Genomic DNA, 57671 nt, shown 5'->3' on the forward strand with positions numbered 1-57671 from the left:
ATTAAGGTAGGCAATGAAACTTTTGTTTCCTGTTCAAACAAACAATTATCGCCAACAAAGAAACGAGTTATAAAAAATTCGATTGGTGGAAACTCAGGTTCATGCTTTATAAGCTTCAACATTTGTCACCTCATTTTTAAAAGCAATTACTTCGAAAACGGCGACTGGCCGCCTCATTATTCTTTGTACTAAGATTCTCCGATAGTTCAATTCCTTGCTGTATAAATTCAGATTCCAAAATGAAGAATCAGTTGGTTATTACCTGAAGCTTTGACAGCTAAGTCAATTAAAACTTCTAATTCATTCTGCATTGTATCTCGCTTCAACCAATTTCTTGTTTGTTCCCAGTAATCATCATCATTCTCTTCTTCTTTCCAAACAGTTTCTCCTCTGAAACTAAATGTATCAGGTGCTTCTTCGATTAGTTTAAGCCATTTATCTAATATCTTTATTAGCTTCTCTGCTCCCTGCTTGTTAATAACGGTTACCCCATAGTAGTTTAAGCCTCTTTGACTTTCTTTTGTTTCAGGATCAAATGAAGGCAACCAGTTCAAAAAGTCCTTCACGGATTGAATAATTTCATATGATACTACAGACTTCTCAATCCATGTATGACGATTAGCTCGGTACCATTCATATGTTTCATTCAAATCAAAATCGCCGCTAAGTAGAAAAAATTCGTGGGTTAAGCTCATGGAAATCACCTGGGTTTGCCCGTGTAAAATTATTGGTCTTACAGAAACTATTTTACCACACATTGGAACTAAACTGCCCGTTAGCGTAATCAGCGGATGCCAGTCTTAAACTTTCTTTTCTTCGGATTCCAAGAACGCAAAAACTCCCGTCTCGATTCGATTAATCGGGGCGGGAGTTTTGTTTATTAAGAAGTAATCGATATCTTTGCGACGCTTTCCCGAACGATCAGCTTGTTCGGCAACAACACTTTGGCAGGCAGCTTATGACGCTTATTCATCCGATCGATTAGGAGCTGCACTGCCCAGTTCCCCATCTCGACAATGGGCATTCCGACAGTCGTCAGCATCGGAGATACGTAACCGGACAGCTCGATATTGTCCATGCTAATAATCGACAGCTGCTCAGGCACCTTGATCTTTGCCTCGGTAAATCGTCGCAACGCGGCAATTGCCGCAATGTCCGTTGCACAGAATACGGCAGTTGGAAGCGGGGAGGCTTTCGCCAAAAGCTCCTCGGCACCTTGATAGCCGCCAGGGCCGTTCTGCGGGCAGTTGCTCACCAAAGTTTCCGAGAATTCCAGTCCGTATTTGTGAAGGGTATCGCGGTAGGCTTCATACCTTACCTCGTTTAACGTCTCCCCAATATAACCGATTCGTTTGTGTCCGTTAGCAATCAGGTGCATAATCGCAATTTGCGTAGCTTCATATCCGTCGCATATGACCTGATCACAGTTGGCAGCAATGACGTTTCGCCCTACATAGACCAGGTTTTTGTAGTGCTTCTCGAGAAAGTTCATGCTGTCGTTGCTGAAGCGGCCCAATATGATTGCGCCGTCCGTATGGGAGGATTCGATCTGATCAAGCAGTGCATCGGTCTCGATATCGAAGAGAGAATAGGAATGACGAACGGCATAACCCAAATCCAGCGCTTGCTGTTCGATGGCGCGAGACATCTGCGCAAAGAATGGATCATCTTCCAATTGTCTCGTACGACCCAATATGCACGAGATGGAAGGAGGGGACGACTTGCGGGAAGAACGTTTGCCAAGCTTGAGTTCTCTGGCATTCTGGTCCGGTATATAGCCGATTTCTTTCGCAACCATCCATACTCTGTCGCGCACTTCTTTAGTGGCAAAGCTATTGTCAGGGGAATTCAAAATGCGCGATACGGTTGAGATAGATACACCTGCCATAGCTGCTATTTGCTTTAAAGTCACCCGGCATCCCCCTTTTATTATTATTTGACCACATCAGAATGTTTAAGTGCTTTACAGCGATAAAGCGTAAAGTAGATCATTCAGATTGGCGATAAAAACTTCCGCTTAAACGCGGTCGCTCATCCTTGAGATACTCCGATAGGAGTTTTTCTCATTATGATAGCTCGTTTTTGCGCAAAATAAAAGCGGGTTTGCGTAAAACGAACGCAAATCTTAACGGATTACTCAAGTGAAACGTTTGCGTAATGAGTGCTGGTTTTCCAAATCGAAAAAACATATAATAATATGAAAATTGTGCTGATTTTTTTTTGCGTGGATAGGTTGAGGAGACGATCCCGACCACATCGATTTATCGTGGTCAGCAGCGATTCAAATTGGCATTATAGGAGTGATACACATGTCGCTGACACACTTGGATAAGCTTGAGGCTGAGGCGATCTACATTTTTCGGGAGGTTGCCGCTGAATGTGAACGCCCGGTTATGCTTTATTCGGTAGGTAAAGATTCGTCGGTCATGCTTCATCTGGCGATGAAGGCCTTTTACCCCGAAAAGCCGCCATTTCCGCTGCTTCAAATCGATACTAGCTGGAAATTTCGCGAAATGATTGAGTTCCGTGATCGCAGAGCGCAGGAGCTCGGCGTCGAACTGATTGTTCATCGCAACGAAGCCGCTATTGCAGAGGGCATCAATCCGTTTGATCACGGATCGGCATATACGGACATTATGAAAACACAGGCGCTCAAAGAGGCGTTGACGAAGTATCAGTTTACCGCCGCTTTCGGCGGAGGACGACGCGATGAGGAGAAGTCTCGTGCTAAGGAGCGTATCTTCTCGTTCCGTAACGAGCAGCATACTTGGGATCCGAAGAACCAACGTCCGGAAATGTGGAAGCTTTATAATACCCGCATCAATAAGGGAGAAAGCATGCGCGTATTCCCAATCTCCAACTGGACGGAGAAGGACATATGGCAGTATATCCAACGCGAGAATATAGAGATTGTTCCGCTTTATTTGGCAGCTGAGCGCCCGGTTGTCTATCGTGACGGCAATATCATCATGGTGGATGATGATCGCATGCGGATGCTACCGGGAGAAACTCCCGAGATGAAGATGGTGCGTTTCCGTACATTAGGCTGTTACCCTCTTACAGGCGGGGTTGAGTCGGAAGCTGATACGCTGGATGAGGTTATCGCAGAGACGTTATCGGCAACGACTTCCGAACGAACAAGCCGCGTCATTGACAAGGAAGCTGCAGGCAGCATGGAGCGGCGCAAACGGGAGGGGTACTTCTAATGAGTCATACGGAAAGCAGTCTTCTGAAATTTATTACTTGCGGCAGCGTGGACGACGGAAAGTCAACGCTTATCGGCCATATTCTATACGACTCCAAAATGCTATACGCCGATCAGGAGCAGGCTCTTATGCTGGACAGTCAGGTTGGCAGCCGTAACGGAGCTATCGACTATTCCCTGTTGCTTGACGGTCTGATGGCTGAGCGCGAACAAGGCATTACGATTGACGTTGCTTACCGCTACTTCAATACCGAAAGGCGCAGCTTTATCGTTGCCGATACGCCGGGGCATGAGGAATACACCCGCAATATGGCCGTTGGTGCGGCATTTGCCGATCTAGCCGTTATTTTGCTGGACGCCAAGCAGGGCGTTCTGGTGCAAACTCGTCGCCACGCTCGTATATGCGCGCTGATGGGGATTAAGCATTTTATATTCGCGGTTAACAAAATCGATCTTGTAGGCTACGATAAGCAACGTTTCCTGGACATTACCGAGGATATTCAGCAGCTTCGCAAGGAGCTTCGATTGGATAATGCCGTTATCATTCCTGTCTCGGCAACAGAAGGCGACAATGTAACGCAGCGTTCTGCCAATATGGAATGGTATGACGGTCCGACATTGCTGGAGCATCTGGAAACGGTGGATATTTCTACGGATATCACGGAGAGCGGCTTCTACATGCCTGTTCAGCGAGTAAGCCGTCCGGATCATAGCTTCCGCGGCTTCCAAGGACAGATCGAAGCAGGCAAGGTTGCCGTTGGCGAGACGCTGACTATTCTGCCAAGCGGCGAGACGGCAGTCGTCAAGTCTCTTCACATCGGAGAGAAGAAGGTAGACAGCGCGATCTCCGGTCAGCCTGTGACGATTCAACTTGATCGTGAGGTCGACGTATCACGCGGCTGCGTGCTGTCCAAAGATGCAGGCTTGAAAACATCGACCGTCCTTTCGACGACGCTGCTGTGGATGGATGAACAACAGCTCGTTCCGGGCAAGGAATACTGGATCAAGCTGGGCACGAAGCTGTTGCCTGCCTTGGTGACGGAGCTGCACCACAAGGTGGACGTCAATAACGGCAACTTGCTTGCGGCTACTACAGCGGTCAAAAACGAGCTAGTGAGCTGCGATATTGTTGTCTCTGAACCGCTCGTTGTCGATGAGTTTCTGCTGCACAAAACGATGGGCGGACTTATTCTGATTGATCGTGTTACGCACGCTACGGCGGCATGCGGGGTTGTTATATCCGTAGGCAGCGAGAATCAGGATGGCGTGTTCTTGCAGGACGGGAATACCAAGCAGCAAGTCAATCTGTTCGACAGCTTCTGGTACGAGCCCGATGTGAACATGGTACTGCGTCAGAAACATCCAGCGGCTACGTATAACAAAGGGGATGCGTTGCCTCTGCAGAGCGATCAATGCGGATATCCTGCCGATTTTGATCTGCAGTCGGATGCAGGCTTTGCTCATATCCGCGGCGGCCTATTCACAGGCTTCGGCCCTCGCGAGCCGCAATTGCCTTTGCTTGATGTGAACGGACTGGAAGCAGGTACCGGGGCAACCGGAGGCTTTGGCAAATACCGCAATATTCTCGTACGAGATAAAGGTTAAGCATTTCGAGTAAGCTCGGCAAAAGAAAAGGTTCAAGCCCATGCGGCTTGAGCCTTTTTCGTTTTTATTTTTAAGGTTGGCTAAAGCTAGCTGTATTAAAGTTTAAATAGGACGAGAGGCGATAACATTATTTAAATAAAGGAGTGTTCATTCATGAAAACAAAAAAAACGAAGAAAATAAGCGCTATTACGTTGGCCCTATTGCTTAGCGTATCTGCCGTGGGATGCTCTAACGCACAAGATGTCAGTGTGGATGCAGCAGTTACTCAAACAGCAATTACTCAAGAAACAAGCACACCGAGTTCAAGCGCGACAACGTCATCAAGCGAAACGACAACAGCGGAAGCTTCCGTACAAGACACATCGGAATTGTTCAGCGAACGGGATTTGGAACAGTCGGCGGACCTTGCAGGCGCAACGCAGATTAAATTAGAGAACGATCAAGACGTGACGCTGAATACAGAAGGTGTCTATGTCTTAAGTGGTGAGGCAACCAATGTGACGGTGGTGGTTGAAGCAGCCGAGGATGCGAAAGTTCAAATCGTCCTTGACGGCGTCCGGATTACCAATGAAGATTCACCTGCCATTTACGTGAAAGAAGCGGATAAAGTCTTCGTTACATCCACGGACAGCGAGAGCTATATGGAGGTTACCGGAAGCTATGTGGCGGATGGAGATACGAATTTGGATGCCGTTATTTTCTCCAGAGCAGATCTGACCCTGAATGGAACCGGAAGCTTGGATATTGTATCGAACGACGGGAATGGGATCTCTTCCAAGGATGATCTGAAAATTACAGGAGGCGTTTACAACATTCAGTCCTCTGCGGATGCCTTAGAGGCCAATGATGCGATCCTTATCAACGATGGAACGCTTACGATCAATTCGGGCAAGGATGCCCTGCACAGCGAGAACGACGAGGATGCTGCTCTTGGATATATCATTATTAAAGGCGGCGACTTCAAGATCTCCGCTGGAGACGATGCCATCCAAGGTAACAGCTTTGTACAAATCGATGGCGGCACGATTAACATAGAGACCAGCGAAGAAGGTATCGAGTCGACGAGCATCAAGATTAATGACGGACAAATCACGTTGTATGCGAAGGATGACGGGATTAACGCCTCGCAAAAAGTCGATGGTCAAGTCGTTATTGAAGTCAATGGAGGCACTATTGATGTAAGTATGGGCAGCGGGGATACGGACGCCTTTGATTCGAACGGCGATCTCTATATTAACGGAGGCACCATAACGGTTGAAGCCTCGTCAGCTTTTGATGCGGATGGTACAGCTCAATTAAACGGCGGAGATGTTACGGTCAATGGAGAAAAAATCACTCAAATCACCCTATCGCAAGGAGGCGGTGGCCGAGGAGGTGCAGGGGGCGGTAGAGGAATGGGCCGCCAATAGGTTCGGAACGAGGTTCAAGCCCATGCGGCTTGAGCCTTTTTAGGTTATTATAGAGTATGACTGTCTCAACAGGCAGTTTATAATAGAGAACATAGGTGAATGACATGTCCTGGAGCAAATTGAAGCAGCAGCTGGAGAGCTTTCTCAGTCCGGCGTTAAACGGAAGGGTCGAATACCGAGCAACGGGCTACCGTTATTTGCCCGATAAAGCTGGACTTTGTTATATTGCGGCGGACAAGAAGAACGTGCTCAATATGATCGATAAAACGACCTTGATCCGTTGGTATGAGACGGAGCTGGACATTAAGAATGATGCTGGCATCTACATCCCGATCACTGACGAAGAAATCGAAGCCGTACGCAAAGGCGCGTCGGGAGTCATTCCGGAGGATCGGCTGCAAGTGATGGCTAGAAGCAGGAAAAAAGCAGAGCTAGCCAAGCAGCTGATGACGGCGCAAGCCTCATTAAGCAAATCGAACTTCGTCGTGACGGCGAATGCGTTTCTATCCACTTCGATCGAGGCGAGCATGGAGAGCAACGATATTTTATTGAATATTTTAGCCTTGGTCGACAGACGAGTCGGGAAGAAGCGGTTGTTGAACATAGCCGGCCAAATGAAGCTAAAGCATCCCGCTGTCCAGTATTTTTATGAGCTGCGGCTTAGTACGTAATGAACATTAATAACTTATTCAGTTATACGGGCAAGGCCATCTTACTAAAATATAAGAAGTATAAWATTYAWGTTTATACTRGGCTTATATTTCATCCGCGAAACGTTTGCTTGCGCCGCCCAAAGACGGCGACAGCCGTTTACGCTTGCATAGGAGCTGTCTGACGGAACATGATCAAGAAAGAGCTTGCGCATATTCGCAAACAATTCAAGCTGGATAATGATTTGCTTAACCTTTTCGAGATTCTTAACGTGTACATCATGAAAGAGAGCAACGAAATTTATCATTACGAGCGTCAGCCGTTCGCCATGTTGGACAGAGAGAAGCAAGAGCTATACATGAGCAATTTCAAAAAGCTGCTTACAGGTGAATTGGATCAGAAGCAATTCGAGTTAAAGTTCATGGATGAAGCGGTGGACCCTTCACAGGTGCTTCTCCATCAAGCGTTGGTGACCGGCGATTCGGAAGAATGGCATGATCTGATGATCCTGATGGTGGACAAAATGTTGGCGGATACGAAGTATGAACGGGATACGGTCGTTACTTTCGTCCGCGGACAATATTTTCGCCCGACCAAGGAAAGGAACGAAGAGGCCGAGGAGAGCGGAAAGGACGAGCTGTTCGTCAATCCGTTCATTCTGTGCAGCGTGAATTCTACGGAGCAACAGCGCAACACCCTTATGTTCGATTATGTCGAGAGGGAGTTCAAGTATAATGTCTTCGTAGATCCGATCATCAAATTGAATGCGCCGGAGCAAGGGTTTTTCTATCCTAGCGTGACGGACAACTATTCCGACGTGAATCGCATTATGTACTGCGCGGGTAAATCCAATGAACCGAATCCGCATTTTATCGAACAGGTCCTGAATGCCGAGAAGTCCGTGACGGCGCAGGAAGAGAGAGCTATTTTCGAGGAAATCGTGAAGGAAGTGGCAGGGGAGCAGCTCGATGCGGCAACGCTCGCTCATGTGTACGAGGAAATTCACCAGATCATCGAGAGTAGCGAAGAGGAAGAGCCCCCGAAACTGGATTATAAGGATGTAGCACATATGCTCACTGCAAGCGGCGTGGACAACGTGACGACGGAAAAGGTGGAATTGGCGTTCGAAACGGTTGTCGACGACAAAAATTATGAGCTCAAAGCGACCAGCGTCATACCGAAGTTTACTTCGAAATCGATTAAGATCGATACGAAGGTAGCTACGATTTCGGTCAGCCCGCAAGATTTAAAATATGTGAAACAGGTCAATTATAGAGGGAAACGATGCATCTTAATCGAGGTCGACGAAGATGCGGTTATTGAAGGATTTACGCTTACTACGGAGACGTTGTAGGGGAGCCATACAAATGATGAGGAGGAACTAACATGACAAACCGGGAGCTGTCGCCCGAACTAATTGAAGGGCTGCTCAAAACATTGAAAGGCCGATTCGAGAAAAACACGAACCGCCATGAGGACCTGTTATGGACCGATGTGCAGGCAAAGCTCGAGGCTAATCTTGAAAAACTGTGGTCGCTGGGTGAAATGGAAAAAACCGGCGGCGAACCGGACGTTGTTGGCCATGATAAGAAGACGGACGAATACATTTTCATTGATTGTTCAGCGGAAAGTCCGAAAGGCCGCAGAAGCATTTGTTATGACCGTGTTGCGCTGGATTCAAGAAAAGAGCATAAACCTGCCAATAGCGCTATGGATATGGCTGCCGACATGGGTATTGAGCTGTTAACGGAAGAACAATACCGGAAGCTGCAGGAATTCGGGAATTTTGATTTGAAAACATCGAGCTGGGTAATAACACCTGCTCCTATTAGAAAACTCGGAGGAGCCCTCTTTTGTGACCGCCGCTACGACACTGTCTTCGTGTACCACAATGGAGCAGAATCCTATTATGCTGCCAGAGGTTTTCGCGGGTTGCTAAGGGTTTGAAGATAATTCCAATCTATATTTGCTCAGAAGAACGACGCCCCTTCCAATCAATGGAAGGGGTTTTTGATTGGATATCCTACAATCAAAAAAACGAGGAACGAGAAGTTATCAGAGTTTGATTGGATTTTGTACAGTCAAATGGACGGAGAAAGTTTACTGAGGGCCGGGATGCCAGTTTTGGTTGTATAAATTCCACTCAAAAGTAAATTTACAGGCGATTGGGAGCGATTAGACTGTATGAAATACAGGCAAACGTAACGTCGGTAAATGGACGGAGAAAGTACTTGTTCACAATAGAAGGCTAGCGCTCATTCAGCGTTAACCATTTTTGTAATGTACGTTTTTCRTTATCACGTTAAAATTCGAATATATACGCAGTCCCGCTTAGTCCATATAATTTGAATCGTACCACTAAATGCGAAGGGAAAAGGGGAAAACGATGATTCGATATGCGAAGGTTGTAAAGCTATTAGCACTTTCGATTGCAATTGGACTATTACCGACATTAGCGGCATGCACGAGCGGCAACGGCAACAATAATAACACCGGAAACTCTACAGCCGCAACAAGCAGTCCAACAACAGACAATAGCAATAAAGAAGAGGCGACGGAAGCTTGGAAGCAGAAGTTCGATCCTCCGGTTACGATTACGACGGCCATCGTAGACGATGGCACCTCGAGGGGCAACGCGTTCAAGCCCGGCGAATCGATGGAGGACAACGCCAACACGCGTTGGATGAAGGAAAACATGGGGATCGACGTGAAATTCGATTTCATCGTGACCAAGCCGGAAGATTACGATACGAAGCTTCGCCTGCTGTTGTCCAGCGGAGGCAAGCTGCCTGACGCGTTCGCGGCAGGGAATGACCCGCTGCAAAACCTGCTGGCGGCGGATAAGCTGCTGCCTTTGGACGAAGCGATCGAGAAATACGCGCATCCCGAATATAAGAAAATGCTGGAGAAGTATGGCTACGCGCTCGGCGAAGTGAAGAAGGACGGCAAGATTTACGGTTTGCCTGCGTTCTTCATGGGCGACGAAGGCACGGTTATGTGGATTCGCAAAGACTGGCTGGATAATCTAGGACTTCAAGCGCCTACAACGCTGGACGAATTCGAGAACGTTCTGAAGCAGTTCACTGAAGGCGATCCGGATAAGAACGGCGAGAAGGACACAATCGGCTTGGCCGTGCCGCTCAAGGAAGGACCTTGGACGTGGATGGGCCAGACGGACGCGATCGTCTCCGCTCTTACGGATCAAATGATCAATACGTACGACGTGCGCTTGTTCTGGAACAAGGGCGATGACGGCAAGCTGAGCTACGGCGCGATTCATCCGGACGCCAAGCTGTATCTGCAGAAGATGAGCGATTGGATGAGCAAAGGCTACATGGACAAGGAAGCCGGCATCAAGGATCCGGCCAAAGCTTCCGAGCTCGCGGCAAGCGGCAAGGCCGGCATTATGTTCGGACCGTTCTGGATGGGCGACTGGCCGCTCGGCGACGCAACGAAGAACAACCCGCAGGCCGACTTCCAGCCGTATCCGCTCCCCGCTGGGCCGACTGGCTTGACGGGACGCGCGGAGAAGCCGCTGACGCAGGGCTTCACGGTGTTCAACAAAGATTTCAAGCACATCGATGCCTGGTTCGCCTACTTTAACAAAATTATTGCGAAGAAGCTGGAATTGGCGGACGACCCGTACTTCGATCCGCGCTGGAAGGACGGCTACCATGAAGGTTACGATTACGTGAAACTGGACGGCAAAGTCATCAAGGGCAACTACGAAGCGGCAGGCGTACCGGCGGACCAATGGCCGCTCAAGGACGGCGCCACGATCGACATCCGCTTCATGATGACGAATATTCTCGGCAACTTCACGAGCATTCCGAACTCCAACAGCGAAGCGGTCAAGAAGTTCCTGGCCGACCCGAACGCCGAAGCGGTAACGTCCATGGAATTCGACGTCAAGCAAATGAAGCCTAGACAGCTAGCGGCTGCGGGCGTTCGGATTAACCAAACCGTCTCCGAAGGCAAAAACTATTTTACCGGTCCGATGACGGCAACGATGAAGTCGAAGGGCGAATTGCTTAAGAAGCTCGCTACGGAAAGCTATCTGAAGATCATTTACGGCGACAAGCCGATCGAATATTTCGATGATTTCGTTAAGCAATGGCTGGATAACGGCGGCCAGAAAATTACGGACGAAGTCAATGAATGGTACGCGAAAAACCAGTAAACCATCACGGATGACAGTTGAAGAATCAATAAATGGAAGGGGAGGAGAGGGCAGCCTTGGCTCGCTCGCTCCTCCTCGATTTTTTTAGGGGAAAGGGAGGGTTCGTAATGGCGGCGTACTGGCGAAAAACTTGGCCATTTCATCTTTTATTGTTGCCGGCTTTGGCATTGGTCATCGTGTTTCAATATATTCCTTTGTTCGGGGCCGTTATTGCCTTCCAGGATTACGAGCCATGGCTAGGGATTAAAAATTCGCCATGGGTAGGCTTAGACCATTTCCGGTACCTGTTCACGTATCCAGACGGCAAGCAAATCATATGGAATACGTTAATTATTTCGGCGTTCAAGCTGGTCGTGAATTTGGTTATTCCGATTATTTTCGCTCTGCTGCTTAATGAAGTCGGCAAAATGTATTTCAAGAGAGCGGTGCAGACCTTCGTTTATTTGCCGCATTTCCTATCGTGGGTTATTCTAGGCGGCATTATGATCGATATTTTGTCGACGGAGGGCGGTATCGTCAATCGTCTCCTCAATTCATTCGGTATCGAGAGCATCTTCTTCTTGGGCAACGGCAACTGGTTCCGGTTCACGGTCGTGTTAAGCGACGTATGGAAGGAATTCGGATTTTCCGCGATTATTTTTCTCGCTACGCTGGTGGGAATCAATCCGGCTCTGTACGAAGCGGCCGAAATCGACGGGGCTACGCGCTGGCAGCAAGTGAGGCTGATCTCCGTTCCGCTGATGATGCCGATCGTGATCGTCGTCGCGACGTTGTCGCTCGGCAGGATTCTGGATGCGGGCTTCGATCAGATTCTTAATATTTACAATCCACTCGTCTATTCGCATGGCGATATCATCGATACGTTCGTCTATCGGGAAGGCTTGAACAACGGACAGTTCAGCTTCGGAACGGCAGTCGGCCTATTCAAGTCGGCGATCGGCTTCGTTCTGATCGTCATCAGCTACAGATTAGCTTTCAAATTAGCCAACTATCGGATATTTTAATATAAGCTTGAGGAGGCAGAGACGATGCGCTATCGCTCTAGAGGGTACACCGCTTTTACGATCTMGAACACGTTCTTTCTTAGTCTGCTGTCGCTGATTTGCATTCTACCTCTTCTTCACGTGCTTGCGATGTCTTTCAGCTCGCGGGCAGCCGCAACGGCGAATATCGTTAATTTCTGGCCCGTCGGCTTTACGATGGACGCTTACTTGAAGACGCTCAGCAACGCGATGTTCATCAAATCGTTGGGCTTCGGTCTCGAGCGGACGGTGTTAGGCACGGTGCTGTCGATGGCGGTCATCACGATGGCATCGTACAGCTTGTCGAAATCCATTCATAAGTTCCCCGGCCGTCAAATTTACATCTGGGTGTTCGTCTTCACGATGTTATTCTCGGGCGGGCTGATCCCTTCTTATGTGTTGGTAAGCAAGCTGCATTTGATCGACACGATCTGGTCGTTGGTTCTGCCTACGGCCGTCAGCGTATGGAATATGATTCTGATGCTCAATTTCTTCCGGACGATTCCGCAGGAGCTTGAGGAGGCGGCCCATATCGACGGTGCCGGCCATTTGAGAGTGCTATGGAGCGTTTATTTGCCCGTATCGATGCCGTCCATTGCGACGTTGTCCTTATTCACGATGGTGTTCCATTGGAATTCATGGTTCGACGGCATGATCTACATGTCCAATCCGGACGGGTATCCGCTTGCGACTTATTTGCACTCCATGATTGTTAGTGACAACCTGTCGAGGGTCGGTGTAACATTGGATAGTGTAGCGAACTTTTCTAACCGAACGGTCAAATCGGCGCAAATCTTTATCGGGGCGCTGCCGATTCTGCTCGTCTATCCGTTTCTCCAAAAGTATTTCGTCAAAGGCATCGTGCTTGGCTCGGTGAAATCCTAGGGCGAATGCATGAAACAATGAAAGCGTTATATTTCCAAGCGTAATCGACCCTAAAAAATAGAGATCAGATCAGGTGAGCCTCATGTACAGAATCAGACGCGGTCCGATTGGAAAATTGAATATTTTCACGAAAGTGATCATCGTTATCGTCCTGATGCTTATCCCGATCATACTCATGTACAATTCTTCGAATAAAACGAGTACGGGCGTTGTCGAGCAAGAGCTGCTTCAGATCAACCTGAATCGGATTAAGTTTTTTGTTGAACAGATGGACGTCGAGGCGGACCGGCTATGGAGATCTGCTTTTGTCGTCGCCACCGACCCGGACACGCTGCAGCTGCAGTTGCACACTTCCGCCGAGCCCGCGTATTCCGTGTTGGCTTCGAAGAGGCTTCTGCTGCAGAAGCTGGATATGCAGTCGACCTCCTTCGAATGGGTCAATGATTTTACGGTGTATTCGCCTCTATCGGATATCGTCGTTTCTACGAACTTGAAGCAAAATTACGATGCGGAATACTTTAAGGACGCAGTCCAGGAGCGCTGGGATTATCGCGTCATCGTGGCGGACCGGGGACCGGAGAAGGCGTTCGTGCGCGATTTGATTACCCCGTTCGATATCCTTTCCAAGAAGGGCAATCCGAATTTGTATGTCGAAGTGATGTTCACGTCGGCTAATCTTGTGAAAATGCTCGAAAGGTTCATGCAAGGCAGTATCGGACAGCCGTTTCTCTACCATCCGGACTATGATCCGCTCGTGCCGCGGGACCTTGATCCCGATCTGATGGCCGCCATGGCGGACAAATTCGAGACCATTCGAGCGCAGAATCCGACCGAAGGATCGGTCAAGATTACGTTTCGGGATGAACCGTATCTCGTCAACTACGTCACCTCGGAATCGCTGGGCTGGTATATGGTTGATTTCCAGCCGATGAAGAAGGTGCTTGCGCYGATTGACCACAGCAAGCGAATGTTCTACGCTTCGGGCTTGCTGCTGCTGCTGATGGGCATCGCCTCCGCAGCGTTGCTGTACCGCAACGTACAGCTGCCGATCAACGATCTCATCCGAGCGGTCAAGTCGCTTCGGAAGGGCGTGTATAATCATCGGATCAAGCGCGAGAATCGCAACGAATTTCATTATTTGATCGAGCAGTTCAACCTGATGTCCGAGGACATTCAGACGCTCATCGACAAGGTGTATGCGGAGCAGCTTCACGCCAAGGAATCGTCGCTTAAGCATTTGCAAGCGCAGATCAATCCGCATTTCCTGTACAATAACTTCGCCTTTATTCAGAGTATGGCGCAGCTGGAACGAACGAAAGTGATCGTCGCCTTCACGCAGCATCTGAGCCAATACTACCGTTATACGACCCGAACGGAGCAGCAATTGACGGTATTAKCCGAGGAAATGGAATTGATTCGCAATTACTTGGAAATCCACCGGATGCAGTCCGAGCGTCTGCATTTTCATGAACATATGGAAGACGGCATGCCCGCTATTCTTATGCCGAGGCTGCTCATCCAGCCGCTCGTCGAGAACGCGATCGTGCACGGCATGGAAGGTAAGATCGGGAGCTTCGAGATCGTCATCACCGGCAGCATGACCGGGGATGGCTGGAAGCTATCCGTGGAAGACAATGGAGTCGGCATGCAACAAGCCGACTTGGAGGCGTTAAGGCATTCCTTAAACCTGCAGTCGAGCGCGGATCTTAGTCTGGGTCTGCGCAACGTCCATCAGCGCGTAAGAAACTACTTCGGGCATACCTCGGGACTTCTGGTTGAGCATTCGCAGTTGGGCGGGCTTCGAGTGACGTTGGTGATTAAGAACGGAGGCGATTCCAATGTTGGAAGTTCTGATCGTGGATGATATCCCCTCTCAGGTGGACAGCTTCGCCGCTACGATTCCGAAGGAAGAGCTTGGCATCGGCCGTATTCACAAAGCCTATTCCGGGAGAGAAGCGCTGGCGCTTTATCGGGAACAAAACATCCATATCGTCATTACGGATATACGGATGCCGGAGATGAGCGGAATCGAGCTGATTCATGAAATTCGCGAAATGGGACGCAAAGTTAAAATCGTTGTCATATCGGGTTATGCGGATTTCGAATATGCGAAAAGCGTCGTCCCGTATAACACGTCCGGGTACTTAATGAAGCCGGTGAACCCGGACCAGATGAGGGAGACGCTGGGCAAGTTAGCGGAGGAAATCGCCGGCGAACAGAAGCTGCAACAGGAGCAGCATCGGGACGCCTATGCGTTTCGCGAGAACTTGCCCGCGCTCAAGGGCGAGCTGCTGAATCGTCTGCTGTACGGTTACGGCATTCCGATCGCGGAGCTGGAACGGAAGCTGTTTCTGTTGAACATCCCTTTTACCTTGCAGCAGAGAGTGGGCTTGTTCGTCGTCAGGCTAGAAGGAAAGCTTCAAGACTATGAAAGCATGGATAAAGAGCTTATCGAATATGCGGTTACGAATATGGCGGAGGAGCTGTTCCGGGACGCGTTCCATCTGTGGTTCTGCCGGGATTGCAACGAATATCTCGTTATGATCGTATCGGCCAAAGAAAGCGCGGACGCCAGCGAGCAGGATCTCCGGAATGAAATGGACGTTAGGGCCGCAGCGCTGAAGAAAAAGGTGGGCTCGCTGCTCAGCGGCAGCATATCCATCGTGCTGGCGGAGGATTGGGCGTATTTTCCCGAGGGCATCCCGGGACTGTATCGATCGGTCATCGATGGAATGAGGGCGATCGAGGAGAATCGGCAAAGCGTATTTATGAGGATCGCGGGCAATTCCGATCGGGTGCAGATCGGAACGCTCACCTCGCTGTATCGGCCTCCCCTTCTCATTCATTTGCTCGATACGGGCAACTGGGTGCATGCGGAGGAGAAGCTGATCGAGATATTCGCCGAACTGAGAAGCAAGAACTACCCTCCCGAGCATGCCAATGAAGCTTATTTTGCCATTGCTAACGCCTACCAGTACATGGCGCACAAGAAAGGGAAGCTGCTTAGCGAGATCGGCGCCTCCTCCTTCGGGCTCATGCCGGCCGCGCCTTCGCTTAACCAGTTGGAGAAGTGGGCCTTCTTCATGCTCCGAAGTCTTAGAGAGCAGTCGGAGGATGGGGGCGAGAAGCAGGCGAGCATGGTTGACAAGGTTCATAAATTCATCGAGGAGAACATGGACGGCAATCTGTCGATGCAGACGATCGCGGCGCATATCGGCCTTCATCCCGCCTACTTGTCGAGAGCCTACCGGGCGGAGACGGGAAACAATCTGAGCGATCACATCCAACGCTACCGGATGGAATTAGCCTCCTACATGCTGCGCAGCAGCGACAAAAAAATATACGAGATTGCCCAAACGATCGGTTATCAGGCAGTCCCGCATTTTATAAAGCTGTTCAAAGCTTTTTCGAATATGACCCCGCAGGAATTCCGCGATAGGGCGGGGATGTCGTGATCTATAGGCAAGCGAGCCCCTTTCTTAACGCGGAAGGGGCTTGTTTTTATTTTATGACAGCGACGATTTTGTTAATGACTACAAAGATGTTTCTTCCCGTTTGGTTTTTTAATTGGACGACTCCGCCTTTCACTCTAATGACTACTCCAATTATTTCTTCTCCTGACACCGTTTTAAGCACAACAGCATTCCCGCGGGAATGTTTCAATATTTTATGAACAAGCATGGATATCCCTCCCATCCAATCTAATAATCTATTAATATGAGATTGATATGGAAGGGTTCGGGCTTCGGGTGTTTTTCTAATGGACACTACGGACGCTTAGCGATCGTTTAATGCTCTGCGTAGTTTCTAATGGACATTACGGATCGTTACAGGCGCTTAAGTAACTAAACTAGTATTCATTTGCCTTCTTAGCGTCGCTTTTGTCCATTAGCACCTCGGTGACTGTCGATTGTTAGTTTAAGCGGCTATTTTGTCCGTTATTGGTTTATTAAAAGTCAGCGAGCTTATAGACGCGGTATCGTTGTTTATCTCCAATGTTCAGCAACAAGTTCTTATCCATTAACTCTTGCAACGTACGTCTAGCCTGCCTATCGGATCGTTGGAGATGAGCTGCGAGCTCTCCGGAGGTAAAGGGGCGAAGCAGTCGGCGAGCAAAGCGCAGCGTTTCAGCTTCATCCCAGCAAAGACCAGCCGTCACGGGCATCGCGACAAACTTGCCTACAAAAGAAAGCGCTAGTTGCCTGCAAAGTTCGGGTTCTTCCTTAATCGATAAGTAGGCAATGGGTAGGAACAACCAGTCGTCAAGTCCAAGCAGCGCTTGCTTCATGCACAGATCCTTAAATCTCCAAGCCTCGATGTCCCTAGCATGTGAGCGGTATCCATGAATTTCGATGCAGCCTTTGGCTCCCAAGGGCATGTACGCCAGATCGAGATAGCGATACTTATTGTTAAGGTCGCGGAGCTCCCATTCGGGATACAAGTGATCCAGGTTGCCTATTGTCGGATACCAGATCGATCTTAGAAACTCAATCGTTGCATGACCTAACCCGCTCTTAAGCCGTTCGCGTCTTCTCGGATTGGATTCTGCGGAAATTTGCTCCTTTAACCATTCCTCGATTCTCCTATCAATAACAGTCACCAACATCGCCCCCGTCACCTGAAAATAGAAAAGCCGCCCTGACCACGATCCATTAATAGGGTTCAAGATCAAAGCGGCATGTGCTTCACGCCAAATGCATTGGATAGTTGGAGTATACCGGATAATAGTAACTGCTGAAATATCGCGAGCGAGCTTCTAAGTGCCATTGGATGAAAAGGGATCAGAATCTAGCAATCTCCATTGATCCGATAATACCAGCATATGGTACAATAGGACGAAATCAAAGAGGAGCTATATGAACAACAAGGAGACAAGCCCCGATGATGCGAGTAATGATAGTTGACGATGAAGAAGATGCGCTGGATCTATTGGAAATATTGCTCGGTCAGATCGGGGGCGTCGAGGTCGCCGGAAGATATGTCAATCCGATTCAAGCGATCGATGCGTTGACCCAGTCTCCTGTTGATGCCGTGTTTCTGGATAACCAGATGCCCGGAATGAAGGGGACGGAAGCTGCTAGAATGATCAGAAGCATGATCCCTCAAATACCAATCGTATTCACGACGGCCTACGCGGAATACGCGGTCGAAGCGTTCGAAATACAGTCGACCGACTACCTATTGAAACCTTTTACGAAAGATAGATTGCAGAACACGGTTGCGCGCATTAAACAAACCTTATCCGAATCCGTCGGTCAGACGCGCCAGAGCGCAAGCGCCGCCTCGACCGTCAACTGTCTGGGAGGCTTCCATATCGGGGTGCGGGGCGATGCGAACAAGGCTCTGGCATGGAAAACGAAAAAGGAAAAGGAGCTTTGCGCGTTTCTGATCCACCATGAAGGAAAATCCGTGAATACCGCATCCATTATCGAGGCATTATGGCCGGGCTACGATCTGAACAAGGCGAAAACGTATTTGTACACCTGCCTGTCCTATCTAAGAAGAAGCTTGGCGGAGCATCATATCCCGATCCATATCCGCAAAGCGGACCAAGGATTCGTCGCCGAATTGGACGGGCTCGCGGTCGATGCAACCGAATTCGAGCGGCTGCTGAGGGGCGTAATGTCCGAAGAGGCCATGGATGAACGGACCTACGACACAATGAACAGGATGTATAAAGGCGAATACATGGAAGCTTGCGATTTCGGCTGGGCCACCGCCCGACAGCTGGAGATCAAAGCCTCTTACGTCCGCGCGCTTCGGAAAGGGTACGCGTATTTTCGAAGACAGGGCAATCGCGCGCTCGCGGCGGATGGCATGCAGAACGTGTTGTCGCTTGTCCCCGATTCCGAGATCGACGGACGCGAGCTGATTAAGCTGCACCTGGAGACGGGCAATCGGAATGAAGCGTATCGAGTCTGCCTGCAGCTGGAGAATGCGGTGCGCAATCAATTAGGCGCAGAGCTGGAGGAGGAGACGCTGGAGTTAATCCGGCAGACGAGAGACAAGACGGAGCGGCAAGCCCGATGAGAAAAAAAGCCGCGGCGGCGATTATTACGTTATCTCTATTGTTGGCAACCTACGGGCTGCTGTTGACCTATTTCTCCATGAATAAGAAACCTATGCCTGTAGCGGCGAACGGTGCCATGGACTTAAGCGCATGGAATTTCGAAGAAGACGGAGTCGTCAGGCTGGACGGGAAGTGGGCGTTTTATCCGGATCGACTGCTTAATGGTAAAGGTTCTCTCTCATCCGCCGATGCAGGGGGATCATCGCCTGCGTTGATTCAGGTCCCCGGGTCATGGTCCAAGCAGATGAATACGATTGGCATGGCGACCTATCGCCTGCAGCTTCGAATCGATGATGCAAGCGCGGTGTATGGATTGAAAACAGCGTCTATCCACATTTCCAATAGGCTCATCATCAATGGCCAGGTCGTCGGATCAAGCGGGAATCCGGGCGAGAAGGGGCATTATCAAGCGCTTAACAAGCCGTACGTCAGCTACTTCACGCTGCAGCAGGGCTGGAATGAAATCTTGATTCAGGTGGCAAACCATGAATTCCACGTAAGCAGCGGAATCAACGAATCGCTTCAGCTTGGCAAGGCCGAGCAAATTGCGGGGCTGCGCGATCGGGCGACGGCGCATGATTGGATCGCGTTAACCGCCTTTCTGATCATGGGCTTGTATTTTATCGGACTGTTTTCCCAGCGGAGAAACGATCAATCGCTTGTCGTATTCGGCATCGTTTGCGTATTTATAGCCGCTTTCACGAGCGTCAGCGGCGAGCGGGTCCTATTCGACGTGRTCGGCCCGATTCCATTCTGGCTGTATTTCCGCATTCAGATGACCCTGACGGTTGGCGTAGGGGCCGGATTTTTCTTGTATGTCTATACAGCCTTCCGGCCTTACAGCCACCAATGGCTCGCGCGGGGAGGTCTGATTGCGGGGGCGATCTTGACCTTGCTGCACATCGGCTTCGCCACCCAGATCACGACGGGGCCGTTTCGCCTGCTGACGTCGTTATACGTGACTTTCGCGTTGCTCTATGCAACCTACGTATTCGTATGCGCGGTCCTGCACAAAGTGGCGGGCAGCTGGTATTTGGCCATGGCGGCTATGGCATTGAACGTACTGGTGCTCAACCAGAATATGTACGTTTATTTCGGCGTTCCGATCTACTCGCTGCCTCCGATCGAACCTTTTCTTGTCCTACTGATGCTTGCGCTCTTGATGTCGCTCCGGTTCTCGAACGCGTTCCAGAAAATCGAGGAGCTGTCCGGGCAATTGATGCAAGCGGACAAGCTGAAGGATGATTTCCTGGCTCGAACCTCGCATGAATTCAAGACGCCGCTTCATGGCGTGATGAATATTTCCCGTTCGATGCTGGACGATGCGGCACATCCGCCTACCGCCGAGCAGCGGGAAAAGCTCCAGCTGGTTACCGACATTACGAGGACGCTTTCGCAGCTCGTGTACGATATCTTGGACCTGTCCAAGCTGAAGCAAGGCGAGCTGAGAATCGTTCCGGTGCCGATCGATGTCCGCTCGGTCGCGGAGGCGCAAGTGCGTTTCTATTCCTATCTGTGCACGGAAAACGATATTCAGCTGGTGAATATGATCCCAGCCGAGCTGTCTCCCGCTTTGGCGGATGAAGTTCGAATGAGCCAAGTTATCGGAAACTTGCTGGACAATGCGATTAAACATACGAAGCACGGAAGGATCGTCATTACCGGAAGGGAGCATGAAGGCGGGCTCGAAATCGCGGTGCACGACACGGGAACGGGCATTGAACCGGAGGACCTTCCGTTCATCTTCGAACCGTTCAAATCGTTGGAGGGAACACGGCAACGCGGCTTCGGATTAGGCCTTTCGATCGCCAAGCAGCTGGTCGAGCTGCAGAAGGGGACGCTTTCGGTTGCGTCCGCGCCCGGAGTCGGTTCTACCTTTACGTTCACGCTTCCCGTCGCCGGCGACAGAAGCGCAGAGGCATTGCTCTTATCCTATTCAAGTCCCCTAGTCATGCCCAAGGAGACCGAATATTCCTTCGAGACGCCTCATCATGCGAATGTCGACGGCAAGCATACGGTACTGATCGTCGACGATCAGTACGTGAACTTGAAGGTTTTATTGGATGCGCTTCAAGCGCTCGACTATCGCGTGATCGCGGTCAAGAACGGGTACGAGGCGCTGGAGCAAATCGACCGGTCGGGCAGAATCGATCTCGTTATTCTCGATCTAATGATGCCGGGCATGTCGGGATATGAAGTGTGCCAGGAAATTCGCAAGCGATACTCGCTGCTGGAGCTGCCCGTCCTGATGGTGACGGCGGCCTTTCAACCCCAAGACAAGGTGGCGGCATTCCAGGCCGGGGCAAACGATTATTTGCCTAAGCCGTTCGATCTGGAGGAGCTGAAGGCCAGAATCGGCAGCTTGTTATCGATGAAGGAATCGCTAGGCCGTGCGGTCCATATGGAAGTGGCATTCCTGCAATCGCAGATCAAGCCGCACTTCTTGTACAACGTGCTGAACAGCATCGTGGCATCAAGCTATAAGGATGTGGATCGCGCGCGGAAGATGATTGCCGATCTCGCGGATTACTTGCGGGGAAGCTTCCGGTTCAGCAACGCGGACGAGCGCATCGGATTTGCCGAAGAATTCAGCCTCATTCGAACGTACGTGGATATCGAGCAAGCCCGTTTCAAGGATCGCATTCGCTTCGAATATGATATTGCGGAGGCTACCTACGGTTTGCGCATGCCGCCGCTGCTATTGCAGCCGCTTGTCGAGAATGCGATCCGACATGGCATCGGCGATCGCATCGAAGGCGGCACGGTGACGATGACGGCGGTAGAGTCGGACGGAGAGTGGCGTTTCGTCGTGGCCGACGACGGCGTCGGCATCTCCCCGGAACGCTTGAAGACGCTGCTTGAACGAGGCGGTCCCGACGATTCTCAAGGGGTCGGTTTACGAAATATTAACAAACGGTTGAAATACGAATACGGCATTTCGCTGGAACTGGATAGCGAACCGGGAAGAGGTACGAAAGTGACCATACGAATCCCGGCTTCCCCGGTTTAACGGACTGTAACGATTCAATCAACAGGCTCTCGTCGATTTTCGACGGAGCCTGTTTTTTTAAAATATAAGTAAGTATAAAATTGTACGCTTATACTAGGCTTTTATTTCATCCGCGAAACGTTAGCTTACGCCGCCAGAGGACGGCGATAGCCGTTTACGCTTGTGGAGAAATATGTCGGTTTTTAAGGTTTTTTTAAGGTGTCTTCCGTTATGCTGGGCTAGTACTTGAGGACTAAGCAACGAAATGATAATCCGGAGAGGAAGATGCAAATTGGTCCCGGCAACGAGAAGAAGCAACAACTACGATAGAATACGAAAAACGGCATATATTTTGCTTGCCGTTATCCTTTTCATACCGCTAATTGCGAGCGGCGGAGGCAGGGCATCGGCGGCGGCCGGATGGTCTATGATCGACGGCGGCGGACCGAACGGGATTAACGTAAACCCTGCCAACATGGCGGAGTATGCTGCTATGACCGTATTTAATGATGAAGTCTATGTGGCGTGGCAAGAAAGAGTCGTCAATCCCTACTCGCCTAATAACCAAATTAGAGTCAAGAAACGTAGCGGCACGAACTGGGTCAGCATCGATGGCAACGGATTGAACGTAGATGCCTCCAAACCGGGAATCAGACCCGCTATGGCCGAATTCGACGGTCAACTTTATATCGCATGGACAGAAAAGAATGCGGCGTATATCGATCAAGTTCGGATCAAGAAGTACAACGGCACAAGCTGGACAAGCGCTGAAGGCGGAAGCACGGCCGGAATTAACGCGGATGTTTCTAAGAATGCCAGCATTGTTAATCTGGCGGTATACAACGATGCTTTGTATGCGGCTTGGTCTGAAGCCGGACAGTTGCTAGTCAAGAAGTATGACGGCACCGCATGGACGAGCGTCGACGGCGCCGTGACAAACGCAGCTTCTCCCGTGATGGCCGTATTAGGCGATGACTTAATTGCGGTATGGTTTGAATTGGTCGGATCCAATTATCAAATCCGAGCGAAAAAATATGACGGTACGAGCTGGACGGCGATTGACGGCGGATCGCCCGGTTTGAATATCGTTGGTTCGAAAAGCGCGACTAATCCGTCGGTAGCCGTCGCGGGCGATGCCTTGTACGTAGCATGGGACGAACCGATTGGTAATACGGATAACCAAGTTCGGGTCAAGAAATATGACGGTACCTCCTGGTCGAGCGTTGACGGCGGCGGCGAGTACGGTTTAAACGTGAATCCTGCTTTCCGCGGCAACTATGTTGAATTGACGTCCGTCAATAACGAATTGTATGCGGTGTGGCAAGAGCACACGGGATCGGGTACCGTTTTCAAAATTCGCGTTAAGAAGTATGACGGTACGGTTTGGACGAGTGCCGAGGGTGGCCTGAACGGTTTGATTATGGATGCTACGAAAACCGCCCAATACCCTGCGGTAACCGTGTTAGACGAAACGATATACGTATCGTGGCAGGAGAAGAACAGCGTCGTGGAACAAATTCGTGTAGCCTCGTATACGCCCCCGCCTCCGCCGGCGGTCAAAAGCGTAGACGTTAGTCCGAGCAGCGCGAACGTCGCGAGAGGACAGAGCAGGCAGTTGACAGCTACGGTAGATGCGGTAGGAGGAGCTGCGGCAACGGTCACTTGGACGAGCAGCGATGCTGACGGCAAGGTAGCGGTGAGCGGTACCGGTAGCGTCACTGTCGCGGCGGACGCTGCACTAGGCGATTACACGATAACGGCCGCTTCGAATTTCAATTCCAGCAAAACGGCAACGGCGACGATAACCGTTACGGAGGCGCCGGCCGTGAACAGCGTCAGCGTTAGCCCGAGCACCGATAGCGTCATGCAAGGAGACAGCATTCACCTTACGGCTACGGTTGACGCGGCAGGAGGAGCCGCGACAACGGTCACTTGGACGAGCAGCGATGCGCACGGCAAGGTAGCGGTGAGCATCACGGGGGATGTAACCGTGGCTGCGGACGCCGTGCCAGGTTATTATACGATAACGGCAACGTCGAATTTCGATACTAGCAAAAAAGGCACGGCGACGATTACCGTCACGGAAGCTCCGGCCATTAGAAGCGTCAGCGTGAGCCCAAGCAACGACAGCGTCGTTCAAGGAGATAGTCTTCAGCTTACAGCTACGGTAGACGCAGCTGGAGGAGCTGCGACGACGGTCACATGGACAAGCAGCGATACCGACGATAAGGTAACGGTGGACAGCACGGGGAATGTCACTGTAGCGGAGGACGCCGAACCGGACAATTATACGATAACGGCGACGTCGACCTTCAATATCGGCAAAAAAGGGACGGCAACGATAACGGTAACGGCATCGACGGCCGTAAACGGCGTAAGCGTAAGCCCAAGCAGTGCAGGCATCGTGCAGGGAGAAAGCAGGCAGCTTACTGCCTTGGTAGACGCGGTAGGAGAGGCAGAGACGACGGTCTCGTGGACTAGCAATGATGCCGGCGACAAAGTAACGGTGGACAGCACGGGCAATGTGACCGTAGCGGAGGACGCCGAGCCGGGCGATTATATCATCACGGCGACCTCGACCTTCGATAGCAGCAAGACGGGAATGGCGACGATAACGGTCACGGCAGCGCCGACGTATACGATTGCTCAAATTTCGAACGAGACGTTAACGGCACTGACTCAGGGCTACGAATCCGGTACCCAAGAGAAGAAAAACATTCCGGTCGTGAATACCGGAAGCGGCGATTTGGAGAATCTGTCGGTCTCGCTTAGCGGTTCGCACGCTGACGATTTTACAATTACGCAGCCGGATCCMAGGACTTTAGCCGGGGGCGAATCAACTAGCTTCGACATAGTTGGCAAAGACGATTTGTCGGCTGGCACCTACACGGCAACGGTTACGGTATCCGCGGACCGCATGACGCCCGTAACGTTTACCGTCACGCAATCGGTGAACTTGCCGGATGCTCCCGCAAATCCGCAAAATCTCGAGGCTGTCGGCGGAGACCGTGAAGTTATGCTGAGCTGGAGTACCGTGCCGGATGCGACGCAATACCGCATTTATATGGCGACGGATGACGATCAGAGCAACAACGTTGAGATAGCGATTGCCGCTTCTTCTAGTTACAGCGTACAAGACCTGGTCAACGGCACGACCTATTACTTTGTGGTAAAAGCGGAAAACGCGGGAGTCATGAGCGAGGTATCGAATCAAGCGAGCGCGACTCCGTCGACCGTTCCGGGAGCGCCGACGCATGTGAAGGCAACGGCAGGTAACGGGCGTGCCGTCGTTACGTTCAGGGCACCGGCCGATAACGGCGGAAGTCCGATCACGGGTTACGAGGTGATCATTTCACCGGGAGGTACGGTCGTGACCGGGGGGACAAGTCCGATTACGATAACGGGATTAACGAATGGAACAAGCTATACCTTTACGGTAAAAGCGATCAATGACGCAGGCGGCAGCGAGGCGTCCGAAGAATCGAATGCCGTTACTCCGAGAGCGTCCCATACGCCGACGCCGTCTGAGCCTTCTACGCCAACGACGCCGGACACGACGAACACGGGCGTGGATATCCTTGTTAACGGGAAAGTCGAGAATGCGGGCACCGCTACGGTAGCAAAGCGAAATGATCAGACCGAAATAACGGTAGCCGTGGATCAGAAAAAACTGGATGAGAGGCTGGCTGCCGAAGGGGCAAATGCCGTCGTCACGATACCGATCAACCAGACATTCGATATCTTCGTTGCGGAACTGAACGGTCAAATGGTGAGAAATATGGAGGACAAGCAAGCCGTTCTCGAGTTCAAAACCGAGCATGCGACCTACACGCTTCCTGCGCAGCAAATCAATATCGGCGCAATATCCGAGCAACTCGGCAAATTAATGGCCTTGCAAGATATTAAAGTACGGATCGAGATCTCTGTCCCGACAGCCGATACGTTGAAGTTGGCGGAGAACGCGGCGGCCAGCGGTTCATTCGAGCTTGCCGCTCCGCCTCTCAACTTTACGGTAACAGCCGTGTACGGAGACCGGATCGTCGAAGTAACGAAGTTCGATGCCTACGTGGAAAGAACGATCGCGATTCCGGACGGCATTGATCCGAACAAGATTACGACGGGCGTTGTCGTCGAGCAGGATGGATCGGTACGCCATGTACCGACTAAGGTTCGAATGAACAATGGGAAGTACGAGGCCCAAATCAACAGCTTGACGAACAGCACGTATGCGGTCGTCTGGCATCCGATCGAATTTAGCGACGTAGCGAAGCATTGGGCGAAAAACGCCGTAAACGACATGGGCTCCCGAATGGTCGTCGACGGAACGGGCAACGGCATGTTCAGTCCTAGCCGGGACATCACCCGCGCCGAATTTACAGCCATCATCGTCCGCGGATTAGGCCTCAAGCTGGAGAATGGAGCAACGCCATTCTCGGATGTGTTGCCGGAAGATTGGTACGGCAGCGCGGTCAATACGGCTTATTCCTATGGGATTGTCAAGGGCATGGAAGACGGCAATTTCCGGCCGAACGACAAGATTACGAGAGAACAGGCCATGGTGATTCTGTCCAAGGCGATGGCGATAACCGGTCTGAAAGACCAGTTGCTTGAACAATCGTCTGAAGCTGCGCTTCTTCCGTTCGGAGATGCAGCCAGAGTGTCCCCATGGGCGCAAAGCAGCGTTGCGGACAATGTGCAGGCCGGCATTGTAATGGGAAGAAACGGGGCTTTGCTAGCTCCGAAGGCTTACATGACCAGAGCCGAGGTTGCAACGACGATACAGCGGTTATTGCAAAAATCGGGTCTGATATAAGCAGTTAAAGTCACTAGGACAATGAGATAAGCGGAACGGAGGCTGCCAAAGCCGAGCGTTCCGCTTTTTTTATGAACTCAGAAAGTATTTTGTGTCAGTCGGAATTTGGTGTCGGAATTTGGTGTTTTCTTCTGCAGAGGCTCTTTTTTGGACGGAACTGTGCCTCAGTGTGGGTCGTCGCTTTATTGCACTAAAAACGTCCAAAAAAACTATTGTACATAAAAACGTCCAGAAAAATATTTGGACACAAATATGTCCAATATTTAAGTTGTTGCATCCTCAGGCTAATGTTTTTATGATATACTCATAGAGATCATTCTACCTAAAAAATGCAGGGGAGGTTTCAAATGGGTAGACAATCTTATATGACGATTGCACTTGATGTCAAAAACTCCACGAAGCGTGAATTAGTTACGAAAGAGCTTAAAGAAATAGCCAAGAAACTTAATTCGAGATTAAAAAACGAGCTAATCAATAAAGAGTGCTTAATTCCATTTACCATTCGAAGAGGAGATGAACTGATTGCGATCTTTTCATCTTTCTCGAGAGGTTACGATGCTTATTTCGAATTATATAGTCTTATGAATGCTGTCTCGGAAAACGATCTTAGATTTTCTGCCTATATTGGAATTGGACTCGGCTTTATAGATGAAACCGATGAAACCAATCTCGATTTCATTAATGGATCTTCAATAAACAGCGCATTTCGCGCAAGAGACTATTATTTAAAAAAAAGCAAATCGTATTCAAAGCAATACAATCAATACAATAAATATATTAGCACATTCGTATATTCGTTAGAGGATGGGACCCCTTATGAAGTCATCAATCATCTGTTAAGCTATATCAACGAAAATGGTGAAAAGAGGACCGACAAACAGAAGGAAGTCGTGGCGCTTATTGAGAACAATCCTGAAATTACAAATGTTGAAATTGCCGATCATATCGGTATTACGGAAAACGGCGTCTATAAAATCGTCCAGAGATCCAACTACCAGTTAGTTAAGGATGCACAGTTCAGCCTTAAGAAGCTGCTCGATTTTATCCAACAAAACTATAGAGAAGGAGAGCATCATGCTTAATTATTTTGTTATTTTCGTATTTGCTTATTTATTGGCTGAGTTCTGCTTAAGGCCGGAATACGTGATAAAGGAAAAATACAAAAAGACGATTGTATACGTTCAAAGCTTTATTTATCCGATTGTCTTGATAGCCGTTTTGATTCTATATTCTAGTTTTAAGCAAATGGGACTAGCGATCGCAATCATCGCAGTTGCTCATTACATATTCAAGCTGGCATTTCGTTTTTTAAATACAAATGAATCATTTTTCGCTAATAAAAAAACAATCCTGTTCGTGAGCGAATTATTGCTTCATGTTGGCGTTATATATGCAACTCTGTACTATGTTGTAAACGGATTCAGCGGTACTCATAAAGATAGTGTTCTGAAGCTTTATCATTTTTTATCGGGAACGGGCGATATCCTATCGAGCGAGACTAAAGTATATTGTTTCCTCATCGTCGTTGTATTCTCAACAGCGGTTACTTCTGTGCTGATTGCTCTTATTACTAAAGATGTGATTCAGCCAAGTATGGAATCTGCAGATATTGAAAAGGGACAAGCTCTTGCAGAAGCCGAAACCGTGCAACAGCAAGCTGCCGCTGGGGCTGAGGAAGGGACTGTAACCGAATATACGAGAGAGTTGCTATTTCCGCCCTTTCAGGCGTTTCCATCAGGTTCAATAACGGACAGCGAGAAGAAAGGAACGGAGTCCTATATTAAAAGCGAAGTTGATGCATTGCATAAGCTCACGCAAAAAGAGTATAGAGATTTTCATATGGAAAGAACGTTAGAGATTACAGAAAAAGAAGATGGAAAAACAGAGGTCAAAAATAAAATATCGTACAATATCAGCCGGTTTAACGATTCCTCGCCACGAGTAGCCAGCTATATCGGAATCATAGAAAGGTTTTTGATAGCCGTTTTAGTTGTAAAAGGGGCCTATACCGGAATTGCTTTCCTAGGGGCTTTAAAGGCGATGACGCGTTATAAACAATTCGACGACAAAGGTTACGCGGAGAAATTTTTGCTGGGTACGCTTATAAGCGCTCTAACGGGAGTGATATGCGGACTCTTGATTATGAGAATATTTGATTTAGTAGCCAAATAAACCGTATATCTTTTGATAATCGAGGCGATTCTCCGATTCAATCCTCTTCCTGTATTCATGCCATATATGAAAACAAGGGAGGAATGTAGGATGCCTAATAGCGTTACGCTTTGTGAGCGTTTTTCTACCATTATCGGGGGGCAATCCGGCTTTGCAGGCGGCAAATGCGTCTCGACTATCAACCGAAATGGGATAAGAGCCACTATTTAGGGAAAAAGATTTCAGGTAACGTCCTCGTTTTCGTTCGAATCCTTAAATGCGAAGACAGGAAAGGCTCTATGTTTAGGAAGAGCGGCATTTCAAGAGAAGAGGTAAATACTTTCCTGCTGGCTATTCGTAGTCAAGGTGTAAAGGTGTCGTCCGTCCATAACGAATGGTTATTAGACAGGCATAATTTGATTTATATCAATATTGAAACAGTAGTGAAGCCGCTTATATTTGCTAGAAAAGTGAGGCTAGCATTAAATATGGTAGCTGCTCGTTAATTTTTGATCGGAATTATAAACAAGCAAATGCATTCTCTTCACATACGGGCAAACTCGAATCAAGGCGGTCAAGGCGCGATCAAACTGACTAAAAAGAGTGGCAAGAGCAAGCGCAAGCTTCGTAGGCGTAAATAATAAGAATCGACACAAATATCAAACAGGAAACGGAACGATCCCTCGATCCGCTTCCTGTTTATTTTGTTAAGACAGCATGATTTGATACAATAGTGTRGAGAGAAGAGAGAGCAAAGGGAGATAAAACAAAATGCCTGCCATTATTTCGAAACCATTTGACCAAGACATGCAGACCTTATTAGGCGAATTGAAATCCGGTTATCATGCTGGGGAACTCAGCAAGAAGGATAGCTCGGAAATTCCGAAAGAAATACATTTGATTGAAGCTGGCTCTAATATGGTCGGCTACGGCGTGATTTGGGAATACGCTAATGGGAAACAGTTAATCCACAAGGCGGAAAAAGATTATTTTAGCGATGACGAGAAGTATCTGGAGAAGGATTTCTATATTGATATTAAAAACAAATCTGATTTTATATTCATTGAAGCGCTGGATGTTCTGAAGGAATATGAGGGTAGTGGATATGCGGCTTTCTTTATGAACTGGCTTAAAGCGAAATATCCTAATAAAACAATGTACGTGTACACCTTAGATAAATCGCGTAACTTTTGGTTTAAGATGGGCTTCGAGGTTCTGGGAAGTACGGCATGGATGACCTATAATTAGTATGGTTTTGGCTTCGTTTCTTCTAATGGACACTACGAACGCTCAGCGATCATTTTATGCTAGGTACCGTTTCTAATGGACATTAAGGTACGTTACACGCACGTAATGAATCAAAACAGCATTCATATGCCATCTTAGCGTCGCTTCTGTCCATTAGCCCTCCGAAAACAGTCGATTGTTCGTTTAAGGGGCTATTTTGTCCGTTACCCTACAGAGCTGCCAGCAAGGGGGGGATGAATTAACTGTTGTTGCCAAAAACTTACTTGTGAGCTATAGTAGTGTTAATTTAATAGAGTATGGGTGCTGGATGAAGTCCGGCTGAGATAGGGAACGTATTTCCCTGACCGTTAATCTGATCCAGGTAATGCTGGCGTAGAGAACTTATCGAATCGTAACCATTCGTTTATTCTCGAATGGTTTTTTTCTGTTGTTCGCGCCTTCTGCCAAGCGAAGGAGACTAAAAATGATTGATTCTATCATTACCAAGGTACAGCAGCAAGCGGAGGAGAGACAGGATGAACTGTTTGCTCTATTGGCTGATTTGATTGCTTTTCCTACCGTTAGCCCCCCCGCGCGAAATACGTTAGAGGCACAGCGGTATCTAGAGGAACAGCTTCAGAAAAGCGGCTTCGAAACGGAATTGTGGGAGGTGTACCCCGGCGATCCGAATGTTACCGCGGTTAAACCGGGCACTCAGCGGGATCACTATCAAAGCTTGCTGCTCAATGGCCACATGGACGTAGCCGAAGTAGGGGATACGCGGGAGTGGCAAGGTGATCCATTCAAACTAACGATGAAGGATGGCAGAGCTTACGGCAGAGGAACGGCGGATATGAAAGGGGGGCTCGCTGCCCTTCTGTTCGCCGTGAAGCTGCTTGAGGAAGCGGGAGTAGAGCTTAAAGGAGATTTGCTGTTTCATTCGGTCATTGGAGAAGAGGCAGGCGAGGCAGGAACTCGGGCTTGCATGGAGCGAGGATATAAGGCGGATCTAGCCGTAGTCGCGGATACGAGCGGGCTGGCCATCCAAGGACAAGGCGGAGTCATTACCGGCTGGGTTACGGTACAAAGTCCGGTCACCTACCATGACGGGATGAGATCGCGAATGATTCACGCGGGCGGCGGCGTTCAAGGCGCCAGCGCGATCGAGAAGATGGTCAAGCTAATCGCCGGACTTCAAGAGCTGGAGCGACACTTCGCGGTGACCAAATCTTATCCGGGTTTCCCGGCTGGCTCGAATACGATCAATCCGGCGGTTATCGAGGGAGGCCGTCATGCGGCATTCGTAGCAGACCGATGCTCTCTATGGATTACGGTACACTTTTATCCGAACGAGGACTATGAAACGGTAGCCGCCGAAATCGAGGAGCATCTGCTAAGAGTCGCAGAGGGGGATCCATGGTTGAGGAATCATCCTCCTACCTTCCGCTGGGGAGGCCGTTCGATGATCGAGGAACGGGGAGAGATATTCCCGTCATTAGTGCTGGATACGGAAGGCGAAGGGCTGAAAGCATTGTCCGCCATCCATCAAGAAGTGCTCGGCGTTGCGCCTGCCGTCGGTATGAGCCCGTCTGTGACGGATGCAGGCTGGCTGGGACGGGCAGGAATCGAGGCGCTTATCTACGGTCCGGGTGAGCTTGCAAAGGCTCATTCCGTAGACGAGAGTACAGACTGGCAAGAGCTGATCGATTACGTGAAAGTAATGATTGCTTTTATTGCGGACTGGTGCAATCGGATAAAGCCGGAAATGACGGAGAGCGGGCGATCAGCCTTGAATCATGATGAAAGGGGCGTGGATACGAATGAACCGATTCAGCGATAGGCTGTACCGTTCGGCCGAAGAGATATGGAGTAAGAGTCACGCTCATCCGTTCCTGACGGAACTACGAGACGGAACACTAGATCCCGAGCGCTTTATCTATTATCTCAAACAGGATTATGTGTACCTGATCGATTATGCCAAGATGTTCGCGATAGGCAGCATGAAAGCACGGGATCTCGACACGATGGTGAAGTTCGCGGAGCTGCTTCATTCTACGCTGAACGTGGAGATGGAGCTTCATCGGCAATACGCGGAGCGCTTCGGCGTAACGCGCGAGGCGCTTGCGCAGACGCGTCCTTCTCCGACCACGGTTGCGTATACGAAGTATTTGCTGGACACCGCTTCGCAAGGGCCGCTTTCAGAAGTAGTGGCAGCTCTGCTCCCATGCATGTGGAGCTACCGGGAGATCGGTGTCGCTTACTCGAAGGTTCCCGGCGCTTTGGACCACCCGCTGTATCGGGAATGGATCTTAATGTACAGCTCCGAGGAATTCGGGGCGCTTACCGATTGGTGTATCGGTCTGATGGATCGGCTCGCGGAGGGGCTTCCCGAGCAGGAACTTGCTACGCTGGAGGAACGCTTCGTCGTCGCGTCCAAGCTTGAGTATATGTTCTGGGATATGGCCTACCGGCAAGAGGAGTGGCCGGTTTGAGCATACGTAACATAGAAGAACGCCCGCCCGCTCTGTCGGTTCGCGGCCTTCGATTCTCCTTTCCCGGAGAGCCTCCCTTGTTCGACGCGCTGGATTTCGATATTAGGCCAGGCGAGTTCGTCAGTATTCTAGCGGCAAGCGGCAAAGGCAAGACTACCCTGTTCCGATTATTGAGCGGATTACTGACCCCACAGGCTGGAACGATTGCTATAGGAGCGGCGGGTTACTCCGCTGCAGTTGCGTCGAAAGGTGGGAACATCGGTTATATGCCCCAAAAGGATTGCCTCATGCCTTGGAGGACCGTGCTGGATAATGCTGCATTAGGGCTGGAACTAGGAGGGACAACGAAGCGTGAAGCTCGTCGTCAAGTCATGGAGCTGCTTCCGGGCTTAGGGCTGGAAGGGACGGAGCACAAATATCCGCATGAGCTGTCCGGCGGCATGCGCCAAAGAGTATCGTTCTTGCGTTCCCTGTTAGGGGGAGGGGAGCTGTTTCTGCTAGACGAGCCCTTCAGCGCTTTGGATGCGCTGACTAGGGTCGGCATGCAAGAATGGCTGCTGCAGGTATGGGAGCAGCACCGCAAAACGATTCTGTTCATCACCCATGACGTAGACGAAGCGCTGCTGTTATCCGATCGGGTGCTTGTGGCTGCGCAATCACCGATTGCAACGCTTAGCGAGCTTGCCGTAAGTCTGCCCCGCCCTCGCAACTATGATATTGCGCTGGATGAGGCATTCATAGACTTGAAGCGACAGCTGCTAGGGATGATTGGACGCGGTGCTCGCGCTTCTGAAGGAGGAAGGACATGAAACGCAGCCTTTCGGCTTATGGGCCTGTGCTTGTTTTCGGATTGCTGCTGGTTGCCGGGTGGGAAGCCGGAACGACCATTTTCGATATTCCGCATTATATCATTCCTAAACTGTCGGATGTATTTGTATCCATGTGGGACAACGGACGGGTGCTGGGCAAACATTTTGCCGTTACCCTGGGAGAGGCATTGCTAGGGCTCGGAATTTCCGCCGTATTCGGCGTGCTGGCTGCCGTATGGATCGAAAGCTCGGGCTTAGCCAAGAAGACGATCTATCCGCTCCTTGTCATGTCCCAAACGATTCCCATTATCGCCTTATCGCCGATTATGGTGATGTGGTTTGGTTATGAAATATGGAGCAAGGTTGCCGTCGTGATCTTGTTTACGTTCTTTCCCATTGCCGTGAATACGGCGGACGGGTTCCGTTCCGCGGATCCCGATATCGGGGAGCTGATGCAGACGATGGGGGCTGGCAAGCGGGATCGCTTTCTGAAGTGGAAAATTCCATCCGCGCTGCCGGGATTTTTTACCGGACTGAAGATGGCTGCCGCTATTAGCGTCGGAGGAGCTACGCTGGGAGAATGGCTTGGCGGGGAGAGCGGTCTCGGCATGTATACGAAGCGGGCTTCCAACATGCTGCGGGGAGATGCGGTTTTCTCAGGGGTACTGCTGCTGTCGGCCATGGGTATTTTGCTATTCCTTGCGGTGCTGGCAGTGGAAAAGGCGTTTCTTGCTCATCGCAGAAGCGCGTAACGATAAATTTAACGTTCATTTAAGGGGGTTCATTCATGTTTAAGTTTCGTTCATGGAAAAAAGGTGCATCATTATCTATCGCTCTAGCATTGGTGTTAATAGGGTCGACCGGTTGCGGCTCCACCAATACACAAGCCGGTTCTGGGGAGACAGAGCTTACAGTACTGCTGGATTGGTATCCGAATGCCGTGCATACATTCCTGTATGCGGCCGAGGAGCAGGGCTATTTTGAAGAAGCCGGATTGAAGGTCAAGCTCCAAACGCCTGCGGACACGAATGATGCGCTTAAGCTGGTCGCGACGGGTAAAGCCGACTTAGCTCTCAGCTACCAAATGCAGGTAGCGATATCTCGCGCCGAGGATATTCCGATCGTATCCGTCGGTGCGATCGTTCGCCATCCGCTTAATCAGCTCATGGCGATCGATTCGGGAGAGATTCATAGTCCGAAGGATCTCGTCGGCAAAAAAATCGGTTATCCGTCCATCCCTCTCGACGAAGCGATCGTGAATACGATGGTGAAATCGGACGGCGGGGATCCGGCGAAGCTCGATTACGTGGACGTCGGCTGGGATCTGATTCCGGCAATGACCACGAATAAGGTGGACGCAATTATCGGGGGCTACGTGAACCATGAGAAGCTGTTATTGGAGAAGGAAGGCGAGAAGCTAATTGCTTTCGATCCTTCCGAGTACGGAGTGCCGGATTATTATGAGTTGGTTCTGACAGCGAGCGAGGACGGACTGAAGAGCAATAGCGATGCGATCAAAAAATTTATGGAGGCAGCCGCCAAAGGGCAAGCATACACGGTGAGCCATCCGGATGAAGCGCTGCAAATTTTGCTCGATCAGCAAAGCGAAGAGTTTCCGCTGGATGCTGAAATCGAGAGAAAAAGCTTGGATATCTTGCTTCCTCTGATGGATGCGGGGACTGAGCCTTTCGGCAGCCAGTCTGAAGAATCATGGAGCTCCATCATCGATTGGCTGAAGGAGCAAGGGCAAATCAAGCAGGACGTTGATGCCGAGCAGGCATTCCGTCATCTATAAAACGAAGGAGTTAAGGCAGGTGGATGAACGATATTCAAGACAAATGCTGTTTGCGCCAATCGGCGAAGCCGGGCAGCGGAAGCTGGCGAGCAGCGCGGTATGTATTGTGGGAATGGGCGCATTAGGCACGGTGCTCGCCAATCATATGGTCAGAGCCGGTGTAGGCTTGGTACGTTTTGTGGATCGGGATTACGTGGAACGAAGTAATTTGCAGCGGCAAATGTTATACGATGAAGATGACGTGTTGAATGGTTATCCGAAGGCCGTTGCGGCGGAGAAGAAACTCCGCAAGATCAATTCGGATGTCCGTCTCGAGGCGATTGTGGCCGATGTCACCGCCCATAATATCGATTCTTTGCTTATGGGCATGGATCTAGTGCTGGACGGAACGGATAATTTCCAAACGAGATTTCTATTAAACGATGCATGCTTCCGTATGGGCATTCCTTTCACGTACGGCGGCGCCGTCAGCTCTCGGGGAATGAGCGCCATTCTAGTCCCGGGCCGTACCCCGTGTCTGCGCTGCTTCCTTCAATCGGCGGATGCCGGCGGACAAACCTGCGATATGATCGGCGTCATATCTCCCGTGGTCGATATCGTAGCTTCCTATCAGGCGGTTGAGGCTCTGAAGTATTTGGTCGATGCGAATGACAATAGACGCAACAGCTTAGTCACGTTCGATATATGGAATAACCACTATTATGAAATGAWGCTTGGAGAGCCTGCGATTAATTGTCCTTGCTGTCAGTTAAAGGAGTATCCTGCCCTGGACAAATTCGACCAGGACTCGGCGATTTCCTTATGCGGGCGAGGCACGGTGCAGATTGCCGGGAGCGGGCCGATGGATTTGGAGCTTTGGCGACATAGGCTGGAGCCTGTGTGCGTAAAGATTATGGTGAATCCTTATTTGCTAAAGGCAGAGCTACCGGACGGCGAACAGCTTGTGCTGTTCCCCGATGGCCGCGTATTCGTTCAGGGGACGGATGACTTGGTTCGGGCGAAAACCTTATATGCCCGTTATATCGGATCATAAATAGGAGGGATACGGAAGATGAGGGATTTCCGTTTGTATGCAATAACCGGAGAGCAATTCCATCCGAATCGGGATTTGATCGAGGTCATGGAGGAAGCGATCCAAGGCGGAGTAGATATTATACAGCTGCGGGACAAAACAAGCGGCAAACCGGTGCTGCTGCGCAAAGCTAGGGCGCTTAGGGAACTAACCCGCAAGCATGACGTAACCTTTATCGTCAACGATCACATTGATGTTGCGATGGAGGTCGATGCGGACGGTATTCATTTAGGCCAAGGTGATGTATCCTTGCTGGATGCAAGAAAAATCGTAGGCGACAAAATTATCGGTATCTCCACGCATGCGCTTCAAGAAGCATGGCTGGCACAGCAACAAGGCGCGGATTATATCGGGGTCGGTCCCGTATACCGAACGGAGACTAAAGCGGATGTCGTCGATCCGGTGGGCGTCTCGTATGTGCGTGAGGTAACGCAGAATATCCGAATTCCCTTCGTTGCGATTGGCGGGATTAAACTAAACAATGTGGATGAAGTCATTGCAGCGGGAGCGACGCGGATTTGCGCAGTTAGCGAGATTGTCGGAAGCAGCGATGTCAAAGGGACTTGTGAAGCGTTCCTGAGCAAGCTGAACAAATAGGGGGACACAGCACGTGGAACTTATTATCAATGGATTAAAGCAAGAACTGGACGTACGGACGATTCAAGAGGTCATTGAACATTATGGGCTGGCAGGAAAGCCGGTTGTCGTAGAAGCGGGCGGCGTTGTTCTGAAGACGGAACAATGGGCGGATACGGAAGTTCATCCCCGGATGCCCATTGAGCTCGTACACTTTGTAGGAGGAGGCTGACGAATGACACGCGATGTTCTGCGGATAGGCAACCATGAATTAACATCACGCTTTTTCATCGGTACGGGGCTGTTCCCTAATCCGTATGTTCAGATGGAAGCAATCAAAGCTTCGGGGGCTCAAGTATTGACCTTTGCCATTCGGCGAATAAACCTGGAGTCCACGGAGGATGATTCGATCCTTCAGCATTTGCAGAATGAGCCATACACCTACCTGCCGAACACATCCGGTGCGCGAACGGCTGATGAAGCGGTGCGCATTGCTCGGTTGGCACGCGCCTCCGGCTTGAGCGATTGGATCAAGGTAGAGATTAGCGCGAATGAGCGCACGCTGCTGCCGGACMCGATCGAAACCTTGAAAGCAACGGAAATACTCGTCAAAGAAGGATTTACCGTTCTTCCTTATACATCGGACGACCCTATTATATGCAAGCGCCTTGAAGAGGCCGGGGCTGCGGCAGTCATGCCGGGAGCAGCACCGATCGGTACGGGACTTGGAATTCTTAATCCCTATAACCTTGGTCTAATCGTCGAGGAAGCGAAAGTGCCGATCATCGTGGATGCCGGACTTGGCTCGGTGAGCGATGTGGCCCAGGCGATGGAGCTTGGGGTATCCGGCGTACTGATGAATACGCCCGTTGCCAAAGCGACGGACCCGGTCGGGATGGCGCAAGCGATGAGAATGGGCATTGAAGCGGGAAGGCTAGCTTATCTATCCGGACGTATCGATAAGAAGCGTTATGCGTCGGCAAGCAGCGGATTCGATGAGTATAAACTGAAGTAATTTCATGGGAAAGCTGGTCAGTGAAATGAAACAAAGCATTTTGGTTATGGGCGGGGGAGTCATCGGGTTATCCTGCGCGCTGGAATTGCAGAGACGGGGCCATCAGGTCATGGTGCTGGAAATCAATCGTTGCGGCGGGCAGGCTTCCGGTGCGGCCGCGGGCATGCTGGCGCCTTATTCCGAAAATGTAGAGAGCCCAGATGCCTTTTTCCGATTTTGTCTGCAAAGCCTGCAGTTATACCCTGATTGGCAACAAATGGTCAAGCAGGTTTCGGGCTGCGATTTCGAATACACCAATTCGGGCAGCCTTTATATTGCATACCATGACGCGGATTTGCTCGCTCTGGAAGGCAGGCTCCTATGGCAGCAGCAGCATGGATCCTCCGGCAGCATTCTGAAAGGAGATGCGTTGTTCGCTCTGGAGCCTAATCTATCGAGGAACGTACGGGCAGCTCTTCATACGCCGGAAGAGAGCCATCTTTACGCGCCGCACTACGTAAGCGCGCTTGAGCAGGCGTGTCGATTAACAGGGGTCATCATTCATGAGAATCTAGGCAAGCTGTCCATCGCCGAATGGCGGGATGAAATATCCGTTCAGTCTGCGGATCAACGCTCGTTCAGCGCGGACAGACTGCTTGTATGCTCCGGGGCATGGGTGCAGGAGCTTGCCGATACGTTCGGCATCCGCATTCCCGTGTACCCGATTCGAGGCCAGATCTGTGCATACGAGGCAGAAGATAAGCCTGTTCGGCATATGGTGTTCAGCAATCAGGGTTATTTGGTAGGCAAAGAGAACGGTACGTTAGTATGCGGAGCCTCGGAGGATGTTGCCGGCTTCGATACTTCGGTAACGGATAAGGGGATCGACCGTCTAAGGAAATGGAATAAACAAGCGTTTCCTTTCCTTGAGAACGAGACCCCGTTTCACCGATGGGCAGGCTTACGTCCTTCCACGCAAGACGGTTTTCCTTTGATTGGCTCTTTGAAGGAAGCCAGCCATGTCGCATTCGCGGTCGGTCATTATCGCAACGGCATTCTGCTTAGTCCGGCTACGGCCATGCTTGCAGCCGATTGCCTGGAAGGCAAGGAAACAGCCGAATATAATCAAGCTTTCTCACCGGAACGGTTTGGAAGAAGGGGTTGAGCGTATAGATGGATACCTATTCAAGGCAACAGGTTGCAAAGGCTTTAACAATCGCTGGTTCCGATAGCGGCGGAGGCGCGGGCATTCAGGCCGATCTGAAAACGTTCCAAGAGCTTGGCGTCTTCGGTATGTCCGCAATCACGGCGGTGACTGCCCAGAATACGCTTAGCGTACATGGCGTATACCCGATGAGTACGGATGCGATTACTCAGCAGATCCATGCGGTAGGCAATGATATCGGAGTAGATGCCGTTAAGACGGGCATGCTGTTCAGCAGCGAAATCATACTTGCGGTTGCCGAAGCGATCCGGACGTTCGGATGGACGAAGGTTGTCGTGGATCCCGTCATGGTAGCGAAGGGCGGTGCCGTGCTGCTGCAAGAAGAGGCAATTCGCGCCCTAACGGGCAAGCTATTGCCGCTTACGGCAGTCGTGACGCCTAACATACCGGAAGCGGAGCAGATTACGGGCAGCTCGATTCTGAGCAAGACGGATAAAGAAGAAGCGGCAAGGAAACTGGCCGGCTTCGGTGCTCGTTATGTCATTATCAAAGGCGGTCATGACGCGGGGGCGGAAGCCGTGGATTTGCTGTTTGACGGCCGCTATTTCACCGAGCTGGCAGGCAAACGCATCGCTACGGGACATACGCATGGTACGGGATGCACATTCTCAGCTGCTCTGGCAGCAGGGCTCGCTCGCGGGCTTGATGTCGAGAGCGCTATGCGAGAGGCCAAAGCTTTCATCCAAGCGGCAATCGAAAACGCGATACATATCGGCGGCGGCCGGGGACCAACGAACCACTGGGCGTACAAGCGCAGCCGAACGTCTATCTCCATGCTATATGACGAAAATACAAGCAAATAATGGCATACTTATCGATAATAAGTGCTACTGCCCAATTAAGCCGATGCCATTCAAGGATTGGATCAAAAATCAGCTAAAACCCTCTGAATTTCGGTTTTACTTTGCATAAGGTTGGGCGTATGATTTGTTCAACAACTAAATGAGTCAAACGCTAAATTCCCAAACAGGGAAACGGGGGACCCGACCGAAACCATCCGAATGGTTTCATGGGGTGAATCCTTTCGCTTGCCTTAGCAAGTATGAGGTAGGGCACTCTCAAGCCCGAATCCGACAGCTAACCTCGTAAGCGTATTGAGAGAGAACCGCGATCGTGCCTTGCATAGGCTCGTCTTTTTCGTTATGCAAGAAGTCCGAGAGTAGAGTATCTCTGCTCTCTGGGCTTCTTTTTGTTGCGTATAAGCATGGAAATTACGAGGAGGCTGCCCAATGAATGCGATCGAAATTAACAAACTGACCAAAACGTACGGCAAAGCAAGAGGAATAACTGATATTAGTTTTTCCATTGAAGAGGGAGAAATTTTTGGGTTTATCGGGCCGAACGGGGCAGGTAAATCAACGACGATCCGAACGTTATTGTCTCTCATCTATCCGACAAGCGGCAGCGCTACGATATTCGGTAAAGACTGCATCAAGTTTGCTCCGGAAATCAAAAAGGAAATCGGTTATTTGCCGTCGGAGGTTTTTTATTACGACAATATGAAGGTCGCAGACTTGTTGAATTACTCAGCCAGCTTTTTCAAAAAGGATTGCAAAAAAAGAATAAAAGAATTGGCTGAAATGATGGATCTGGATCTAACGAAAAAAATAGATGACCTGTCTTTAGGCAACAAAAAGAAAGTGGGTATCGTTCAAGGTCTGCTCCATAGTCCGAAGCTCATTATTCTTGATGAACCTACCAGCGGCCTTGATCCGCTCATGCAGCAAAAGTTTTTCGAATTGCTTGAAGAAGAGAATGAAAAAGGAGCCACGATTTTATTCTCCTCCCATATCTTAAGCGAAGTTCAGCGGTTATGTAATCGAGTAGCGATTATTAAAGAGGGAAAAATCGTTACGGTCGAAAAAATCAGTACTTTAAAAGAAAATAACTACAAAAAGTTTACGGTAGATACGTCAGAACAACTTGAACCCGATTTTTTCAATATGGCCGGCGTGAACAATATTTCGGTGAACGGGAAATCAACGAGCTTTTTATTTAAAGGCAATATAAACCATGTGATGAGAAAGATAGCTGAAATTGAAATTGAGAACTTGTGGATCGAAGAGCCGAACCTTGAGGAAATCTTTATGCATTATTATGAAAAAGGGGTCTGATCGGCGATGAATATGTTTGTGCATGAGTTGAAGGCGTACAGAAAATCGATGCTGATATGGACGCTCTCTTTAATAGGCATCATGATCTTATTCCTCTCGCTCTTTCCTGGCATGTCCAAGGACATTGACGAATTTACCAAAGTGCTGGAAGGCTATCCCGAAGGCGTCAGAAAAGCGCTCGGAATTGAGCTCGAAAGCATAGGGACCCTATTAGGCTTTTATTCTTATATTTTCATGTACATTACGCTCTGCGGCGCTATTCAAGCGATGATTCTGGGAACGTCGATTGTTTCCAAGGAGGTCCGTGAGAAAACAGCAGACTTTCTCTTAACGAAACCCGTAACGCGTACGCAAATAATGACTTCCAAGCTGATGGCTGCCGTTGTTTCATTAGCGGTTACGAATGTTCTATATCTCATTGCGGCAAACCTCATGGCAGTCCAGATGAAGACGGAAGATTATAGCGGGAAACTATTCTTTATGATTTCGTTAACCTTGTTGTTTATACAGCTCATTTTCCTTGCCATAGGCATTATCGTTTCCGTTGTGTTTCCTAAGATCAAGGCTGTGTTATCCGTTTCGCTCGGTACCGTGTTCGCCTTTTTTGTAATCGGCATGCTCGTAGCGGCAGGCGATGATGGCGCCAAACGTTATTTGTCGCCATTCAAATATTTTGACCCTAAGCTGATTATCGAAAGCTCCAAGTATGAAGCTTCCTATCTCGCGGCAGCCATCGGCATCATTATCGTTTCCATCGCTGTCAGCTACGCCGTCTATAGGAAAAAAGATGTTCATGCTGTATAAGAGAAAACGACAGGGTGGGGTGCAAAATGAATGTTTTTTACAGGGAAATGAAAACGTACCGAAAATCGATTATTTTTTGGAGCATTGGAATCATTCTGTTGCTTGCAAGCGGTATGAACAAATATGAAGCAACGGCAGCAAGCGGACAACTTAACAGCATGATGAAGGATATGCCCAAAGCTCTCAAAGCGTTTATGGGCTCGGGGGATCTGGATCTATCCAAGGCTAGCGGTTATTTTGGAATCTTGGCCATATACTTTTTGTTGATGGCAACGATCCATGCGGTCATGCTCGGAGCCAATATTATCGCAAAGGAAGAACGGGATAAAACGGCAGAGTTCTTATTCACGAAACCGGCATCGCGCAATCAAATCGTTACGGCGAAAATACTGGGGGCGTTAGCCAATATCCTTATATTAAATATCGTTGCCTGGGTTTCGAGCGTTGTTATTGTAGGCAAGTACAGTAATGGCGAAGCTGTAAATGATGATATTGCCATCGTCATGTCCGGAATGTTCATCTTGCAGCTTCTCTTCCTGGTTATAGGTACGTCGATCGCTGCCGCATACAAAAACCCGAAAAAGGCAGTCTCGCTTGCAACAGGCATCCTGCTTATCACGTTCATTCTATCGATTGCCATCGACTTGAACGAGAAACTCGAAACCTTAAAAGTGCTCACGCCGTTTAAATATTTTGAAGCAAAAGATATTATGTATGGCGGTGGGTTGGATGTTGCATTTGTCCTCATATCTATCGTATTTATTGCAGTTTTGACGATAATGACGTATATATTATTTAGGAAACGCGATTTGCATGTTTAAGAGACTTATAAAAGGTAAAACCTCTATAAAAAAGGAAGTGTTGACCGATGAATCTAGAAGAGGTTATGCAGGAGCTTGAAGCTCTCGGCAAGGAACGAACGAAGAAAATATACGTTTCGAATGGTGCGCAAGAGCCGTTATTTGGTGTTGCTACAGGGGCTATGAAGCCTATTTTCAAGAAAACGAAAATCAATCAACCTTTGGCCGAGCAGCTCTATGCCACAGGTAACTACGATGCTATGTACTTTGCCGGCATTATTGCTGATCCCAATGCGATGACGGTAGCGGATTATGATCGCTGGATGGATTCGGCTTATTTTTTCATGCTGTCTGATTATGTGGTCGCGGTAACGTTGGCAGAAGCGGATATTGCGCAAGAGGTTGCCGATAAATGGATCGCAAGCGGAGAAGAGATGCGTATGTCAGCGGGGTGGAGCTGTTACTGCTGGCTGCTCGGCAATCGGAAGGACAGTGAATTTGACGAAAGTAAATTAGCCAATATGCTCGAATTGGTGAAAAATACGATCCATGATGCTCCCGAACGAACGAAATATGCGATGAATAACTTTTTGTACACCGTGGCGATATCCTATGTGCCGCTCCATGAGAAGGCGGTCGAGACCGCAGAGGCAGTAGGCCCGGTAGAAGTCGGTAAAGACAAGAAACCAACCAAGCTCATACACGCTTTGGCTAACATTCAGAAGGAAGCGGCGAAAGGGAGGCTTGGTTTCAAACGCAGACATGTTAGGTGTTAAAGTTTTGTTTTAAAATATAGGAAAGTATACAAATGGGGATGTGCGAATGATGCACGTCCCCATTTGTATTTTATGCAATTGGTGCAGGATACATTTCCATCCTCATGAGATCGATGACCATGTTGCCGCCTTTAAGTATATCTAGACCAATAAGTCCATTAATGTAATTGATATCATCGTGAAATACGCCAAAATCAATTCTAATATCCTTCATGTTAAAGTTACCGAGCTGAATCTCATCTATCTGCTTTTGAAATGAATACTCATCTCCGCCAATTCCAAAGCTTCTTACAAGCGTATCTCCATTCTCGAAATGTATGCCGATTTCTGAAACGATATCAGAGGACAAAAGGGAATGCGCTGCGCCAGTATCAATGACTAAATTGTCGACAGTTAAAGAGCGCCCTTTATAACAAATGGTCATGGACGTTTGGAGTAAATTGTGAATATATTCAATCTGCATTTCGTCTACTCCGATATAAAGGGTTATGTCTAAGTTCAATAGCTATTTTCTCTTGGCCGGTATGGTAGACAATGTTGTTGTCCTTGCACTTAAATAATTGTTTAGTTGCTTCATCTGGATCTTGAATCGCTTTAACCAATGCGACTTCATCAACATACTGAATATTACCTTCGGTATGGGAAGTCAGGATTTCAAGCAGAACATACTGGCTGGGGTAAATATTCCGAACTTCTTGCCATTGCATAGTACATTCACCTCGCTATCAGCGTTTCTTGCAATAAATTATACCATATTACTGGATTGTCAACTGCTCCATTTTTCTCCGATACGCTTCTTAATAATTTCTTTTAATAATGGAAGAGTTGCTAGGAAGGTAAAAAACAAGGCTCTAATCGTAAACGATACGATTGGAGCCTTGTTTTTTGTTCAATTGGAGCATTAAGCCTCCATCTTCTGAGCGGAGTGCAGCTTGTAGTAGCGACCTCTCTGAGCCATCAGTTCGTCATGCGAGCCTGATTCGGCAATGCCTTTATCTGACACATACATGATCCTATCGCAGTTCTTAACGGTGGAGAGGCGATGCGCGATAATGAACGATGTGCGTCCTTTGAGCAATTCATTCAAGCCTCGCTGAAGCAGGCGCTCGGTCTGAGCATCGATGGATGAAGTAGCTTCGTCCAATATAAGGATGCGCGGATTGGCAAGCAGCGTGCGAGCGAACGAGATGAGCTGCCGCTGTCCTTGTGAAAGCTTCGAGCCCCGTTCATTAACCTCCGTCATATAGCCTTTCTCGAACTCGCGGATGAATTCGTCGGCGCATACGGTTTTGGCAGCGGCGATAATCTCCTCCTCGGTGGCGTCGAGCTTGCCGTAGCGGATATTATCAAGAATCGTGCCGGAGAAGATGAAGCTGTCCTGCAGCATGATGCCCATTTGACTGCGCAACGACTTCAGCTTCACTTCCGCGATATCATGGCCGTCGATAAGAATCTTACCGCTCGTTACATTGTAGAAGCGCGAGATCAGATTGACGACCGTTGTTTTGCCGGCGCCTGTAGGACCAACAAGAGCGATGCTCTCGCCCGCTTGAATATCGAAGCTCAGATTTTGCAGCACGTTGTGACCAGGATCGTAAGCGAAGGTCACATCGTCGAACGTTACCCGTCCGCGGATAGGAGGCAGCTCCCGCGCCTTCGGAGTGTCGCTTACGGTTACTGGCTCGTCTAGCGTCTCAAAGATTCGTTCCAAATAGGCAACGGCGTTAATAAAGCTGTTATATAAGTTCGAAATGCTGAGAATCGGTTGCCAGAAGCGCGCTGCATAGCTGCTCATGGCGAGAATGACGCCGAATGTGACTTCCTGCGGTCCAAGCGCCAGCAAGCCGACGAAATAGATGGCAGTCGTTACGATGGCCGCCAGGTTGTCTACCGAGAACGGGATCAAGAAGTTGAAATACATCGCTCTCATCCACGTTTTGCGGTAGTTGCCGGACAGGCGGGTCATGGTGCCTTCGTTATGCTGCTCGCGGGTGAAAATTTGGGTGACGCGAATGCCGCTGATGCTCTCCTGCATGTATGCGTTCATATTGGAGCTCTTGTTGGATACCGCTTGCCACGCCCTGCGCTGCTTGGTCTTGATGAGCAGCATGATGCCGAGGAAGACGGGCAGGCCACCGAGAATGACAAGCGATAGCTTGGCATTGACGGCGAACATAAAAGCGCCGATGAAGATCAGGTTCAAGATCTCCAAGATGAAGTTGATGATGCCGTTGGACAGCACATCCGATACCGAGTTAACGTAATTGACGACCCGGATAAGAATCTTGCCTTGAGGACGGTCGTCATAATATTGGAACGGAAGCTCTTGCAGATGCTTGAACAGATCCGTACGGATATCAAAGATGATATCCTGCCCAACGCGGGTCATAATGCGCGAGCGGATCGTAGCAAGAATAACGCTGACGACGATCGTAACAAGCGTTACCGCCGACCATCCGATCAGCGCCGTCTTGTCTTTCGCGGGAATCGTTACATCGACTACGTGCTGAATGATAAGAGGCGCGGAAAGCGCAATGCCCGCCGATAGGGCGCTCAGCACGAAGGCGATGATCATCGCCTTCTGGTGACGTCTAATATAGACGAGCGCCCGACGAAAGTGTCGGATATCAAAGGGTGACTCCAAATTCTCGTCGATGTCGAATTTATTTCTAGCCATGAGTGGTCACTTCCCTTTCAATGCCCTCGTTCTGCAGAATGAACACGTCGTAGTAATAGCCGCGCTTCGCCAAAAGCTCGGCGTGCGTGCCTTCTTCGATGACACGGCCGTTCTCCAAAATGAGGATACGGTCAGCCTGCGCCGTCGTAGACACGCGCTGGGCGATAATGATTTTGGTACAGGCGAAATCCAGCTCCCGCAGGCTCTGCTGAATATGCTCCTCCGTCTCGAGATCGACAGCGGAGGTCGTGTCATCGAGGATCAGGATAGGAGGCTGCACAGCCATGGCACGGGCCAAAGCGATGCGCTGCTTCTGTCCGCCGGACAAGCCGACCCCCCGTTCGCCGACGATCGTATTATAGCCGTCCGGCATCTTGCCGATGAAGTCGTGGGCGGCGGCGAGCTTCGCGAACTTCGTCACTTCCTCTTCCGGCATATCCGGATTGCCGTACGCGATATTGCCGTCTATCGTGTCGGAGAACAGCAGGACGTCTTGTGTAGCTATGCCGATATTGCCGCGTAGCTCATCGAGCTCCAGCTTGCGCACGTCGGTGCCGTCCACTAGGACGCTGCCCTTCGCTACGTCATAGAAGCGCGGAATCAGGTTGATTAGCGTCGTCTTGCCTGAACCGGTTGCGCCCATGATCGCAATTGTCTCTCCGGGCTCGACCGTAAAGCTAATATCCTCAAGCACCGTCACGTTGTCGTATTTGAAGCTTACGCGGTCGAACTGGATGCGGCCCTGATAACGTCGCTTATCAACCGTGTTGTGCTTGTTGACGATTTCAGGATGCGCATAATAAACATCGATGATTTTGTTAAGGCTTGCAAAAAATCGCTGAATGTCATTAATGATAATGCCGATGTTGCGCATAGGGTTGGACAGCCCCCATATGAGCGCGGAGAAGGCGGAAAACTCACCGAAGGTGATACGCCCGTCCATGATGTATAGACCTCCTACAAGCATAAGGATCACGCTGAATGCCTGGGAGAATGTCTCTAAGTATGGGAAGTAGTCAAGCCATACCATAGCCGCGGTCTTGTTCGCTTTAGAATAGTTAACATTTTTCTCCGTGAACTTCTGGACCTCGAATTCTTCTCTCGCGAACGCCTTGACGACGCGATTGCCGGCAATATTTTCCTGAGTCGTCGTATTGAGCTGCGAGAGACGTTCCCGAAGATCGACATACATCGGGCGTACGCGCCTCGCGAAAATAAAGGCCACAATAAATATCGGCGGCGATAGGATAAGCAGCCACAACGTCAGTTCGACGTCGATGAAGAAGAAATAGACGACTGCCGCTACGAACACGGTCAGCGATTCGATGATCGTCTTGATAATCCACGCCAAAGAGTGTCTTACCATATCGAGATCGCCCGTCATCTTGGTCATCAGATCCCCTGTGCGGTTGCGATCGTAGTACTTCATGTCCTGGCCTTGAATTTTGTTGTACAAATAAATACGGACGCGGTACAGCATGTTCTGTGATGCTCGTTCATACATGATGGTTGTAAAATAAGCCAGTCCCGTGCGCAGCAAGGAAAAGCCGATCATGCCGAGACAAAGTCCGATCAGCATCGCCTTCTCGCGCGATAGATTTTGCATGGCATTGTCGCCAGCGATAAACGTATCGACAATGCGTTGACCGATGTACGGGTTAATAATGGTCAGCGAGGAGCCTACTACAGATAGGCATAACGCAAGAATATACCGTACACGATCCCCTTTCAAATTGAGCCATAACCACTTGAATTGAAACATCTGATCACCGGTTTCTGTAAGTTTCTAGATTCTGAATTTCGGAGTGAAAAGCCCCCTCTGTTCATGGATGGGTTGCATCCAATCGAACTGAGACGGCTCCTCTTGAATATTACTATGGAAATTATAACATGTGAATTGGAAATATTGCGGAACATTTTTTTTATATTTAATTGGTACAAATTTATATGACAATGATATATATCTAAGGGTGAATATATGCAAAAACACTAATTTTCAGCCGAAATACATTAATTTTTTATTGCGGGGATTGTTGGGCGTTGGCCCGGTTGCCATCGTACCTTGGATTATGGTAACGTAGAATTATTAATGTGAAGGGGGTGAGGTAGGTGAATCACGAAATGGCCAACAACCGTATTAGCCAGCTGCCGATTGCAACGGCTGGCATTGTTCATGCATTTTCCGCGAACGGGATCAGTCTGTCCAATTACGATCATACGTTTGAACCATTCGCGAGAAGACGCCTACCTTAACCACAACGGATTGTTTTATTGTCCAGAGGGTCGCGGGCTTGTTGCCGCGGCTCTTTTTTTGACGTATAGGAAAGTATATGATTTTGCAAATACTTTCTCTATACGTTTCGACGAAACGTTGGCGTCTATAGATAGAACGCCGTCAGGTGTTTCTTCTTATGTACGCAAGGAGGGTCTTCATCCAACAGGAGGCTCTTTAAAAATGATAATAGTGAACATTCAACAAATAAAGAAATACCATGCGGCGAACCTTGTGCTGGACGGGGTGACGCTGCAGCTTCAAGAGAATGAAAAGGTCGGTCTGATCGGCTGCAACGGCAGCGGTAAATCGACGCTGCTTCGGCTTATCTCGGGTCATGATGGAATCGACGAAGGTATGCTGACCGTGAAGAAGGATTTGCGTATCGGCTACTTGCCGCAAATTCCCGCGGAATTCGAAAAGCTTACCGTTTATGAGGTGCTCGCTTACGGGGTTCGGGAGCTTATGGTCACGAAGCGGGAAATGTCGGAGCTGGAGGAGCGAATGTCCGGCTCTGAAGCTGCATCGAATTCGGAAGCGATGGAGAGATTGCTGGAGGCTTATGCCCTTGTGCAAGAGCGCTTCGAACGAGGCGGCGGCTATGAGATGGATACGGCTATTGATCAAGTGGCGAGCGGATTGCAAATCGATCGGCGCAATGACGGGCGGAAGTTCGGCAGCTTGTCCGGGGGAGAGAAGACTCGTATTGTTCTGGCGTCCCAGCTGGTCGTTCGTCCGGCCTTGCTGTTGCTGGACGAACCGACGAATCATCTGGATCTTAAAGGCATCGAGTGGCTCGAGCAGTTTCTGCAGCGTTACGAAGGCGCATGCGTGATCGTGTCGCATGATCGCTATTTCCTCGATGCCGTGGGGACGAAGATGATCGAGCTGGAGGATGGCGAAGCTCATACGTACCTCACCAACTACAGCGGGTACATCAAGGAGAAGGAAGAGCGTCTTATGCAGCAGTTCGCTCAATATCAAGAGCAGCAGAAGGCGATCAAAAAAATGAAAGAAACGATTCGACAGCTGGAGGAATGGGGACGCATCGGAGGAAACGAGAAGTTTTTCAAGAGGGCAGCCTCGATCCGTAAGGCTTTGGAGAGGATGGAGACCGTGAAACGTCCCGTCTTGGAGCGGAAAACGGCGGATTTCGAGCTATCTCCTCTTGAGCGATCCGGTCGAAAGGTCCTCGCATTCGAAGACGTGACGAAGCAATTCGGAGGAAAAGCGATACTGAATGGAGCAGAGGGAAGTCTGATGTACGGCGAGAAGGTCATGCTGCTCGGAGACAACGGATCGGGAAAAACGACGCTGTTCAAGCTGCTTCAGAACGTCATGGAACCGGATGGCGGCAAGGTGGAGCTGGGCGCGCGCGTGGAAATCGGTTATTTGGCGCAGCAGGAGCCGGTTAGCGATCAGAAGCTGACAGTACTCGATTATTTCCGCATCGAGGGAGGCTTGGAAGAAGGGGAGGCAAGAAGCGTGCTGGCCCAATATTTGTTCTATGGCGCCGACGTTTTCAAGCCGCTGCATATGATCTCAGGAGGCGAATGGTCGCGCCTGCGCTTAGCCTTGCTGGTGAGACGGAAGCCGAACTTGCTTCTGCTGGATGAGCCGACGAACCATCTCGATGTCGCCTCGCGGGAAGCGCTTGAGGAAGCTCTGGAGCAATTTCCAGGCACGATATTGGCGATTTCCCATGACCGATATTTCATTAATCGACTTGCGAAGCGCGTATGGGAGCTGGAGCAAGGTAAGATTACCGCTTATCTCGGCAATTATGATGACTATAAGGTGAAACGCGGAGAAAGGCAGGTATCGGCCCCCGTACAACTGCCGAAGAAAACTAAAGAGGCTCAAGGCGGCGGATCGGAGCGCCAAAACGATCGCAGGCGCGAGCAGCTAGAGCTCGAAATTGCCGTAATGGAAGAGGAATTGGCTCTTGCGGATATAGAATTGCACCGGCTTGATCATAGCGGCGATACCGCACGCCTTGAAGCCAAATGGCACGACAAGGAAGAGGCACAATCCAAGCTCGATGCGCTTATGGCATTATGGCTGGAGCTGTCGGACTCTACTTCATGAACCAAATATTTTCGTGAAAAAAGGACCTCGGCCTTCACTATTAGTGGAGTTCGAGGTCCTTTCGCGTATAAAAGGTGCATTCTCATGACGTTTTGCCTGTATTTCATACAGCCTAATCGGTCCCAATCGCCTGTTAAGCGACTTTTGAATGGAAAACATACAGTCAAAACCGGCATTTTAGCCCGCAGCAGGGTTTCTCCCTCCCTTTGACTGTACGAAATCCAATCATACTCAGATATCGTATCGTTTCCAGTCATTTGACTGCACAAAATCCACCCAAAAGGCTAGGGCATCTCAAAATTAAAGCTTAGAGCTGTTTCAAGTACGCTACGATCGTAAGCAAGCCTTTGTCGAAATTCTCGAGATTGAAATGCTCGTTCGGCGCGTGCAGGTTTTCGTCCGGGAGGCCGAAGCCCATCATGACAACGGGAGCTTGCAGGATGCGGGAGAATGTCTCGACGATCGGAATCGAACCGCCGTCCTTCGTGAACAGCGCGCGAGTGCCGTACACTTGCTCATAAGCGTCCGCTGCCTTCTGCAGCATTGGATGCGAAGGATCCATGTTGAACGCTCGGGCTTGTTCACCGCGTCGAATGACCAACTTCGCTCCGGGCATGACATGGGACTCCAGATGTGCCGTAATCCGATCAAGGGTGAGCGCGGGATCCTGTTCACCGACGAGACGGCAGGTAATCTTGGCATGAGCTTCCTTCGGGATGACGGTTTTTGTGCCTTCGCCTTGGAAGCCGCCATAAACGCCGTTCAGCTCAAGCGTCGGTCTTGCGCCTGTCCGCTCAACGAAGGAATAGCCTTCTTCCCCGTAGAGGGCTTCGAGACCAAGATTGCTTCGTAACTGCTCGTCATTGTGATTTTGCTTGAGAAATTCCGCGCGCATGTCCGAGGAGAGCTCCGGCACGCCTTCGTAGAAGCCGTCAACCGCGACTCGTCCTTGGTCGTCATGCAGGGAAGCGAGCAGAGATACGAGCGCATGCAGCGCGTTCGGAACGCCGCCGCCGAATGTGCCGGAATGCAGATCGGTATTGGCAGTCGTGATCGCGACTTCAAGCGAGCAAAGTCCGCGCAAGCCCGTCGAAATAGCCGGTTTTCCCGGGGCTAGAAGCGAGGTGTCAGATATAAGCACGACATCCGCAGCCAGCTTGTCGGCATGCTCCTTCATAAAAGCGGGCAGATTCGGGCTTGAAATCTCCTCTTCGCCTTCGATGCAAATCTTCACGTTTACCGGAAGGTCATTTTCTTGCTCCAAAAGCGCTTCAATTGCTTTCATATGTAGGAACAGCTGTCCTTTATCATCCGTTGCGCCGCGCGCATACAACTTGCCGCCGCGGATGGTTGGTTCGAATGGAGGGGTGTCCCAGAGATGCAGCGGATCAACGGGCTGCACGTCATAGTGACCGTAGATAAGTACGGTCGGTTTGCCAGGCGCACCTAAATGCTCGGCATATACGATCGGATGACCTTTCGTGGGAATGATCTCGACCTTCTGCAGGCCGGCTTTCTCCAATTTGGCAGCCACCCATTTCGCGGCATCAATCATATCGTTCTTATGCTCGGACAATGCCGAGATGCTCGGTATCGTTAGAAATTGCTTCAACTCATCCAGATGTTGTTCCTTTTTGCTCCGAAAATAGCTCTCGTAACTCACAGGCAGCACCTCCTCATTTATTGTAGTTTTAGTATACCTGTTCAGACGGTGAAGTAAAACTTGTCTAAATGGGAGGGAATGCCCTGATTATCTTTCGAGGCTTCGGAATCCGTTCTAATCGCCAACAAGTCGCTCATTATCATTCCATTGCCCATACATTTTGTTAGTACGGGTATGCTCGATAAATTTGGCTAATCGATTTTGAAACAAGGCAGCGTCTTGGCGCACGGACTGGATATTGTCGATCCGAATACGGACATAGAGCTCGGGCAAGCCTTGAAAGTTCTCATAGAGCACTTCGTCCTCGCGTAATTGAGCTAATATATCTTCATGAATAACGAAGGATTCAGCACTCATATCAGGCAGAACTTTACGTCCTGCCTCCGTCATTAAACCTAGCTTCTCCATACAGCGGACGCGCTCTTTATTGAGCTCGGTCCATTTGCTCTTATTTCTGCGAGGTGAAAATCGCTGCGCTGTCTGCGTGTCGTTCATTTTTTTCTTCGTGCTGTCAATCCAACCGAAACATAACGCTTCTTCAACGAAATCCACGTAGTGTAAGGAGTAATCATTTGTAACTATCCAACAATAATCTTCCGTACCATGATTGTCGCTTAGCCATTGCCGCCACTCTTGCCGACTTTCTACATGTACGATGTTATCAATGATCATGGTTTCGATCGCCCTTCATGAAGTTCAACATGTCCAAGTAATGCTGATTGTACATGATGCCTAACACGTTACCGAACGGATCGATAACCGAAGCCGTGATGAAGCCTTCCCCGCGGTGTTGAATCGGTTCGTACTCCGCAGCTCCCATCGCTTTCAGTCGGCTTACTGTCGCATCAATATCATCCACATGCCAGTACATAATGGAACCGCCTAAGCCGGCTGTTGCTTGGGGAGGAGCATATTTGCGATTAATCAATCCCAGCTCATGCTGATAGTCGCCAACGCGGAACTCGGCATAGACGAGCTTGCCATCGGGTCCCGACCGTTCAAAGTAAGGAGCAATGCCAAGCAGCTCCGCGTACCATTTCGACGCAGCCTCCATATCTTCTGCCCAGTAGCTGATTGTTGCAAATCCTCTTAGTGTTTGGGTTGTATTCATCGTTCTTTCCTCCAATGTTTTTGTTGTTGACTTCATTGTAAGCAACAATGTCTGACAACAGTGTGTCAGTGATTCAGAACTCTTTTTTACAGTAAATATAGCAACTCTATTCTAGTTATTTATCCGGTTCAATCCTGTCCATGCGTTCATACCATAATTGAAAACAGGGGAGGAATAGCTTTATGCCCATAAATGAATCGTTATGTGATCAGTTCTCAAGGATCATCGGAGGGGAATCCGGCTTTGCCGGAGGCAAATGTGTCTCTACTATTAATCGCAATGAAATAAAAGGCAAGATTCTAAGGAAAAGGTTTCGAGTTACGTCCTCTTTCTCGTTCGAGTCATTGAATGTAAGAACAGGCAAGGCCCTCTGTTTGGGTAGAGCAGCTTTCTTGCAAACGGAAGTGAATCGATTTATTAAGGCTATTCGCAATCAAGGCATTAAGGTGTCTTCTGTCCACAATGAATGGCTATTCGAGCAGCCACGTTTAATTTATATCAATATTGAAGCCGTGGACAAACCGCTTGTATTCGCTAGAAAAGTCAGACGCGCGTTACGAGCGGCAATGAATAAGCAGCATTCCTCGAGATGAGGGATGCTGTTTTTTTGTGATTGGAGCTTACTCTGCATTATTTTTTTCTAACTTTTATTTCCCATCCCCATCCGCTCCTAATCGTTTAAAATCGTAACAAAGCAAAGTCGGTAAACGAAGAGTTCCTTCGGCATGCTGTTCTGTATGGAGCTTGGAGGAAAAGGAGAGTGCAAACCATGAATAACCGAATTATCGATATAGGAGTCAACCTGATGCATCGTTCGTTTCATCAGGATCGCGAGCTGGTCGTGGAGCGGGCGGAGGCTAATCAGGTCGGTCCCTTGATCCTTACTGGAACGAGCTTGAGGAGCAGCTCGGAAGCAGCTCGTTATGCGAGCCGTTACCCAGGGAAGCTATATGCTACTGCGGGTGTCCATCCCMATGACGCCAAGAGCTGCGACGGGCAGACGATAGCTAAGCTGCGACAATTGGCGGCGAACCCTGAGGTTGTTGCCATTGGGGAATGCGGTCTAGACTATAACCGTGATTTCTCGCCGCGCGATGTGCAGAGAAAGTGGTTTGGCGAGCAGATTCGATTGGCGCATGAGCTGGACATGCCGTTATTTCTGCATGACCGGGAAGCATTTACGGATTTTATCGGAATGCTTAAGGAATGTGAGGTGAAGAATGCGGTTGTCCACTGTTTTACAGGTACACAAGCAGAGCTTAAAGCCTATCTCGAAATGGGGCTCCATATCGGGATTACGGGCTGGATATGCGATGAGCGAAGAGGCAAACATCTGAGAGAACTCGTCCGAATGATTCCACTGGACCGGCTAATGATCGAGACGGATGCGCCGTTCCTGACACCGCGTGATTTGAAGGAAAAGCCGGCTGGCGGGCGCAATGAGCCTGCATTCCTGCAGCACATTCTGCGCACCGTGGCGCACTGCGTCGGGCAGCCTGAAGAGGTGGTCGCCCAGGCAACGACGAGGACGGCGACTGCGTTCTTCCGAATTTGATCATCATAGTGAGTATAAAAAAACCGCGAAGCCTTGAAGCTTCGCGGTTTTGCGTCATTATTCGATCCATTCTTTCATTATTCTTTTATTTGTCCTCGTTACACTTAGGTTAGTAGGCACAAGCGAGGATGGCACGACGAATAGGGAATGGGAGGAATTAAGATGATGATCGCAAGATTAAGAAGAACGACAGCTATGCTATTAGCACTCAGCTTGTTCGCAAGCTTACTGCTGGCAGTGGGATTGCCGCCAAGCACTGCGCACGCGGCAGAGGATACGACGAATTTCTCAGGGGGAGACGGCACCGCCGAAAATCCTTATAAAGTGTCCAGTGCGGCTGAGTTGGGTCGTGTCACGTTGCCTGGTCCGGGAGCGTACTTCCAGCAGATCGCCCCTATTGATCTGACTGGCGACAATTGGACTCCGCTAGGATTGTTTAGCGGGCATTACGACGGCAATGGCTTTACGATCTCGAATATGACGATTGTATCTTCTGCTCAGAGTATAGGCTTGTTCTCGGAATTGAATATCGGGGCTTCGCTTAACGATGTGACTCTAGAGCAATTTACGATTCAAGCTTCAGGGTCGAATTCGTACGTAGGCGGCTTGGCAGGTCATACTTATTCGGGAGCGGATATCGTTGACAGCAGCAGCAGCGGCTCCATTTTCTTCACAGAAGGGAATTCGATCGGCGGCATAGTCGGCCTTAGTGAAGGGAAGGTCAGTCAAAGCTCAAGTGCAATTGCGATCACAACCAGCGGCGGCACCGTATATGGCGTGGGCGGTCTAATCGGAGCAAATTACGGCGATATAGAAGGAAGCAGCACAAGCGGTACTATAGTTCTGAATAATAATAACGTTTATACCGGTGGCTTGTCCGGAGTGAACGAAGCAACGGTAAGGGAAAGCTCAAGCTCCGTTGCGGTAACGCTAGAGGCAAGTGGATCGCCAGGCGGGTTGGTTGGATATAATCGCCCAGGACGTTTCATTATCAACAGCTACGCAACAGGGCAGGTGAGAGGAAACGCCAGCGCAACTGCAGGCGGCTTAGTCGGCAGAAGTTCCGGCGATATCAGCGGCAGCTATAGCACGGGTAATACCCACACTGGCTCGGGAGGCATGGCTGGCGGTTTGGTCGGCTATAAAGCTGGCGGTACGATAAACAACAGCTACAGTACAGGCAATGCAAGCGGCAGCTCCGCTGTATTCGTTGGCGGCTTCATCGGAATGAACAATGAAGGCGACGTCAATGACAGCTACAGCACAGGCAGCGCCAGCGGCGGAACGGATGCCAACGGCGGTCTGATCGGTTTTAAGCAGGGGGCAGGCAGTATTAACGATAGCTATTACTTGACCGGGAGCGGGGCTTCGTCATTTGGCGGATCGCCTAAGACTGCCGAGCAGTTGAAGCAGCAGCTAACCTTCGGCTCATGGGATTTCGATCATGCATGGAGAATCGTGGACGGATTCACGTATCCGGCACTCGATTGGCAGCCATATTCAGCTGACGAATCTACTGCTATCGATTATTTGAGCTTGACTTGGGATGTCATCAAGGGGGCTAACAGCACGGCATTGAATGTAACGGAGGATCTCGTTCTACCTGCGACAGGCGACTTTGGCTCTTCTATTACATGGAGCGTATCACAATCCGGTTACATCAATACGTCTACAGGCGCTGTGACCAGGGCAACGGATGACGACCATGAAGTGACGCTTACTGCGACGATCTCGATTGCAGGAGGTACGATACGAACCAAAGATTTTGTCGTGACTATTATCGAGGCGCCAAACAACAAGCCGAACCGCAAAGGAGACGCAGCGGAGACAGTAGAAGCCAAAGTGACGCTAAATACGCCATATACGCTTAACCTCGGGGCGATCTTCGAGGATGCGGACGGCGATCCGCTTAGTTATAAAGTATCTGTAGGAGGCGAGGCGGCTGTAGCGGCTTCCGAGACCTATTCTTACACGCCGGTTACGGCCGATGCAGTGACGCTGGTCTTCACGGCCAGCGATGAGGAAGAGGCTTCGAATGATACGTATACGGTGGAGCTGACGGTGAATCGAAAACCTGACCGACAAGGGGACAAGAGCGCTACGGCAGAAGCAACGGTGATGGTCAATACAGCGTATACGCTCGATCTCGCTACCATTTTTGAAGACGAAGACAATGATGATTTGACCTATAAGGTGTCCGTGAACGGAGCAACGGCGGCTGCTGCCGACAGCAATTATTCGTACACGCCGACGGCGGCAGGCACAACGACGCTAGCGTTCACGGCCAATGACGAAATGGCGGATTCGACAGATACGTATACGGTTGAGCTGACAGCCAATACCGTTCCCGTTCGCCGGGCGGGAATTAGCGCTGCGGCTGAAGCGACCGTAACGGTAAATACGCTCTATACATTGAATCTAGCGACGATCTTCGAGGATACGGACGGGGATGCTCTTTCTTACCTAGTTTCCGTTAACGGGGCGACGGCAGTGGCGGCAGCAAGCACCTATTCCTACACGCCAACGACGACAGCAACGGTGACGCTCGTATTCACAGCCAACGATGGCACCATCGATTCTGCAGACACGTATACGTTGGAGCTGTCCGTTAATTCTCTGCCTTCGCGCAAAGCTGATGCA

At 49.8% G+C, this 57671-nt stretch carries 48 protein-coding genes, 1 pseudogene and 2 riboswitches (1 of these 51 running past the window's edge); of the genes and pseudogenes, 38 read left to right on the forward strand and 11 right to left on the reverse strand.

The window, feature by feature from the left end; genetic code table 11:
* Nucleotides 1-227 precede the first annotated feature (227 nt).
* Together AB4Z33_RS17190 and AB4Z33_RS17195 are read right to left on the reverse strand one after the other, a co-directional pair.
* The gene (locus AB4Z33_RS17190) at nt 228-758 is read right to left on the reverse strand and encodes a hypothetical protein (RefSeq protein ID WP_442051081.1); all 531 of its coding nucleotides are present in this window, start codon (nt 756-758) and stop codon (nt 228-230) included.
* A 122-nt stretch (nt 759-880) separates the two neighbouring features.
* A complete protein-coding gene (locus AB4Z33_RS17195) occupies nt 881-1912 on the reverse strand; it encodes a LacI family DNA-binding transcriptional regulator (RefSeq protein WP_442051082.1) in 1032 nt (343 codons plus the stop codon).
* A 397-nt stretch (nt 1913-2309) separates the two neighbouring features.
* Here AB4Z33_RS17195 and cysD point away from each other — a divergent pair, with 397 nt between their 5' ends.
* The 11 genes from cysD (at nt 2310) to AB4Z33_RS17250 (ending at nt 16413) form a co-directional block, all read left to right on the forward strand.
* A complete protein-coding gene (gene cysD / locus AB4Z33_RS17200) occupies nt 2310-3206 on the forward strand; it encodes a sulfate adenylyltransferase subunit CysD (RefSeq protein ID WP_337102044.1) in 897 nt (298 codons plus the stop codon).
* On the forward strand, nt 3206-4810 hold the full coding sequence (locus AB4Z33_RS17205) for a sulfate adenylyltransferase subunit 1 (protein WP_442051083.1): 1605 nt from the start codon (nt 3206-3208) through the stop codon (nt 4808-4810). Before cysD ends, AB4Z33_RS17205 begins: the two co-directional genes overlap by 1 nt.
* 153 nt (nt 4811-4963) lie before the next feature.
* Entirely contained in the window at nt 4964-6220 is a 1257-nt protein-coding gene (locus AB4Z33_RS17210) for a carbohydrate-binding domain-containing protein (protein WP_442051084.1), read from the forward strand.
* 104 nt (nt 6221-6324) lie between these two features.
* The gene (locus tag AB4Z33_RS17215; protein ID WP_442051085.1) at nt 6325-6891 is read left to right on the forward strand and encodes an SF0329 family protein; all 567 of its coding nucleotides are present in this window, start codon (nt 6325-6327) and stop codon (nt 6889-6891) included.
* A gap of 170 nt (nt 6892-7061) precedes the next feature.
* A complete protein-coding gene (locus AB4Z33_RS17220) occupies nt 7062-8225 on the forward strand; it encodes a DUF4317 domain-containing protein (RefSeq protein WP_442051086.1) in 1164 nt (387 codons plus the stop codon).
* A gap of 32 nt (nt 8226-8257) precedes the next feature.
* A complete protein-coding gene (locus AB4Z33_RS17225; protein WP_442051087.1) occupies nt 8258-8818 on the forward strand; it encodes a DUF4256 domain-containing protein in 561 nt (186 codons plus the stop codon).
* 439 nt (nt 8819-9257) lie between these two features.
* Entirely contained in the window at nt 9258-11051 is a 1794-nt protein-coding gene (locus tag AB4Z33_RS17230) for an extracellular solute-binding protein (RefSeq protein WP_442051088.1), read from the forward strand.
* Nucleotides 11052-11158: 107 nt separating this feature from the next.
* Nucleotides 11159-12055: an ABC transporter permease gene (locus tag AB4Z33_RS17235; RefSeq protein ID WP_442051089.1), complete on the forward strand. Its 897-nt coding sequence runs from the start codon at nt 11159-11161 to the stop codon at nt 12053-12055.
* Nucleotides 12056-12079: 24 nt separating this feature from the next.
* Nucleotides 12080-12958 (forward strand): carbohydrate ABC transporter permease, encoded by an 879-nt coding sequence (locus AB4Z33_RS17240; protein ID WP_442051090.1) that lies wholly within the window; start codon nt 12080-12082, stop codon nt 12956-12958.
* A gap of 82 nt (nt 12959-13040) precedes the next feature.
* A complete protein-coding gene (locus AB4Z33_RS17245) occupies nt 13041-14822 on the forward strand; it encodes a sensor histidine kinase (protein ID WP_442051091.1) in 1782 nt (593 codons plus the stop codon).
* The gene (locus AB4Z33_RS17250; RefSeq protein WP_442051092.1) at nt 14797-16413 is read left to right on the forward strand and encodes a response regulator transcription factor; all 1617 of its coding nucleotides are present in this window, start codon (nt 14797-14799) and stop codon (nt 16411-16413) included. The genes AB4Z33_RS17245 and AB4Z33_RS17250 overlap by 26 nt, the downstream gene beginning before the upstream one ends.
* Nucleotides 16414-16459: 46 nt before the next feature.
* On the opposite strand, the gene AB4Z33_RS17255 is transcribed toward AB4Z33_RS17250, so the two are convergent.
* A complete protein-coding gene (locus tag AB4Z33_RS17255; protein ID WP_442051093.1) occupies nt 16460-16639 on the reverse strand; it encodes a hypothetical protein in 180 nt (59 codons plus the stop codon).
* A gap of 268 nt (nt 16640-16907) precedes the next feature.
* Complete coding sequence (locus AB4Z33_RS17260; protein WP_442051094.1) at nt 16908-17558, reverse strand: transcriptional regulator; 651 nt, start codon at nt 17556-17558, stop codon at nt 16908-16910.
* Nucleotides 17559-17839: 281 nt separating this feature from the next.
* Here AB4Z33_RS17260 and AB4Z33_RS17265 point away from each other — a divergent pair, with 281 nt between their 5' ends.
* From AB4Z33_RS17265 to AB4Z33_RS17370, 22 genes and pseudogenes are all read left to right on the forward strand, one after another.
* Complete coding sequence (locus tag AB4Z33_RS17265) at nt 17840-18988, forward strand: response regulator (protein ID WP_442051095.1); 1149 nt, start codon at nt 17840-17842, stop codon at nt 18986-18988.
* Nucleotides 18985-22038 (forward strand): ATP-binding protein, encoded by a 3054-nt coding sequence (locus tag AB4Z33_RS17270; protein WP_442051096.1) that lies wholly within the window; start codon nt 18985-18987, stop codon nt 22036-22038. The genes AB4Z33_RS17265 and AB4Z33_RS17270 overlap by 4 nt, the downstream gene beginning before the upstream one ends.
* A 271-nt stretch (nt 22039-22309) precedes the next feature.
* Nucleotides 22310-26830, forward strand: coding sequence for an S-layer homology domain-containing protein (locus tag AB4Z33_RS17275; RefSeq protein WP_442051097.1), 4521 nt, complete (start codon nt 22310-22312; stop codon nt 26828-26830).
* A gap of 347 nt (nt 26831-27177) precedes the next feature.
* Nucleotides 27178-27912 carry a winged helix-turn-helix domain-containing protein gene (locus AB4Z33_RS17280; RefSeq protein WP_442051098.1) on the forward strand — a complete coding sequence of 245 codons (735 nt, stop codon included), beginning with the start codon at nt 27178-27180 and terminating at the stop codon, nt 27910-27912.
* Nucleotides 27905-29002 (forward strand): DUF3307 domain-containing protein, encoded by a 1098-nt coding sequence (locus tag AB4Z33_RS17285; RefSeq protein WP_442051099.1) that lies wholly within the window; start codon nt 27905-27907, stop codon nt 29000-29002. The genes AB4Z33_RS17280 and AB4Z33_RS17285 overlap by 8 nt, the downstream gene beginning before the upstream one ends.
* A gap of 90 nt (nt 29003-29092) precedes the next feature.
* Nucleotides 29093-29487 (forward strand): annotated as a pseudogene (locus tag AB4Z33_RS17290) (DUF1259 domain-containing protein).
* A 265-nt stretch (nt 29488-29752) separates the two neighbouring features.
* Nucleotides 29753-30229 (forward strand): GNAT family N-acetyltransferase, encoded by a 477-nt coding sequence (locus tag AB4Z33_RS17295; protein WP_442051100.1) that lies wholly within the window; start codon nt 29753-29755, stop codon nt 30227-30229.
* Between the two features lie 286 nt (nt 30230-30515).
* Nucleotides 30516-30625: riboswitch (TPP riboswitch) on the forward strand.
* A 67-nt stretch (nt 30626-30692) separates the two neighbouring features.
* On the forward strand, nt 30693-32048 hold the full coding sequence (locus tag AB4Z33_RS17300) for an acetylornithine deacetylase (RefSeq protein WP_442051101.1): 1356 nt from the start codon (nt 30693-30695) through the stop codon (nt 32046-32048).
* Nucleotides 32029-32700: a thiaminase II gene (tenA, locus tag AB4Z33_RS17305; protein WP_442051102.1), complete on the forward strand. Its 672-nt coding sequence runs from the start codon at nt 32029-32031 to the stop codon at nt 32698-32700. The genes AB4Z33_RS17300 and tenA overlap by 20 nt, the downstream gene beginning before the upstream one ends.
* A complete protein-coding gene (locus AB4Z33_RS17310) occupies nt 32688-33509 on the forward strand; it encodes an ABC transporter ATP-binding protein (RefSeq protein ID WP_442051103.1) in 822 nt (273 codons plus the stop codon). The genes tenA and AB4Z33_RS17310 overlap by 13 nt, the downstream gene beginning before the upstream one ends.
* Nucleotides 33506-34261 (forward strand): ABC transporter permease, encoded by a 756-nt coding sequence (locus AB4Z33_RS17315; RefSeq protein WP_442051104.1) that lies wholly within the window; start codon nt 33506-33508, stop codon nt 34259-34261. Before AB4Z33_RS17310 ends, AB4Z33_RS17315 begins: the two co-directional genes overlap by 4 nt.
* A gap of 35 nt (nt 34262-34296) precedes the next feature.
* Nucleotides 34297-35304, forward strand: coding sequence for an ABC transporter substrate-binding protein (locus AB4Z33_RS17320; RefSeq protein WP_442051105.1), 1008 nt, complete (start codon nt 34297-34299; stop codon nt 35302-35304).
* 19 nt (nt 35305-35323) lie between these two features.
* Complete coding sequence (locus AB4Z33_RS17325; RefSeq protein ID WP_442051106.1) at nt 35324-36337, forward strand: ThiF family adenylyltransferase; 1014 nt, start codon at nt 35324-35326, stop codon at nt 36335-36337.
* 18 nt (nt 36338-36355) lie between these two features.
* The gene (gene thiE, locus AB4Z33_RS17330) at nt 36356-36973 is read left to right on the forward strand and encodes a thiamine phosphate synthase (protein WP_442051107.1); all 618 of its coding nucleotides are present in this window, start codon (nt 36356-36358) and stop codon (nt 36971-36973) included.
* A 13-nt stretch (nt 36974-36986) separates the two neighbouring features.
* Complete coding sequence (gene thiS / locus AB4Z33_RS17335) at nt 36987-37184, forward strand: sulfur carrier protein ThiS (RefSeq protein WP_442051108.1); 198 nt, start codon at nt 36987-36989, stop codon at nt 37182-37184.
* 3 nt (nt 37185-37187) lie between these two features.
* Nucleotides 37188-37967 (forward strand): thiazole synthase, encoded by a 780-nt coding sequence (locus AB4Z33_RS17340; protein ID WP_442051109.1) that lies wholly within the window; start codon nt 37188-37190, stop codon nt 37965-37967.
* Between the two features lie 25 nt (nt 37968-37992).
* Nucleotides 37993-39111, forward strand: a complete 1119-nt coding sequence (gene thiO / locus AB4Z33_RS17345) for a glycine oxidase ThiO (protein ID WP_442051126.1) — start codon at nt 37993-37995, stop codon at nt 39109-39111.
* 8 nt (nt 39112-39119) lie between these two features.
* Complete coding sequence (gene thiD / locus AB4Z33_RS17350) at nt 39120-39974, forward strand: bifunctional hydroxymethylpyrimidine kinase/phosphomethylpyrimidine kinase (protein WP_442051110.1); 855 nt, start codon at nt 39120-39122, stop codon at nt 39972-39974.
* A 139-nt stretch (nt 39975-40113) separates the two neighbouring features.
* Nucleotides 40114-40279: riboswitch (cyclic di-AMP (ydaO/yuaA leader) on the forward strand.
* 121 nt (nt 40280-40400) lie between these two features.
* Nucleotides 40401-41285, forward strand: coding sequence for an ABC transporter ATP-binding protein (locus tag AB4Z33_RS17355; protein WP_442051111.1), 885 nt, complete (start codon nt 40401-40403; stop codon nt 41283-41285).
* Nucleotides 41286-41291: 6 nt separating this feature from the next.
* Nucleotides 41292-42089, forward strand: a complete 798-nt coding sequence (locus tag AB4Z33_RS17360) for an ABC transporter permease subunit (protein WP_442051112.1) — start codon at nt 41292-41294, stop codon at nt 42087-42089.
* Between the two features lie 26 nt (nt 42090-42115).
* On the forward strand, nt 42116-42910 hold the full coding sequence (locus tag AB4Z33_RS17365) for an ABC transporter permease subunit (RefSeq protein ID WP_442051113.1): 795 nt from the start codon (nt 42116-42118) through the stop codon (nt 42908-42910).
* Nucleotides 42911-42957: 47 nt separating this feature from the next.
* On the forward strand, nt 42958-43665 hold the full coding sequence (locus tag AB4Z33_RS17370) for a DNA alkylation repair protein (protein WP_442051114.1): 708 nt from the start codon (nt 42958-42960) through the stop codon (nt 43663-43665).
* Between the two features lie 70 nt (nt 43666-43735).
* Here the strand turns inward: AB4Z33_RS17370 and AB4Z33_RS17375 are convergent, their stop codons facing one another.
* From AB4Z33_RS17375 to AB4Z33_RS17390, 4 genes are all read right to left on the reverse strand, one after another.
* Nucleotides 43736-44128 (reverse strand): retropepsin-like aspartic protease, encoded by a 393-nt coding sequence (locus AB4Z33_RS17375; RefSeq protein ID WP_442051115.1) that lies wholly within the window; start codon nt 44126-44128, stop codon nt 43736-43738.
* Entirely contained in the window at nt 44118-44372 is a 255-nt protein-coding gene (locus AB4Z33_RS17380; RefSeq protein ID WP_442051116.1) for a hypothetical protein, read from the reverse strand. Before AB4Z33_RS17380 ends, AB4Z33_RS17375 begins: the two co-directional genes overlap by 11 nt.
* A gap of 194 nt (nt 44373-44566) precedes the next feature.
* Nucleotides 44567-46342, reverse strand: coding sequence for an ABC transporter ATP-binding protein (locus AB4Z33_RS17385; RefSeq protein WP_442051117.1), 1776 nt, complete (start codon nt 46340-46342; stop codon nt 44567-44569).
* A complete protein-coding gene (locus tag AB4Z33_RS17390; RefSeq protein WP_442051118.1) occupies nt 46335-48104 on the reverse strand; it encodes an ABC transporter ATP-binding protein in 1770 nt (589 codons plus the stop codon). The genes AB4Z33_RS17385 and AB4Z33_RS17390 overlap by 8 nt, the downstream gene beginning before the upstream one ends.
* Before the next feature lie 347 nt (nt 48105-48451).
* Here AB4Z33_RS17390 and AB4Z33_RS17395 point away from each other — a divergent pair, with 347 nt between their 5' ends.
* Both AB4Z33_RS17395 and abc-f read left to right on the forward strand, forming a co-directional pair.
* A complete protein-coding gene (locus AB4Z33_RS17395) occupies nt 48452-48595 on the forward strand; it encodes a hypothetical protein (protein ID WP_307206274.1) in 144 nt (47 codons plus the stop codon).
* A 202-nt stretch (nt 48596-48797) separates the two neighbouring features.
* A complete protein-coding gene (gene abc-f, locus AB4Z33_RS17400) occupies nt 48798-50702 on the forward strand; it encodes a ribosomal protection-like ABC-F family protein (protein WP_442051119.1) in 1905 nt (634 codons plus the stop codon).
* Nucleotides 50703-51009: 307 nt separating this feature from the next.
* Here abc-f and AB4Z33_RS17405 read toward each other — a convergent pair whose 3' ends face one another.
* The 3 genes from AB4Z33_RS17405 to AB4Z33_RS17415 form a co-directional block, all read right to left on the reverse strand.
* Nucleotides 51010-52365: a dipeptidase gene (locus AB4Z33_RS17405; RefSeq protein ID WP_442051120.1), complete on the reverse strand. Its 1356-nt coding sequence runs from the start codon at nt 52363-52365 to the stop codon at nt 51010-51012.
* 114 nt (nt 52366-52479) lie between these two features.
* The gene (locus AB4Z33_RS17410) at nt 52480-53037 is read right to left on the reverse strand and encodes a YdeI/OmpD-associated family protein (RefSeq protein WP_442051121.1); all 558 of its coding nucleotides are present in this window, start codon (nt 53035-53037) and stop codon (nt 52480-52482) included.
* Nucleotides 53027-53476: a VOC family protein gene (locus tag AB4Z33_RS17415; protein ID WP_442051122.1), complete on the reverse strand. Its 450-nt coding sequence runs from the start codon at nt 53474-53476 to the stop codon at nt 53027-53029. Before AB4Z33_RS17415 ends, AB4Z33_RS17410 begins: the two co-directional genes overlap by 11 nt.
* Before the next feature lie 182 nt (nt 53477-53658).
* On the opposite strand from AB4Z33_RS17415, the gene AB4Z33_RS17420 reads away from it, so the two are divergent.
* From AB4Z33_RS17420 to AB4Z33_RS17430, 3 genes are all read left to right on the forward strand, one after another.
* Complete coding sequence (locus AB4Z33_RS17420; RefSeq protein ID WP_442051123.1) at nt 53659-54069, forward strand: DUF1259 domain-containing protein; 411 nt, start codon at nt 53659-53661, stop codon at nt 54067-54069.
* A 176-nt stretch (nt 54070-54245) separates the two neighbouring features.
* A complete protein-coding gene (locus tag AB4Z33_RS17425; protein ID WP_442051124.1) occupies nt 54246-55031 on the forward strand; it encodes a TatD family hydrolase in 786 nt (261 codons plus the stop codon).
* Between the two features lie 162 nt (nt 55032-55193).
* Nucleotides 55194-57671, forward strand: part of the annotated coding region (locus tag AB4Z33_RS17430) for an immunoglobulin-like domain-containing protein (RefSeq protein ID WP_442051125.1) (this coding region is incomplete at its 3' end). 807 nt of the annotated region lie beyond the right edge of the window; 2478 of its 3285 annotated nt are in view.

The sequence above is a fragment of the Paenibacillus sp. 2TAB19 genome, from assembly GCF_052115185.1.
Classification (GTDB): domain Bacteria; phylum Bacillota; class Bacilli; order Paenibacillales; family Paenibacillaceae; genus Pristimantibacillus.

Coding starts and splice junctions, on each gene's coding strand:
- AB4Z33_RS17190 (WP_442051081.1), bottom strand. CDS start 758: ATGTGTGGTAAAATAGTTTCTGTAAGACCAATAATTTTACACGGGCAA.
- cysD (WP_337102044.1), top strand. CDS start 2,310: ATGTCGCTGACACACTTGGATAAGCTTGAGGCTGAGGCGATCTACATT.
- AB4Z33_RS17205 (WP_442051083.1), top strand. CDS start 3,206: ATGAGTCATACGGAAAGCAGTCTTCTGAAATTTATTACTTGCGGCAGC.
- AB4Z33_RS17210 (WP_442051084.1), top strand. CDS start 4,964: ATGAAAACAAAAAAAACGAAGAAAATAAGCGCTATTACGTTGGCCCTA.
- AB4Z33_RS17215 (WP_442051085.1), top strand. CDS start 6,325: ATGTCCTGGAGCAAATTGAAGCAGCAGCTGGAGAGCTTTCTCAGTCCG.
- AB4Z33_RS17220 (WP_442051086.1), top strand. CDS start 7,062: ATGATCAAGAAAGAGCTTGCGCATATTCGCAAACAATTCAAGCTGGAT.
- AB4Z33_RS17225 (WP_442051087.1), top strand. CDS start 8,258: ATGACAAACCGGGAGCTGTCGCCCGAACTAATTGAAGGGCTGCTCAAA.
- AB4Z33_RS17230 (WP_442051088.1), top strand. CDS start 9,258: ATGATTCGATATGCGAAGGTTGTAAAGCTATTAGCACTTTCGATTGCA.
- AB4Z33_RS17235 (WP_442051089.1), top strand. CDS start 11,159: ATGGCGGCGTACTGGCGAAAAACTTGGCCATTTCATCTTTTATTGTTG.
- AB4Z33_RS17250 (WP_442051092.1), top strand. CDS start 14,797: ATGTTGGAAGTTCTGATCGTGGATGATATCCCCTCTCAGGTGGACAGC.
- AB4Z33_RS17255 (WP_442051093.1), bottom strand. CDS start 16,639: ATGCTTGTTCATAAAATATTGAAACATTCCCGCGGGAATGCTGTTGTG.
- AB4Z33_RS17265 (WP_442051095.1), top strand. CDS start 17,840: ATGATGCGAGTAATGATAGTTGACGATGAAGAAGATGCGCTGGATCTA.
- AB4Z33_RS17280 (WP_442051098.1), top strand. CDS start 27,178: ATGGGTAGACAATCTTATATGACGATTGCACTTGATGTCAAAAACTCC.
- AB4Z33_RS17285 (WP_442051099.1), top strand. CDS start 27,905: ATGCTTAATTATTTTGTTATTTTCGTATTTGCTTATTTATTGGCTGAG.
- AB4Z33_RS17295 (WP_442051100.1), top strand. CDS start 29,753: ATGCCTGCCATTATTTCGAAACCATTTGACCAAGACATGCAGACCTTA.
- AB4Z33_RS17300 (WP_442051101.1), top strand. CDS start 30,693: ATGATTGATTCTATCATTACCAAGGTACAGCAGCAAGCGGAGGAGAGA.
- tenA (WP_442051102.1), top strand. CDS start 32,029: ATGAACCGATTCAGCGATAGGCTGTACCGTTCGGCCGAAGAGATATGG.
- AB4Z33_RS17315 (WP_442051104.1), top strand. CDS start 33,506: ATGAAACGCAGCCTTTCGGCTTATGGGCCTGTGCTTGTTTTCGGATTG.
- AB4Z33_RS17320 (WP_442051105.1), top strand. CDS start 34,297: ATGTTTAAGTTTCGTTCATGGAAAAAAGGTGCATCATTATCTATCGCT.
- thiE (WP_442051107.1), top strand. CDS start 36,356: ATGAGGGATTTCCGTTTGTATGCAATAACCGGAGAGCAATTCCATCCG.
- thiO (WP_442051126.1), top strand. CDS start 37,993: ATGAAACAAAGCATTTTGGTTATGGGCGGGGGAGTCATCGGGTTATCC.
- thiD (WP_442051110.1), top strand. CDS start 39,120: ATGGATACCTATTCAAGGCAACAGGTTGCAAAGGCTTTAACAATCGCT.
- AB4Z33_RS17355 (WP_442051111.1), top strand. CDS start 40,401: ATGAATGCGATCGAAATTAACAAACTGACCAAAACGTACGGCAAAGCA.
- AB4Z33_RS17360 (WP_442051112.1), top strand. CDS start 41,292: ATGAATATGTTTGTGCATGAGTTGAAGGCGTACAGAAAATCGATGCTG.
- AB4Z33_RS17365 (WP_442051113.1), top strand. CDS start 42,116: ATGAATGTTTTTTACAGGGAAATGAAAACGTACCGAAAATCGATTATT.
- AB4Z33_RS17370 (WP_442051114.1), top strand. CDS start 42,958: ATGAATCTAGAAGAGGTTATGCAGGAGCTTGAAGCTCTCGGCAAGGAA.
- AB4Z33_RS17375 (WP_442051115.1), bottom strand. CDS start 44,128: ATGCAGATTGAATATATTCACAATTTACTCCAAACGTCCATGACCATT.
- AB4Z33_RS17380 (WP_442051116.1), bottom strand. CDS start 44,372: ATGCAATGGCAAGAAGTTCGGAATATTTACCCCAGCCAGTATGTTCTG.
- AB4Z33_RS17385 (WP_442051117.1), bottom strand. CDS start 46,342: ATGGCTAGAAATAAATTCGACATCGACGAGAATTTGGAGTCACCCTTT.
- AB4Z33_RS17390 (WP_442051118.1), bottom strand. CDS start 48,104: ATGTTTCAATTCAAGTGGTTATGGCTCAATTTGAAAGGGGATCGTGTA.
- abc-f (WP_442051119.1), top strand. CDS start 48,798: ATGATAATAGTGAACATTCAACAAATAAAGAAATACCATGCGGCGAAC.
- AB4Z33_RS17410 (WP_442051121.1), bottom strand. CDS start 53,037: ATGATCATTGATAACATCGTACATGTAGAAAGTCGGCAAGAGTGGCGG.
- AB4Z33_RS17415 (WP_442051122.1), bottom strand. CDS start 53,476: ATGAATACAACCCAAACACTAAGAGGATTTGCAACAATCAGCTACTGG.
- AB4Z33_RS17420 (WP_442051123.1), top strand. CDS start 53,659: ATGCCCATAAATGAATCGTTATGTGATCAGTTCTCAAGGATCATCGGA.